This window comes from Streptomyces sp. NPDC025793 (assembly GCF_055558375.1).
The window spans coordinates 168489-223787 of the sequence record NZ_JBVHMR010000016.1 but is presented as its reverse complement, the minus strand read 5'-3'; the positions used below and the strand labels follow the sequence as shown (position 1 = coordinate 223787).

53 protein-coding genes and 4 pseudogenes (2 of these 57 running past the window's edge) are annotated in these 55299 nt (G+C 71.1%); 34 read left to right on the top strand and 23 right to left on the bottom strand.

Features of this window, described 5'->3' with window-relative positions:
• Window positions 1–22: the 5' end (the start) of a hypothetical protein gene (locus ACZ4MF_RS28510; RefSeq protein WP_467494727.1), read on the bottom strand. It extends 332 nt beyond the left edge of the window; the window shows 22 of its 354 coding nt (coding positions 1–22); it begins with the start codon at window positions 20–22; the stop codon falls past the left edge of the window.
• 15 nt (window positions 23–37) lie between these two features.
• On the bottom strand, window positions 38–979 hold the full coding sequence (locus ACZ4MF_RS28505; RefSeq protein WP_467494726.1) for a hypothetical protein: 942 nt from the start codon (window positions 977–979) through the stop codon (window positions 38–40).
• Between the two features lie 23 nt (window positions 980–1002).
• Here ACZ4MF_RS28505 and ACZ4MF_RS28500 point away from each other — a divergent pair.
• The 6 genes and pseudogenes from ACZ4MF_RS28500 to ACZ4MF_RS28475 form a co-directional block, all read left to right on the top strand.
• Window positions 1003–1299 (top strand): annotated as a pseudogene (locus ACZ4MF_RS28500) (DUF4291 family protein); the annotation flags it as partial.
• 272 nt (window positions 1300–1571) lie between these two features.
• Window positions 1572–1850, top strand: a complete 279-nt coding sequence (locus ACZ4MF_RS28495) for a DUF4291 family protein (protein ID WP_467494725.1) — start codon at window positions 1572–1574, stop codon at window positions 1848–1850.
• 169 nt (window positions 1851–2019) lie between these two features.
• The gene (locus tag ACZ4MF_RS28490) at window positions 2020–2373 is read left to right on the top strand and encodes a hypothetical protein (RefSeq protein WP_071381269.1); all 354 of its coding nucleotides are present in this window, start codon (window positions 2020–2022) and stop codon (window positions 2371–2373) included.
• Window positions 2370–3620 carry a DNA/RNA non-specific endonuclease gene (locus tag ACZ4MF_RS28485; protein WP_467494724.1) on the top strand — a complete coding sequence of 417 codons (1251 nt, stop codon included), beginning with the start codon at window positions 2370–2372 and terminating at the stop codon, window positions 3618–3620. Before ACZ4MF_RS28490 ends, ACZ4MF_RS28485 begins: the two co-directional genes overlap by 4 nt.
• 6 nt (window positions 3621–3626) lie before the next feature.
• The gene (locus ACZ4MF_RS28480) at window positions 3627–4157 is read left to right on the top strand and encodes an SMI1/KNR4 family protein (RefSeq protein ID WP_071381267.1); all 531 of its coding nucleotides are present in this window, start codon (window positions 3627–3629) and stop codon (window positions 4155–4157) included.
• Window positions 4158–4263: 106 nt separating this feature from the next.
• Window positions 4264–4338: pseudogene (locus tag ACZ4MF_RS28475) on the top strand (DUF4291 domain-containing protein); the annotation flags it as partial.
• A gap of 401 nt (window positions 4339–4739) precedes the next feature.
• Here the strand turns inward: ACZ4MF_RS28475 and ACZ4MF_RS28470 are convergent.
• On the bottom strand, window positions 4740–5723 hold the full coding sequence (locus tag ACZ4MF_RS28470; RefSeq protein ID WP_467494723.1) for an HNH endonuclease: 984 nt from the start codon (window positions 5721–5723) through the stop codon (window positions 4740–4742).
• Between the two features lie 198 nt (window positions 5724–5921).
• On the opposite strand from ACZ4MF_RS28470, the pseudogene ACZ4MF_RS28465 reads away from it, so the two are divergent.
• From ACZ4MF_RS28465 to ACZ4MF_RS28450, 4 genes and pseudogenes are all read left to right on the top strand, one after another.
• Window positions 5922–6032, top strand: a pseudogene (locus ACZ4MF_RS28465) (peptide-methionine (S)-S-oxide reductase MsrA); the annotation flags it as partial.
• A 36-nt stretch (window positions 6033–6068) separates the two neighbouring features.
• Window positions 6069–6707, top strand: a complete 639-nt coding sequence (locus ACZ4MF_RS28460; protein WP_467494722.1) for a hypothetical protein — start codon at window positions 6069–6071, stop codon at window positions 6705–6707.
• 119 nt (window positions 6708–6826) lie between these two features.
• A complete protein-coding gene (locus tag ACZ4MF_RS28455; RefSeq protein ID WP_467494721.1) occupies window positions 6827–9244 on the top strand; it encodes a SpoIIE family protein phosphatase in 2418 nt (805 codons plus the stop codon).
• Window positions 9178–9836: pseudogene (locus tag ACZ4MF_RS28450) on the top strand (iron chelate uptake ABC transporter family permease subunit). The gene ACZ4MF_RS28455 and the pseudogene ACZ4MF_RS28450 overlap by 67 nt, the downstream one beginning before the upstream one ends.
• On the opposite strand, the gene ACZ4MF_RS28445 reads toward ACZ4MF_RS28450, so the two are convergent.
• Window positions 9803–10846, bottom strand: coding sequence for an NAD(P)-dependent alcohol dehydrogenase (locus ACZ4MF_RS28445; protein ID WP_467494720.1), 1044 nt, complete (start codon window positions 10844–10846; stop codon window positions 9803–9805). The pseudogene ACZ4MF_RS28450 and the gene ACZ4MF_RS28445 overlap by 34 nt on opposite strands.
• Window positions 10847–11017: 171 nt before the next feature.
• Here ACZ4MF_RS28445 and ACZ4MF_RS28440 point away from each other — a divergent pair, with 171 nt between their 5' ends.
• A complete protein-coding gene (locus ACZ4MF_RS28440; protein ID WP_467494719.1) occupies window positions 11018–11926 on the top strand; it encodes an MmyB family transcriptional regulator in 909 nt (302 codons plus the stop codon).
• Window positions 11927–11953: 27 nt separating this feature from the next.
• Here the strand turns inward: ACZ4MF_RS28440 and ACZ4MF_RS28435 are convergent, their stop codons facing one another.
• From ACZ4MF_RS28435 to ACZ4MF_RS28415, 5 genes are all read right to left on the bottom strand, one after another.
• A complete protein-coding gene (locus ACZ4MF_RS28435) occupies window positions 11954–15262 on the bottom strand; it encodes a S8 family peptidase (protein WP_467494740.1) in 3309 nt (1102 codons plus the stop codon).
• Window positions 15263–15514: 252 nt separating this feature from the next.
• On the bottom strand, window positions 15515–16198 hold the full coding sequence (locus tag ACZ4MF_RS28430; RefSeq protein ID WP_467494718.1) for an ABC transporter ATP-binding protein: 684 nt from the start codon (window positions 16196–16198) through the stop codon (window positions 15515–15517).
• A gap of 47 nt (window positions 16199–16245) precedes the next feature.
• Window positions 16246–17712, bottom strand: a complete 1467-nt coding sequence (locus ACZ4MF_RS28425) for an ABC transporter permease (RefSeq protein ID WP_467494717.1) — start codon at window positions 17710–17712, stop codon at window positions 16246–16248.
• Window positions 17713–17857: 145 nt separating this feature from the next.
• On the bottom strand, window positions 17858–19102 hold the full coding sequence (locus tag ACZ4MF_RS28420) for a L,D-transpeptidase (protein ID WP_467494716.1): 1245 nt from the start codon (window positions 19100–19102) through the stop codon (window positions 17858–17860).
• Between the two features lie 226 nt (window positions 19103–19328).
• A complete protein-coding gene (locus tag ACZ4MF_RS28415; protein WP_467494715.1) occupies window positions 19329–19676 on the bottom strand; it encodes a hypothetical protein in 348 nt (115 codons plus the stop codon).
• Between the two features lie 110 nt (window positions 19677–19786).
• Between ACZ4MF_RS28415 and ACZ4MF_RS28410 the strand changes: the two genes are divergently transcribed.
• Window positions 19787–20134, top strand: coding sequence for an LAETG motif-containing sortase-dependent surface protein (locus tag ACZ4MF_RS28410; protein WP_467494714.1), 348 nt, complete (start codon window positions 19787–19789; stop codon window positions 20132–20134).
• A 64-nt stretch (window positions 20135–20198) separates the two neighbouring features.
• Here the strand turns inward: ACZ4MF_RS28410 and hutH are convergent, their stop codons facing one another.
• From hutH to ACZ4MF_RS28395, 3 genes are all read right to left on the bottom strand, one after another.
• Complete coding sequence (gene hutH / locus ACZ4MF_RS28405; protein WP_467494739.1) at window positions 20199–21737, bottom strand: histidine ammonia-lyase; 1539 nt, start codon at window positions 21735–21737, stop codon at window positions 20199–20201.
• Window positions 21738–21840: 103 nt separating this feature from the next.
• Window positions 21841–22986: a GGDEF domain-containing protein gene (locus ACZ4MF_RS28400; RefSeq protein ID WP_467494713.1), complete on the bottom strand. Its 1146-nt coding sequence runs from the start codon at window positions 22984–22986 to the stop codon at window positions 21841–21843.
• 62 nt (window positions 22987–23048) lie between these two features.
• Window positions 23049–23843, bottom strand: coding sequence for an enoyl-CoA hydratase/isomerase family protein (locus ACZ4MF_RS28395; RefSeq protein ID WP_356026240.1), 795 nt, complete (start codon window positions 23841–23843; stop codon window positions 23049–23051).
• 197 nt (window positions 23844–24040) lie between these two features.
• Between ACZ4MF_RS28395 and ACZ4MF_RS28390 the strand changes: the two genes are divergently transcribed.
• Window positions 24041–24643: a hypothetical protein gene (locus ACZ4MF_RS28390; RefSeq protein ID WP_467494712.1), complete on the top strand. Its 603-nt coding sequence runs from the start codon at window positions 24041–24043 to the stop codon at window positions 24641–24643.
• A gap of 40 nt (window positions 24644–24683) precedes the next feature.
• On the opposite strand, the gene ACZ4MF_RS28385 is transcribed toward ACZ4MF_RS28390, so the two are convergent.
• Window positions 24684–25790, bottom strand: a complete 1107-nt coding sequence (locus tag ACZ4MF_RS28385; protein WP_467494711.1) for an adenylate/guanylate cyclase domain-containing protein — start codon at window positions 25788–25790, stop codon at window positions 24684–24686.
• Between the two features lie 115 nt (window positions 25791–25905).
• Window positions 25906–26772 carry a biotin--[acetyl-CoA-carboxylase] ligase gene (locus ACZ4MF_RS28380; protein WP_467494710.1) on the bottom strand — a complete coding sequence of 289 codons (867 nt, stop codon included), beginning with the start codon at window positions 26770–26772 and terminating at the stop codon, window positions 25906–25908.
• A 111-nt stretch (window positions 26773–26883) separates the two neighbouring features.
• On the opposite strand from ACZ4MF_RS28380, the gene ACZ4MF_RS28375 reads away from it, so the two are divergent.
• From ACZ4MF_RS28375 to ACZ4MF_RS28360, 4 genes are all read left to right on the top strand, one after another.
• Window positions 26884–28488, top strand: coding sequence for an acyl-CoA carboxylase subunit beta (locus ACZ4MF_RS28375; RefSeq protein WP_356026231.1), 1605 nt, complete (start codon window positions 26884–26886; stop codon window positions 28486–28488).
• Between the two features lie 50 nt (window positions 28489–28538).
• Complete coding sequence (locus tag ACZ4MF_RS28370; RefSeq protein WP_467494709.1) at window positions 28539–28748, top strand: acyl-CoA carboxylase epsilon subunit; 210 nt, start codon at window positions 28539–28541, stop codon at window positions 28746–28748.
• Between the two features lie 81 nt (window positions 28749–28829).
• Window positions 28830–28958 carry a morphogenic membrane protein MmpB gene (gene mmpB, locus ACZ4MF_RS28365; RefSeq protein WP_467494708.1) on the top strand — a complete coding sequence of 43 codons (129 nt, stop codon included), beginning with the start codon at window positions 28830–28832 and terminating at the stop codon, window positions 28956–28958.
• A 13-nt stretch (window positions 28959–28971) separates the two neighbouring features.
• The gene (locus ACZ4MF_RS28360) at window positions 28972–29589 is read left to right on the top strand and encodes a Maf family protein (protein ID WP_356026226.1); all 618 of its coding nucleotides are present in this window, start codon (window positions 28972–28974) and stop codon (window positions 29587–29589) included.
• Here ACZ4MF_RS28360 and ACZ4MF_RS28355 read toward each other — a convergent pair.
• A complete protein-coding gene (locus tag ACZ4MF_RS28355) occupies window positions 29561–30160 on the bottom strand; it encodes a hypothetical protein (protein WP_362818317.1) in 600 nt (199 codons plus the stop codon). The two genes, ACZ4MF_RS28360 and ACZ4MF_RS28355, sit on opposite strands and share 29 nt — an antisense overlap.
• A gap of 365 nt (window positions 30161–30525) precedes the next feature.
• Between ACZ4MF_RS28355 and ACZ4MF_RS28350 the strand changes: the two genes are divergently transcribed.
• Window positions 30526–32298, top strand: coding sequence for an acetyl/propionyl/methylcrotonyl-CoA carboxylase subunit alpha (locus ACZ4MF_RS28350; RefSeq protein WP_467494707.1), 1773 nt, complete (start codon window positions 30526–30528; stop codon window positions 32296–32298).
• A 115-nt stretch (window positions 32299–32413) separates the two neighbouring features.
• Here the strand turns inward: ACZ4MF_RS28350 and ACZ4MF_RS28345 are convergent, their stop codons facing one another.
• Window positions 32414–33346 carry a DeoR/GlpR family DNA-binding transcription regulator gene (locus ACZ4MF_RS28345; RefSeq protein ID WP_467494706.1) on the bottom strand — a complete coding sequence of 311 codons (933 nt, stop codon included), beginning with the start codon at window positions 33344–33346 and terminating at the stop codon, window positions 32414–32416.
• 166 nt (window positions 33347–33512) lie between these two features.
• Window positions 33513–34961 (bottom strand): NAD(P)H-quinone dehydrogenase, encoded by a 1449-nt coding sequence (locus ACZ4MF_RS28340; protein ID WP_467494705.1) that lies wholly within the window; start codon window positions 34959–34961, stop codon window positions 33513–33515.
• 116 nt (window positions 34962–35077) lie between these two features.
• Here ACZ4MF_RS28340 and ACZ4MF_RS28335 point away from each other — a divergent pair, with 116 nt between their 5' ends.
• From ACZ4MF_RS28335 to ACZ4MF_RS28320, 4 genes are all read left to right on the top strand, one after another.
• Window positions 35078–35515, top strand: coding sequence for a gamma-glutamylcyclotransferase family protein (locus ACZ4MF_RS28335; RefSeq protein WP_467494704.1), 438 nt, complete (start codon window positions 35078–35080; stop codon window positions 35513–35515).
• 51 nt (window positions 35516–35566) lie between these two features.
• Complete coding sequence (locus ACZ4MF_RS28330; RefSeq protein ID WP_467494703.1) at window positions 35567–35845, top strand: type II toxin-antitoxin system RelE family toxin; 279 nt, start codon at window positions 35567–35569, stop codon at window positions 35843–35845.
• A gap of 108 nt (window positions 35846–35953) precedes the next feature.
• Entirely contained in the window at window positions 35954–36778 is an 825-nt protein-coding gene (locus ACZ4MF_RS28325) for a purine-nucleoside phosphorylase (protein WP_361131712.1), read from the top strand.
• A 63-nt stretch (window positions 36779–36841) separates the two neighbouring features.
• Entirely contained in the window at window positions 36842–38473 is a 1632-nt protein-coding gene (locus ACZ4MF_RS28320) for a phospho-sugar mutase (protein WP_467494702.1), read from the top strand.
• Between the two features lie 376 nt (window positions 38474–38849).
• Here the strand turns inward: ACZ4MF_RS28320 and ACZ4MF_RS28315 are convergent, their stop codons facing one another.
• Window positions 38850–39539 (bottom strand): PH domain-containing protein, encoded by a 690-nt coding sequence (locus ACZ4MF_RS28315; RefSeq protein WP_467494701.1) that lies wholly within the window; start codon window positions 39537–39539, stop codon window positions 38850–38852.
• Window positions 39540–39686: 147 nt separating this feature from the next.
• Between ACZ4MF_RS28315 and deoC the strand changes: the two genes are divergently transcribed.
• From deoC to ACZ4MF_RS28300, 3 genes are read left to right on the top strand one after another with little or no spacing between them, the layout of a single operon-like run.
• Window positions 39687–40646, top strand: coding sequence for a deoxyribose-phosphate aldolase (gene deoC, locus ACZ4MF_RS28310; RefSeq protein WP_467494738.1), 960 nt, complete (start codon window positions 39687–39689; stop codon window positions 40644–40646).
• A gap of 6 nt (window positions 40647–40652) precedes the next feature.
• Entirely contained in the window at window positions 40653–42083 is a 1431-nt protein-coding gene (locus tag ACZ4MF_RS28305) for an aldehyde dehydrogenase family protein (RefSeq protein ID WP_467494700.1), read from the top strand.
• The gene (locus ACZ4MF_RS28300) at window positions 42076–42972 is read left to right on the top strand and encodes an aldehyde dehydrogenase family protein (RefSeq protein WP_467494699.1); all 897 of its coding nucleotides are present in this window, start codon (window positions 42076–42078) and stop codon (window positions 42970–42972) included. The genes ACZ4MF_RS28305 and ACZ4MF_RS28300 overlap by 8 nt, the downstream gene beginning before the upstream one ends.
• Window positions 42973–43563: 591 nt before the next feature.
• On the opposite strand, the gene ACZ4MF_RS28295 is transcribed toward ACZ4MF_RS28300, so the two are convergent.
• Window positions 43564–43971: a hypothetical protein gene (locus tag ACZ4MF_RS28295; RefSeq protein ID WP_467494698.1), complete on the bottom strand. Its 408-nt coding sequence runs from the start codon at window positions 43969–43971 to the stop codon at window positions 43564–43566.
• 127 nt (window positions 43972–44098) lie between these two features.
• Between ACZ4MF_RS28295 and ACZ4MF_RS28290 the strand changes: the two genes are divergently transcribed.
• On the top strand, window positions 44099–44734 hold the full coding sequence (locus ACZ4MF_RS28290; RefSeq protein ID WP_467494697.1) for a uridine kinase family protein: 636 nt from the start codon (window positions 44099–44101) through the stop codon (window positions 44732–44734).
• Window positions 44735–44937: 203 nt separating this feature from the next.
• Here the strand turns inward: ACZ4MF_RS28290 and ACZ4MF_RS28285 are convergent, their stop codons facing one another.
• Window positions 44938–45672 carry a SigE family RNA polymerase sigma factor gene (locus ACZ4MF_RS28285; protein ID WP_467494696.1) on the bottom strand — a complete coding sequence of 245 codons (735 nt, stop codon included), beginning with the start codon at window positions 45670–45672 and terminating at the stop codon, window positions 44938–44940.
• A gap of 250 nt (window positions 45673–45922) precedes the next feature.
• On the opposite strand from ACZ4MF_RS28285, the gene afsQ1 reads away from it, so the two are divergent.
• The 5 genes from afsQ1 (at window position 45923) to ACZ4MF_RS28260 (ending at window position 49823) form a co-directional block, all read left to right on the top strand.
• Complete coding sequence (afsQ1, locus tag ACZ4MF_RS28280; RefSeq protein ID WP_356030262.1) at window positions 45923–46600, top strand: two-component system response regulator AfsQ1; 678 nt, start codon at window positions 45923–45925, stop codon at window positions 46598–46600.
• Entirely contained in the window at window positions 46597–48207 is a 1611-nt protein-coding gene (locus tag ACZ4MF_RS28275) for an ATP-binding protein (protein WP_467494695.1), read from the top strand. The genes afsQ1 and ACZ4MF_RS28275 overlap by 4 nt, the downstream gene beginning before the upstream one ends.
• A complete protein-coding gene (locus tag ACZ4MF_RS28270) occupies window positions 48204–48836 on the top strand; it encodes a hypothetical protein (protein WP_467494694.1) in 633 nt (210 codons plus the stop codon). The genes ACZ4MF_RS28275 and ACZ4MF_RS28270 overlap by 4 nt, the downstream gene beginning before the upstream one ends.
• An 87-nt stretch (window positions 48837–48923) precedes the next feature.
• Window positions 48924–49511, top strand: a complete 588-nt coding sequence (locus ACZ4MF_RS28265) for a VanZ family protein (RefSeq protein WP_467494693.1) — start codon at window positions 48924–48926, stop codon at window positions 49509–49511.
• 111 nt (window positions 49512–49622) lie between these two features.
• Window positions 49623–49823, top strand: coding sequence for a PspC domain-containing protein (locus ACZ4MF_RS28260; protein WP_467494692.1), 201 nt, complete (start codon window positions 49623–49625; stop codon window positions 49821–49823).
• A 92-nt stretch (window positions 49824–49915) separates the two neighbouring features.
• Here ACZ4MF_RS28260 and ACZ4MF_RS28255 read toward each other — a convergent pair whose 3' ends face one another.
• Both ACZ4MF_RS28255 and ACZ4MF_RS28250 read right to left on the bottom strand, forming a co-directional pair.
• Window positions 49916–50251, bottom strand: coding sequence for an ATP-binding protein (locus ACZ4MF_RS28255; RefSeq protein WP_467494691.1), 336 nt, complete (start codon window positions 50249–50251; stop codon window positions 49916–49918).
• Between the two features lie 162 nt (window positions 50252–50413).
• A complete protein-coding gene (locus ACZ4MF_RS28250; RefSeq protein ID WP_467494690.1) occupies window positions 50414–51577 on the bottom strand; it encodes an adenosine deaminase in 1164 nt (387 codons plus the stop codon).
• A gap of 145 nt (window positions 51578–51722) precedes the next feature.
• On the opposite strand from ACZ4MF_RS28250, the gene ACZ4MF_RS28245 reads away from it, so the two are divergent.
• On the top strand, window positions 51723–52484 hold the full coding sequence (locus ACZ4MF_RS28245) for an alpha/beta hydrolase (RefSeq protein ID WP_467494689.1): 762 nt from the start codon (window positions 51723–51725) through the stop codon (window positions 52482–52484).
• Window positions 52485–52489: 5 nt separating this feature from the next.
• On the opposite strand, the gene ACZ4MF_RS28240 is transcribed toward ACZ4MF_RS28245, so the two are convergent.
• Entirely contained in the window at window positions 52490–53449 is a 960-nt protein-coding gene (locus ACZ4MF_RS28240) for a LysR family transcriptional regulator (protein ID WP_467494688.1), read from the bottom strand.
• A 63-nt stretch (window positions 53450–53512) separates the two neighbouring features.
• On the opposite strand from ACZ4MF_RS28240, the gene ACZ4MF_RS28235 reads away from it, so the two are divergent.
• Both ACZ4MF_RS28235 and dnaN read left to right on the top strand, forming a co-directional pair.
• Window positions 53513–54823 carry an MFS transporter gene (locus ACZ4MF_RS28235; protein WP_467494687.1) on the top strand — a complete coding sequence of 437 codons (1311 nt, stop codon included), beginning with the start codon at window positions 53513–53515 and terminating at the stop codon, window positions 54821–54823.
• A 119-nt stretch (window positions 54824–54942) separates the two neighbouring features.
• A protein-coding gene (dnaN, locus tag ACZ4MF_RS28230; protein ID WP_467494686.1) for a DNA polymerase III subunit beta crosses the window boundary here: on the top strand, window positions 54943–55299 show its 5' end (the start). 771 nt of this gene lie beyond the right edge of the window; only the first 357 of its 1128 coding nucleotides appear in the window; the start codon lies at window positions 54943–54945; its stop codon lies beyond the right edge, outside the window.

Genomic DNA, 55299 nt, shown 5'->3' with positions numbered 1-55299 from the left:
CGAGGAGACGGTAGGCGTCCATCTCGTAGAAGTCCCACTAGTCGGGGTCGATGATGAAGTGGTGTTCGGGGTGGTCGGGCTTGGGGAGTCGGTCCAGCCTGGCTCGGCCGGCATCCAGGGAGTCACGCACAAGGCGGGCGTCACCCATGCGTGCGGCGGCTCGGGCCTTGTGGGCGTAGAGCTGTACGCCGACCGAGTGAGTCTGGTCCGCCATGTGTCCGGCCTCGACGGCGCTGAGCATGTCCTGCCATCGGCTCTGGGTGAGGGCGAACCATGCCTCGATCTCCCAGGCCCATGCCTTGATCTCGCCGTGTCCGGCCTCGTCGCCGATGCGGAGTGCGGCGGCCTTGCTGAGGTTGGCGGCTTCGCGCTGGCCCCGGTCGTACTGCACGCAGGCATTCAGCAGGAACAGCCAGCCGGTGTCGACCAGTAGCTCTCGGTGCTGGCGCAGGGTCATGCGGCGTTCGAGCTGCTCGGTGACGTATTGCAGGCCCTTGCGGGTGCGCTCGTGGAGGTAGTCGGCGTCGGCGTACGGGTAGGCGCGGGCCAGTTGATCGATGCCCTTCTCGATCGACTCCAGGGCGGCGCTGTTGATGCTGGACATCTCTGTGCGGCGCAGCATTTCCGCGATGTCCCATATGCCTGCGCCACCCTGTGCGATCAGGGTGCTCGGGTCCTCCGGCTGCGTGCTGCTGGCCGGTCGGTCCAGCTCCCAGGGGCGTGGGGTGAGTCCTGCGAGATGGCCGGGGATGCGTAGGCCGTCGACCACTTCGAGGATCTTGTGGAACTGGGTGATCCGTGGGCGGACGCCCTTGCCGTCGGTCTCTGGTCGGGCCATCTTGCCGATGTGCTCGCGCTTGTAGCCGACGGCTTCGGCGATCTTGGCGTAGCTGACGTTTCCGTGGATCTTGGCGAGTCTGAAGACTTCGCCGAAGTCGTGGTTGGCGATCGCCGACCGCACGTCCGCGCGTTCCAGCACGTGAGGCGGAAGAGCTGCCGGTGGACCGGGCCGCATGGCAGCGCCAGTTGAAACGCGCGCCCGCTCGCGTGCAGTGGGACCCCGAGCGGGATCTGCACCTGCAACCCCTGCCGTACCGGTCCCTGCAACTCGGCCTCTGCGGTGAGGCCGCACGACGCTACGCGGACGAGTGGACAGTCGCCATCCGCGACGTGACCCCACTCGCCCACGAGATCCACGCCCTGGTCAACAGCGGCGATCTGGCCTCCGCCGCCCGGCTGCTGCCCCAGGAACGCGCCTATCCCGTTGAAGACGAGCTTCTTGCACACCTACGCGGATGACAGACTGCTCGACCCCACAACCGGCTCCGGCCCCAGGGTCACATGGCAGCACAGGCTCGGTGGGATGGGCGTCAAGCTAAGTACCCCGTTCGAGACGAACTGGGGGGCTTCCTGCCCGACGGGCGTCGCTCCGGCGCCGGACGTCACGGACGAGTAGCCGGTAGCGCTGAAGCGGGTGTCGTGCATGGTGCTGCGGCCGACGCTCTCCGTCACAGTGAACGGCGGTCGAAAATCAGTGGCCGCCTGAACCGGCTGACTCCACGCTGTACGCCATGGCGCAACCGCAACGCGAGATCCGCGCGGCCTACGCGGACTCCACGATCACCGTCTACCAGGCGTACGCCCCGGAAATCGGTCTGCCCGCCGTCCAGGAGGGCCGTTTCCCCGCCGCGTGGAAGCGCGACAGGATGACGTGGATCAAGCCACGCTCGCAACCTCTTTCCGGGTTGAAGAACGACACGGACCAGCAGAAGAGGCAGTTGCGGCGAGCAGGCTTAGAGCGGTCGGCCAGCCCCCGGCGGGGCCGTCAAAGGCGAGATGGAATCAGTTAGGCGTTGTCACCGGCAGGGCTGCCTCACCAGCGTCACACCCATGGTGAGAGAGCTCACGATCAGTGGACTGGGCCTTTACTCACCCTTTGTGGTCAGGCAGTCGCGAAGTAGTGATCAGCGGTTAGGGTCGAACGTCCGTGCAGTTAACGGATAGGGAGGACGTCAAGTCATGGGCGACGACGGCAAGATACTCGACATCAAGATTGCCGACCTCAAGGCGACAGCGCCTCACTTCGACCATGAAAGCGTTGCTCTTGCGCATGCTCTGACCAAGCTGAAGCACGGGTTGGAGGCGGCCGGGGCGCCGTGGGGTGACGACGACAAGGGCCAGGAGTTCCACAAGGCGTACGGCCCGCACGTCCCACAGATCGAGCGCGCCACCCAGATCCTGGTTGACGGTCTGGCCAGCATTCGTGAGGCCATGGTCGACATGGCGGACGGCCACATCGACAACGAAGAGCTGATCCGCAGCATGTTCAGCCGGATCCACGCCGACCACGGCGGTAAGGGCGCGCATCAGTGAGCGTCGCCGACAAGGCCCGCAAGATCGTCCAGGACATGACCGGCATGTGGTGGCCGGCTGCCGACGAGGGCGGGCTGCGGCATGCCGCGAAGACGTGGCGGGACTTCGCCGACGACGTCGACGATGTCACCTCTGCCGCCAACAAGGCGGCCCGCACCATCATCGAGCACAACAAGGGCGAGGCGATCTCCGCCTTCGCGGACCCGTTCTGGCGCCGCTACTACTACGAAAAGCGCGGCTGGCTGAAGGACCTCGCCGACGCGGCGCGCGACATGGCCAAGTCGCTGGACGCGTACGCGGACTATATCCACGGGGTGAAGAAGAAGCTGGAGCACGAGCTGGAGATCGCCGGGGCCACGCTCGTGGTCGGCGGGGTCCTCTCGGTCGTCACCTTCAGTCTTTCCGCGGACGCCGCTGCGGCGGTGGCTGCCGGTGTCGCGGACCTCGCCGCCAGCCTGGGCGTCGCGGTGTCGGAGGAGATCGCGGCCATCGCCAGTACGACCTTGGCGACCGCGGCGTTCGCCGGCGTCGAGTCCGTCGCCGTGAACCTCGCCGTGACCCAGCCCATGTCCATCGCGCTCGGCGAACAGAAGGGCGGGCTCAACATCGACGAGGCCCGCGACGCCGGGGAGTATGGGGCCCTGGCCGGTGGCTTCCTCGGAGGAGCGGGTTCAGCGATCCGTGCCGCGGGCAACGCTGGCGGATGGACAGAACTGTTGGGCGGTGTACGGGTACCGGGTTTGACGCCGCGAGTGGCGCTGCCCGGTGGGTTGACCGCCAGCACAGATGACCTGGGCGTGGCGCTCAGGTCGGGGCAAGGCGGCTACGGAGCGGCACGCCAGCCACCGCCGTACTGTGAGCCACTCGATTCCCTGGGGCGGGCCCAGGGTGTCAAGACCACGATCACCAAGTCGATGCTCAACACAGGCACCAAAGCCAGTCGGCGAGTCAAACCGCCGGGCTGGCTCGGGGACGCCGCCGACCATACACGGGGGCACCTCCTGGCAAGGGCCTTGGGCGGTGACGGTGCAGCACCTGAGAACATCGTGATCATGTACAGGACTGCGAACAACGAGGTCATGGAGAAGCTCGAAGAGCAGATCTATAAGGTTGTCGATGCGGGCCATGACGTGGAGTACGCGGCGACACCTGTCTACAGGAATCCGACCGACCTCATACCCTCAGGCGTGCGGATCACTGCCAAGGGCGGGGGCCTCGACATCGACCAGACCATCATCAACAAGTAGGCAGACATGACTGACCTGGATCTTCTGGCGGCCCTTCCGGCAACTGGCCAAGCCGGCCTGGTCCCCAACGACTGGGAGCGTGTCGAGGCTGCGCTGGGCGTGACGTTCCCCTCTGCCTTCATCCGGTTCCTGGACGTGTTCGGTGGTGCGAAGTTCGATGACTTCCTTCGCGTCTACCGAGCGGGGGCCGACAATGCGAACGTCGATCTCCTCACCCAGACCCACCGGGCCAGGAAGACCATGGCCACAACTCGTCCGCACATCGAGGAGCTGCTGACGCAGCGCGGATCGGACCCGTCCCAGCTGGTGTGCTGGGGCGGAACCGACAACGCGGACATGTGCTTCCTGATCCCTCACCGGGACTTCGACAAATGGGCGGTGCTCACCGTGATCGGCCGCGGGCGCGAGTACGACCTGTTCGAAGGCCCCGTAGAGAGCTACCTTCTGCAGGTCCTGCGACGAGACTTCATCAGCGACGTCTTCCCGGACGACTTTCCTGACGAGTCACCCTCTTACGAGCGCAATCCGTACATCTGATCCGTCCGGCGGCCAACCTTTCTCAGAAGACGTCCACCAGGCGATACTCGGTGTCGCCCATCTACACAACCTCGCGCGCAGAACACGCGGTGCTCCAGGCACACCGCCCGCCTTCCAGGAGGGCCGTTTCCCTGCCGCGTGGAAGCGCGACAGGATGACGTGGATCAAGCCGCTATTCCTGTCGCGAGCGGTGGATGACCGCTTGACGTGCACCCCCACCCTGTGCTGGTGGACTGCCAGTTCGTCGATTCCAGGGCACTCCCGCTCCTGGGGCAGCAGTTGGGCCGCGGAGTCCCGGCGAACGCGTGGATCTCTTCATCCACAGGAACGATGGCTTGATCCATGTCAAGCCGCGCTCACGAACCTTTTTCTAATGGCCCTCTGCATGTCCTGGGGCTCCGCGCAACGCCTCAGCGAATGTGACCATCGGTACCCGGTCTTCGATTATGCCGTCCTTCTGACATTAAGGGGCCCAAACGGGTTTCCCGGGCCCAGGGAGGACGAGTGTCGCCTGCCCGTTGGGGATCCGAGTCCGACGGCAGAGGCCTTCCTCGGCCCGCTGATGTTTCGGCGACCGCTGCATCACCACCTTCGGTAAGCTCGCTGCACCTCCCTCGTGACCTCATCAGCTACGTTCCGATCCGCGGTGATCTCACAGATGATTGTCAGCACCACAGGCTCGGTGCTTCCTTGAGAGACTCGCTCCATCGCACCGTTCAACTGGGCAACTAGTCGTTGAACGTAGGTTTCGACGTCCTGCATGGGCCTATCCGCCATGTGTACAAGGGCTGCAAATGCCCGTCGGGCCTGTCGAGGAACTACGGCGTTCCTCACCGAGGCCGACCAGGCTGCGAACTCCTCATAGGCTGCGACCAGCCTACATGCAACGTCACCGATCAATCTGAACTCGCCAGGCCTTCCCGGCTCACCCAACGCCTTCGACAAGACCAAAGGGTCAAAGCAGTCCATCACCTGTTGAACGATGACGGTGAGCTCGTCCAGGAGAACCGAGACATGTCTCAGAGCCGCCTGCTTGTCGCGGAACTCCAAACCCAGCGATCGATGCCCACCCGCCCTCCGCTTCGCGTCGAGTAGCCCGACCTGGAGCAGACCCGCGTACATGAGGTACTCCCAGGAGTACGGCCGGTTCCCTATAACGTGGTTGATCTCCTCAGTGGTCTCGGGAACATGGTCGAAGACTTCCGGGGGGACGCCATCGAGATCAACAGAATGGTCCAGCTCTCTGAGCTTCTGCTCGGCCCACTGCTCGTGGGCGCGCTTCATCTCACGCAAGCGTTCCACTGTGTACGTGCCCGGCTGATCATCTATGAGCTTGTGGTGGACCTTGCAGAGAAGCATGAGGTTCTCGTACCGATCGACTTCACCGTCCGGGATCAGCCCGGCGCGTGGCCCCTTACCCGACTGAGCGACGATGTGGGCCTCGTCCCCTACAACCGACTCCCTATCACCCTCAGTGGCATCCTCCACCAGCGATCGCCTGCAGTAGGCGCACGAGTTGTGCGCACGCGCCCAGAGGATCTTTCGATCCCGATCCAAGATGGCCACGCCGACAGTGTCTCAGGTGGCTGGCCGTGACGGAGCGGCAACGAACCGACCCCGGCCCCAAGCGCGACTGGATGACGAACGCTGCGCCGTCGCCGAGCTGGTACGCGGCGGTGGATTACCACCGAGCCAAGCTCGTCACCTGGCTGGTCGAGCCGAAGTCTTCGCCCTCAATCCCGACCAAGCCGGCCCTTGACCATGGAGTATTTCCACCAGCAGTACCTTTCGGAGACCAAAAACCCGGCCGGCTACTGCGGGCTGGGCGGTACCGGTGTGTCCTGCCCGATCGGTGTCGCGCAGGCCGAAGGCTGACGTCGTCGGGTGGGATTCAGGACCTGCGCGGGCCGTGTGCGCGACGAGCAGCTGCCGCTCGTGCGACGGCACACTGCCCTGAGGCGTGCCGTCGGACAGTACTGTCCGCTGGGCTTCAACGCGACGTGGGCGTATAGCGCCGCGACGGCATGTCCGTCCCCTGATCTCCGCAGTGACCCGGCGGCTCTGCTGCGCGCGCTGGAGACTTTGGAAGCCAGCCGAGCGGTCCGGCTCGACGAGGTCGACGCCTTCGCCGCCCGGCGCCACGCGGAGAAAGCGGCCGGCCGACGGACCCCACGCCGCATCGACGCGGCGCACAGGCCGGGGCCTCGCTGGCCGAGCCGAACGGCACCCTCTCGCCTGGGGCTCGTCGCCGCCGTCGCAAACCGTCACACGGCGTTCCGGCGTTCTCCCTTCCCGGACGAGAGCCTCTGCCTCGACGATCAGGCACAGCAACTGACCGACCTGAACGCCCGCCTCGACGGCTGCGCCACCTTGTACCTCACGAACCTTGGCCAGGTGGACGCTCCGGCCCGCGACGCCCTGGCCGAGACGATCAGCGGAATCGAGCGCCTCATCCGTCCGGGCTGGGCGCCCCTGAACGGTGATCTCCTCCCGTGGCTGCGTTTCGCGAACCTCGTCGCATACGCCGCAGCGGTCCCGCTCGGGCATTGAGCGGTGCCCGACGGGTATCGGCTCCGCGCCGCAGGCGGGATGCGGGAGTCGCGAGTGGGGGGTGCGGGGAGGAACATCGGAGGCATGGAGGCAAGGTGGTGGCTATGGGGACGCCGTCCATGCATTTCAGCGAGAGTCCGGAGGATCCCTTCGCCCTCGGTCGTGGCGCCTCGGCCGTGCTCGACGATCGGGGCATCGTGGTCGGCTGGAGCACACGTGCGCAGGAACTGCTCGGATACCCGGCCGGGGAAGTGATCGGAAGGGCCTGGCAGGACCTCCTGGTCGACGCCCGTGACCTGCCGGTCGTACGGTCCGTCGTGGTGGACGCCATGAGGGCGGGTGGATGGTTCGGCGTCCTGCCCGTCCGGGGCCGCGACGGACGCCGTGTGGAGATGGGTTTCCGGGCCCGTGCGGTCACCCGGGAGGGCGGTCAGGAGTGGCTCCTGGTCGGTGCTCCCGCCGCGGAGGTCATCGCCTGGCAGCGGGACCGTGCGCTGTTGGACGGCTTGTACCACCGGTCCCCGATCGGCCTGGTCACCTACGACCCGGACAGGAAGGTGATCCGGGTCAACCGTGCGGTCGAGAAGGCGAGCGGTGTTCCGGCCGAGGCGCCGGTGGGCCACCGCCCCCGCGCGTTCATGGTCGACGAGGACGCGGGTCCGGCAGACGAACGGGTCCGGCACGTCCTGGAGACCGGTGAGCCGTTGATCTTCACGGAGCAGTCCGCCCGGGCACGCCACGATCCCGGTCGGGAACGGATCGTGTCCGTCTCGGCCTTCCGCATGGAGGACCCCTCGGGCCGGGTGCTCGGCGTGGCCGAGACGATCGAGGACGTGACCGACCGCCACCGGGCGCGACGCCGGCTCGCCCTGCTCAACGAGGCGAGCGCCCGGATCGGCACCTCCCTGGACGTGGCCCAGACCGCTCGGGAGCTGGCCGAGGTCGCCGTCGAGGGCTTGGCCGACTACTGCTCGGTGGACCTCCTCAAGCCCGTGACACTGGGGGACGAACCCGTTGCCGGCACGGCGGTTCCGCTGCTCCGGGCCGCCTTTTCGCCGGCGGAACACCGCCTCCCGTTCCGGGAGGGCGACATCGTCCCGCTGCTTCCGGAGTCTCCGCAGGCGCGGTGCCTGGCCGAGCGCCGCCCGATCCTCGAAGGGCTGCTGTCCCTCCGCCCCGAGTGGTACGCCATGGACCGGCGGCGCATCGAGATCGCCCTGGGACTGGGCGTTCATTCGCTGATCGCGGTACCCCTGCTCGCGCGCGGGCTGGTGCTGGGCGTGGTGAGCCTGTGGCGGTCGCGCAGTTCGGAGCCCTTCGAGGACGACGATTCCGCGGTGGCCCAGGAGCTCTCCTCGCGTGCGGCCGTCTGCATCGACAACGCCCGCCGCTTCACCCAGCAGCAGAGCGCCGCGCTGACGCTTCAGCGCAGTCTGCTGCCGAGCGCGGCGTCCGACCTGCCGGCCGTGGAGGTGGCCTGCCGGTACCTCCCGGCCAGCGGCGAACCGGGCATCGGCGGCGACTGGTTCGACGTGATCCCGCTGTCGGGGGCCCGGGTCGCCCTCGTCGTGGGCGACATGGTCGGCCACGGCATCCACGCCGCGGCCTCGATGGGCCGGCTGCGTGCCGCCGTGCGCACCCTGGCCAGCCTCGACCTGGAACCGGACGAGGTGGTGGCGCGGCTGGACGACCTGGTCAGTCTGCTGGCGGCCGAACGGGAGGCGAACGCCGACGGCGACCCGTCGGCGATCGACCAGGTGCTCGGGGCCACCTGTCTCTACGCCACCTACGATCCGGTGTCACAGCACTGCTCCCTGGCCCGCGCCGGCCACCCGGCACCGGCGGTGGCCACCCCGGACGGCGAGGTGACCGTGCTCGACCTGCCCGCGGGACCACCGCTGGGCCTGGGCGGACTGCCCTTCGAGACGTACGACCTGGACCTGCCCGAGGGCAGTCTGCTCACGCTCTACACCAACGGCCTCCTGGAAGCACGGAACGGCGACATCGACGCCGCGCTGGGGAGCCTGCGCACCTGCCTCACCCACGCCATGGAACCCCTGGACCACACCTGCCGCAGCGTGGTCGAAGCGCTGCTGCCCAAGGACCACCTCCCCACCGACGACATCGCGCTGCTGATTGCCCGTACACGGGTGCTGCCGCCGCAGGACGTCGCCTCATGGCAGCTGCCCCTGGAAGCGACCGCCGCCGCCCGCGCCAGGGAGCTGACCACTGCGCAACTGACCGAGTGGGGGCTGCCCGAACTGGCCTTCACCACCGAACTGGTCGCCAGCGAGCTCGTCACCAACGCCTACCGGTACGCGGCCGGCCCGGTCACCCTGCGCCTCGTCCGTACGCACTGCCTGATCTGCGAGGTGTCCGACGCCAGCCACACGTCTCCCCACCTCCGACGGGCCCTCAGCACGGACGAGGGCGGACGCGGGCTCTTCCTGGTCGCGCAGCTCACGGAGCGGTGGGGCACCCGTTACGCCCACGACGGCAAGACCGTCTGGACGGAGCAGCCGCTGCCGCCCGCGTGAGGCCGGCGGCCGTCGTTCACTGCGCGTGGAAGGCGACCTCCGGCCAGGCCGTCCAGCTGTGTCTCTCGAATGCCGAGCTGGACGCGGCCGAGCAGGTCAAGCTGTGGCTCACCGGCTCCCTCAACGGCCGGGGCCGGCAGCAGGCCGTACCCCTGGCCGTCGTCATGGCCGTATGCGTGCCCGGACTCGTGTGGGCCGGGTGGGCGGCCCGGCCGCTGGGGCTCGGGGACGAGACGGCGGCCGGGCTCGGGGTGCGGGTGGACCGGACACGGCTCGGGCTCACCGTGCTCGGTGTCGTCCTCGCCGCCGCGGCGACCGGCGCGGCCGGACCCATCGGGTTCGTCGCGCTCACCGCGCCCCAGCCTGCCCGCCGCCTCACCGGCACCCCGCACCTGCCCTGCTGTGCTCGGCGCTGACGGGCGCGGTGGTGCTGGTCGCCGCCGACCTGGCCGCGCGCACCGTGCTGCCACCGCTGGAGATTCCGGGCGGCGCGCTGCCCGCGCTGGTCGGCGGACCGTACCTGCTGTGGCTCCAGCCGCCGCGGCTGGACCGGTCGGGTCAGATCGTGGCCGTGTCGATCACGAAGCGGTAGCGGACGTCGCTGGACAGGACCCGCTCGTAGGCCTCGTTGATCTCCTGCGCGCCGATCAGCTCGATCTCCGCGCCGATGCCGTGCCCGGCGCAGAAGTCCAGCATCTCCTGGGTCTCGGCGATGCCGCCGATCATCGAGCCCGCGAGGGTCTTGCGACCGCCGATCACCGAGAACAGGTTGAGCGAGATGGGCTCCTCGGGCGCGCCCACGTTGACCAGGGCGCCGTCCACCTTCAGCAGCGACAGCAGCGCGCCGAAGTCCATCGGCGCCGAGACGGTCGAGACGATCAGGTCGAACGTGCCGGTCAGCTGCTTGAAGGTCTCCGGGTCGCTGGTGGCGTAGTAGTGGTCGGCGCCCAGCTTCAGGCCGTCGTCCTTCTTGCGCAGGGACTGCGACAGGACGGTGACCTCGGCGCCCATCGCGTGGGCGATCTTGACGGCCATGTGGCCGAGGCCGCCCAGGCCGACGACCGCGACCTTCTTGCCGGGGCCGGCGTTCCAGTGGCGGAGCGGGGAGTACGTGGTGATGCCGGCGCACAGCAGCGGGGCGGCCACGTCCAGGGAGAGGCCGTCCGGGATGCGCACGACGAAGTTCTCGTCGACGACGACCTTCTCGGAGTAGCCGCCGTAGGTGGGCTCACCGTCCCTGCCGACGGCGTTGTACGTGCCGACCATGCCCTTGAGGCAGTACTGCTCATGGCCGGCCAGGCAGTTCTCGCACTCGCGGCAGGAGTCGACCATGCAGCCGACGCCCACGCGGTCGCCGACGGCGAACTTCGTCACGCCGGTGCCGACCTCGGCGACGACGCCGGCGATCTCGTGACCGGGCACCATCGGGAAGATGGCCTCGCCCCAGCCCTCGCGGGCCTGGTGGATGTCGGAGTGGCAGATACCGGCGAACTTGATGTCGATCAGGACGTCGAACTCGCCGACCGCGCGCCGCTCGATGGTCGTCCGCTCCAGCGGGGCCTTCGCGGCGGGCGCGGCGTACGCAGCAACAGCAGTGGTCATGCCGGGGTTCTCCTCGTGGGGGTGGGCGCGCCCTGGCTGTCTTCTGCCGGGCGTGTTCTCCAGCCTGCCGGACATCCGGCGGTTCACCCAGGTCACAGCCCTGCGTACGACTGCTGTGCCTACTACTGGCGGGGTCAGGATGCCGTACGTACGACCAGGAATACTGGGCGTATGGAACGCAGCGACACACAGCCCGGAGCAGCCGCCGCGGGGCACGCCCTGGACCGGCGGGCCGAGCTGAGCGAGTTCCTGCGCAGTCGGCGGGCCCGGCTGAAGCCGGAGGACGTGGGGCTGCCGGACTTCGGGCGGCACCGGCGGGTGCCGGGGCTGCGCCGCGAGGAGCTGGCACAGGTGGCCGGGGTGTCGGTGGCGTACTACACGCGCCTGGAGCAGGGCAACGGCCGCAACGTCTCGGCGGAGGTGCTGGACGCGATCGCCCGCGCCCTGCGGCTGACGGACGCCGAGCACGCGCACCTCACCCACCTGGCGAAGCCGAAGTCGCACAAGAAGAAGCCGGCGGCGCGGCAGCAGCAGGTGCGCCCGGCGTTGCGGCAGCTGCTGGACACGCTGGACGGCGTGCCGGCGTACATCGTCGGGCGGCGCTCGGAGATCCTGGCGTGGAACCGGATGGCGGCGGCGGTCTTCGGCGACTGGGCGGAGCTGGCGCCGGCCGAGCGGAACTGGGCGCGGCTGGTGTTCCTGCGGCCCGACTACCGTGAGCTGTTCGTCGACTGGCAGCAGAAGGCGATCGACATCGTGTGCGCGCTGCGCATGGACGCCGGCTGCTACCCGGACGACCCGCGGCTGTCGGCCCTGGTGGGTGAACTCTCCGTCAAGAGCGAGGAGTTCCGGCGGCTGTGGGCCACCCATGACGTCAAGGAGAAGAGTCACGGCGTGAAGCGGCTGCACCATCCGCTGGTCGGCGATCTGGCCCTGCACTTCGAGTCGTTCCGCCTGGCCGACGACGCGGACCAGTCCCTCGTCACCTACCACGCCGAACCGGACTCCGGGTCCGCCGACTCCCTGCGCCTGCTGGCCAGTTGGGGCACGGACGCGAGCCGAGCGGGCTCCTCCGTCTAGCCGGCCCCAACCGGTCGGCGGCGCAGGTCATCTGCCGAAGTACGCGTCCCAGATCGTGATGTCCGACGTGTTGCCCCTCTTGTCGGTGATCACGGAGCGGAGGGAGACGGACCGGCCCTCCGCCGGGTTCTTCAGGGTGATCCTGCCGTCCTCGACGGTGACCTTGCGGAAGGTCCTGCCGTCGTAGGAGGCGTACACCGTCAGGGACTTGAGGTTCCTGCCCGCGGCCGGGCCCTCGACGGTGACCGGGAAGGTGACGGTCCGGCCGGCGGGGACGCGGCTGTCCAGGCCGGTCCGGATGCCGTAGTGCGGCACGGAGGCCGGCAGTTCGGTGAACCCGTCGCGCTTCTCGGAGCGGAAGGTCCAGGACGCGTCGATCCGCGAGGAGGCCCGCGCGACCTTCGCCGAGCGCGTGACCGAGGTGGTCAGCCGGTAGGCGGCGTCCCCGGCGGGCACCGTGAAGGGCTCGCCGAACAGCGCGTCGCCGTTCGAGCCGATCTCGGTGCCGTCGCGGTACAGGGTCGTCCGCACCGAGGTGAAGCCGGAGTACCCGGCGTGCCCGCCCGAGTCGGCGAACAGCGGCAGCGAGCCGTAGATCTTGTCGCCGTCGCGGAACAGGCCGAGCCCGGCCCCGACGTGCGGGCCGAAGACCGCGGTGTTGACGGTCTTGGTGTAGGTGTGGCCGGCCTTGAACGTGAACTCGCCGAGCTCGTAGCCCGCGTCGGCGACCGCGTCCTGGCCGCTCCCGGCGTTCTGGGCGAACTCCAGCTGCCAGTTCACCCCGCCGATGGCGGACAGGTGCAGGGTCCGGGTGCCGGGCAGCTGCTGCGGGAAGCTGAGCGAGGTGGCGCCGTTCGCGCCGGGCAGCCGGCCGACGGCGTTGAGCGTGCCGGTCTTGCCGTTCGCGGCGGCGCCGAGCCGGGCCGTGACGGTGGCCAGCTCACCCGCCCCGAAGTGCTTGGTGTAGCCGGTGGCGAGCTCGCCGACCGGGCCGCCGGTCGTGATGTCGTACTGCTCGCTCGCGCCCTTGGTCCAGTGGCCGTCCCACTGCTGGAACAGCGACCCGGCGGGCAGCCGCGGGCCCAGGTGGGCGCTGCGGAAGTTCCGGTACGAGTCGAGGAACATGCCGTAGTCGTACTCGCCGCCCCCGAGCGTGAGGGCGTATCCCGGATAGGCGAACCGCGAGGTGACGCCCTTGGCCGGGACGGTGATGTCCACCGGTCCGGCCCTGCGCGCGTCGATCGTGATCGTCTGCTTCCCGGACACGGTCAGCTTCGGCTGGGCGATCCAGTCGGTGCCCTTCGCGCCCTCCTTGTCCGCGTAGACGGAGGAGTTGAGGACGTACGTGCCCTTCCGCATGCGCACCGTCACCGTGCCGGACGGGTCGTACGGGCTCAGCTGCGCGCCGGCCGCGAGACCGGCGACACCGTCGAGACCGGTGTCGTAGTACTTCGCCGGCCTGCCGTCGCGGCCGATGACCTTCAGTGTGACGTCGTACGACTCCACCTCGCGTGTCACCGCCGCGGCCGTACGCACGCTCTGGCCGGCGCCGGTCGCGGTCACGTAGGCCGCGTAGGCGCCGTCGAGGGTGCCGCCCAGCCTGGTGTCGGCGGTGAGGCCGACGGAGGCCGTGCCGTGCGCCGGGACCGTCACCCGCTTCGCGCCGAGCGTGAAGAAGCCCGCCGGGGCCGCCTTCCCCTTGGGGTCGGTGGCGGTGCTGCTCAGGGTGAGGGTGACGGTCTTGTCCCCGAGGTTGCGGTACGTCACCTTCCCGGTGACCGGCTTGTCGTCGGTGTGCGGCCACTGCTGGACGCCGAGGTTGACCGAGACCGGGTCGGCGATCACCGACTGTGTGAGGGCCCTGCCGACCGCGACACGGCCCGCGCCCTGCTGGAACGGCGTGTAGTGGCCGCCCTCGGCGGAGCCGGTCAGCGCGCCCTTCAGCTCGGCGTAGCCCCAGTCCGGGTGCTCCTGCTTCAGGATCGCGGCGGCGCCCGCGACGTGCGGGGCGGCCATCGAGGTGCCGGAGAGGGTCAGGTAGCCCGCGGGCTTCTCGCCGACCTCCTTGTCGAGGACGCTGTCCCCCGCCGCGGCGGCGGTGATGTCCACGCCGGGGGCGGTGACGTCCGGCTTGATCGCGCCGTCGCCGGCGCGCGGGCCGGTGGAGGAGAAGTCGGCGAGCCTGTCCTTGTCGTCGACGGCGCCGACGGTGAGGGCGGCGTCCGCGCTGCCCGGCGAACCGAGCGAGTTGGGACCGTCGTTGCCCGCCGCGACGGCGAACAGGATGCCCCTGGTCTCGGACAGCTTGTTCACCTCGGCCTCAAGGGGGTCGGTGCCGGGGCTGTCGTAGCCGCCGAGGCTGAGGTTGACGACGTCGGCGCCCTGCGCGGCCGCCCACTCCATGCCGGCGAGGACGCCGGAGTCGTCGCCGGAGCCGGTGTCGTCCAAGACCTTGCCGTTGAGGATCTCGGCGTCGGGCGCGACGCCCTTGTACGTGCCCGCGGACGCGGCGCCGGTGCCCGCCACGATGGAGGCGACGTGCGTGCCGTGCCCGGAGTGGTCGGTGGCGTCGGCGGCCGAGGTGAAGTTCCTGGACGCGATCACCCGGCCCTTGAGGTCCGGGTGGCCGGTGTCCACGCCGGTGTCCAGGACGGCGACCTTCACGCCCTTGCCGGTGCAGCCGGCCTGCCGGGCGGCCGGGGCGCCGGTCTGCGGCACGGACGGGTCGAGGGAGGCCTTGCGGACGCCGTCCAGCCAGACGTGCGCGATGCCGGAGGCCGCCCCGTCGCCGTCGGTGACGGCGCGCCACAGGGCGGCGGTGTCCCGCGCCGGGGTCTGCACGGCGTCGGCGTCGAGCGCGGTCAGGGTGCGCCGCAGCCGGCCCGCGTCCCGGACGACGGCCTTGGCGGCCGCGGCGCCGCCGCGGTAGCCGACGATCACCTTCAGGCCGTCCTTCTGGGCCTTGCGGGTGGCGGTCCTGTTCAGCTCGGTGATGTCGAACAGGCGCTGGTCCAGCGTGCCGGAGGCCACCAGGCGGGCCGCGTCGGCGGGGATCACCAGCAGGTGCCCCGCGGCCCTGCGGACCTGGAACGGTATGTGCGCACGGCCCTCGGCCCGCTCCAGGCCGATGACCCGGCCCTTCGCGTCGAGGTCGACCCGGTCGCCGGTGATGAGGGTGACGTGGGTCTTGGCGGTGAGCGCGGAGCCGGTGGCCGGGGTACCGAAGGCGGTGGCCGGGGGGCCCGCCGGCGGCCTCGCCGACGCAGGGCTGGTCACACCCGCGGCGAGGGCGACGGCGGCTGCCGCGGCCGCACCGGCCACGGCAACGCTCTTCACTTGTCTGCGCAAGTTCTCCCCCTGGAGACGGAGTGCCGGGCGAATACCCCGTTCACCCGGCCGGGGGTGGTCGTGTGCACATGAAGGTCACCCCCCGGACCACGCAGTATGCCGGGGGGTGTTCAAACGCCTCAACAGATGTGAGGACGGTAAGAGAAAGGCCGGGAAACTGTAACCCGGCGGACTGGTCATCGTTACACGACCGCGAAGTTCCTTAGGGGAAAGCCGTGTTGTATCAGCGTCGGACACGAGTCAGGCGCCGGCGTTCTCCCTTACCGTGATCTTTCCCTCGCGGATGGTGGCCAGCCGCGGCGCCTTCTTCGCGAGGGCGGAGTCGTGGGTGACCATGACGAAGGTCAGCCCGTGCTCCTTCCACAGGCGTTCGAGCACGTCCATGATCTCGTCCCGCATGCCCTCGTCGAGGTTGCCGGTCGGCTCGTCGGCGAGCAGCACCTTGGGCTTCTTCACCAGGGCGCGGGCGATGGCCACGCGCTGCTGCTGCCCGCCGGACATCTCGCCCGGCAGATGTCCGAGGCGCTCGCCGAGGCCGACGGAGTGCAGGGCCTCGGCGGCGAGTTCGCGGCGCTCCCCGGCCTTGATGCCGAGGGGGACGAGGGCGGTCTCCACGTTCTCCTGGGCGGTGAGGGTGGGGATGAGGTTGAAGGACTGGAAGACGAAGCCGATGTTCTCGCTGCGGACCCTGGTCAGCCGGGCCTCGCTGAGCTTGGCCAGGTCGGTGCCGTCCAGGATCACCTCGCCGGAGGACGGCCGGTCCAGGCCGCCGAGCATCTGGAGGAGGGTGGACTTCCCGCCGCCGGTGGGGCCCTGGACGACGAGCCGGTCTCCGTCGCCGATGGTGAGGTCCACACCGTCGAGGGCGTGGACGGTGTCCTTGCCTCTGGTGTAGCGCTTGGTCACGTTCCTGAGGTCGTACATGGTGGCTCCTGGAGGGTTCGAATTGGCGTACTGACGGACGAGCGGCCCTACTCCACCCGCCTCAGCGCGTCCGCCGGCCGCAGCCGCGACGCGCGCCACCCGCCGAACGCCCCGGCGACGAGACCGCCCGCCACCGCGAGGCCCACCGCGAGGACGATCGTCGTGACGCTGACCGGGGCCGTCAGGGCGACCTCCAGGGTCTTCGCGGCCTGGCGGCCCGGGCCGCCGAAGCCGCCACCGCCACCGAAGCCGCCGCCGAATCCGCCGCCGCCCGTGCCGCCGCCACCGCCCAACTGCGCCTGGAGCGTCGGGCTGACGGCCGTGACGACGTAGGCGCCGGCCAGGCCGAGCGCGATGCCGAGGGCGCCGCCGACCAGGCCGTTGACCATGGCCTCGCCGACCACCTGCCGGGTCACCCGGCCCGACCTCCAGCCCAGCGCCTTCAACGTGCCGAACTCACGGACGCGGCGGGAGACCGCGGACGAGGTGAGCAGGCCCGCGACCAGGAAGGCGGCGACCAGCACGGCGATGGACAGCCACGTGCCGACGTTGGTGGCGAGGGAGGAGGCGGTGGACAGGGAGCCCGAGACCGTCTTCGCCAGGTCGGCGGAGGTGGTGACCGTCGTACCCGAGACGTTCTTCTGGATCGCGCTCTTGACGGAGTCGATCTTCTGGGAGTCGGTCGCCTTGACGTAGATCGTGGTGACCTTGTTCGCGTTGTCGCTCAGGGTCTGGGCCTGCTTGAGCGGGATGTACAGGTTGGCCGCCGCGTCGCCGCTGGTGGCCGTCGCGATGCCGATGACCGAGTACTTCACGTTCTTGATGGTCACCGTGGAGCCGACCTTGAGGCTCTTCTCCTTGGCGTACGAGGCATCGGCGACGGCGACCTTCGCGTCCGTCTCGGCCGTGGTGAACGTACGGCCACTGGTGATCTTGGAGGAGGTCAGCGGGCCGAGCTCCGGCCTGGCCACGTCGGTGCCGAAGACCGAGTACTGGTTGACGTCGAAGTCGGCGCCGCCGCCCTTGACCTCGCCCTGTGGCCGGCCGGTCTCGCCGCCCCGGCGGAAGCTGCCGGTGCCGCCCCCGTTCTGCTGGAACTGGCCGCGGGTGAACTGACCGCTGACCTTGAGCACGCGCAGGCTCAGCCCGCCCACGGCGGACGAGACGCCCTGCTGGTCGCCGACCTTGGTGACGGTGGAGGAGGCCAGGGTGGTGAAGCCCTGTACCATGACGCGGTCGCTGCTCTGCGTCGAGCTGTCGCCGTCGGCCTGGGCGCCGAACTGGAAGCGCGGCCGCTGCGCGTTCCCGGTGTCGGCGCTCGCCGCCTTGGTCACCGTCATGTCCGTGCCCAGGCCGTACAGCGACTGGAGCACCTTGTCCTGGGCCTTGCCCATGCCGCTCGACACGGAGTTGACCACGATGACCAGCGCGATGCCCAGCGCGAGTCCGGAGGCGACGACGAGGGCCGCCTTTCTGCGGCGGCGCAGTTCGCGCCTCAGGTAGGTGAAGAACATGGCCGCAAGCTAGGTACGGTCCGTGATGGCACCATAAGGCGGACATAAAAGAAGCATGAGAAGGCTGCGGCCCCGCCCATGACCGGCCCGGAAACACTGATGCCGCCCCTGGGGGCGGCATCAGAAAGCTGTGGGATCAGCGGCGTCAGACGGCCGAACCGGCCTTCCACTGCGCCCAGTTCATGTTCCAGCCGTTGAGGCCGTTGTCCGGCTGGACCGTCTTGTCACCGGTGTTCTGTACGACCACGACGTCACCGACCAGCGAGTTGCTGTAGAACCACGCGGCCGGCATGTTCTTGTCGCCCGCGCCCTTGACGTCCTGGAGGCCGACGCAGCCGTGGCTGGTGTTGACGCTGCCGAAGACGGACGGGGCGCCCCAGTAGTTGCCGTGGATGAAGGTGCCGGAGCTGGTCAGGCGCATGGCGTGGGGCACGTCCTTGATGTCGTACTCGCCCTTGCCGTCGGAGTCCTTGAAGCCGACCGTCGCGCCGTTCATCCGGGTCTGGGTGAACTTCTCCGAGATCACCATCTGGCCCTCGTACGTGGTGTGCTCGGGCGAACCGGCGGAGATCGGGATGGTCTTGACGACCTTGCCGTCCTGCGTGACCTTCATCTGCTTGGTCTTCGCGTCGACGTAGGAGACCTGGTTGCGGCCTATGTGGAAGGTGACCGTCTTCTGCTGGATGCCGTGGATGCCCGGCGCGCCCTCGACGCCGTCGAGCGCCAGCTTGAGGGTGACGGTGGAGCCCTCCTTCCAGTACTGCTCGGGCCGGAAGTCCAGGCGGTTGGCGCCGAACCAGTGGCCGACGACCTCCTGGCCGCTGCTGGAGGTGACCGTGATGCCCTTCTGGACGGCTGCCTTGTTGCTGATCGCCTTGTCGAAGTTGATCGACACGGGCATGCCGACGCCCACGGTGGAGTCCGCGTCCGGGGTGTAGGTGCCTATGAAGCTGTTGGCCGGGGAGACCGTGGTGAAGGACGCGTTCTCGTGCGCCACGCGGCCCTGGGAGTCCGTGGCCTCGGCGGCGACCTTGTACGTGGTGGAGCGGTCCAGCTGGGCGGTCGGCTTCCAGCTGTGCTTGTCGGCGGAGAGCTGCCCGGGGACGGTCTTGCCGTCCTGGGTGGTCATCTGCACGCCCGTCAGGGTGCCCTTGGCGACCGTGACGGCGGCGGAGTTGTTGATGGAGGCGTTGTCGGAGCCGTCCTTCGGCGTGATCGTGATCTGCGCCTCGGACGACTTCTTCGCAGCGGCCGCGTCGGCCTTGGCCTGCGAGCTGTCGCCGCCGCCGGCGGAGGCCTTGCCGCCGCCGGAACACGCCGAGAGCATCAGCACACTGCCGAGCAGGGCGGACGCGGCCATCAGGCTCCTGCGCCGCTTACTGTCCGTCATCACAAGCTTCTCCATCGTTGCCGAGTCGCGAATCCCCGAGAGTCCCCGTAAGACCTATAACCTTCAACGCTACGGCCGCGTCGTCCCGTTCCGGATCCAGTGGATCTGTGGGGCACACCACGTCCGCGACGGAGCGGAGGGTGCGGGAGGCGGCTCGTGCGCTGTCTGAGACGACGAAACCCCGGACGGCGGTTGCCGTCCGGGGCCAACACTGCCCCCGGGACGCTCAGACCATGCCGCCCACTTCCTCGTCGTCGCCGTCCACATCATCCTCGTCCAGGTCCCAGTCGGGCGAATCGGGGTCGTAGGCGATCCGCTCGCTGGACCAGGACGCCTGTTGGAGCTCCACCCCGGGCACCTCGCTGACCAGGTCGAACGGATCCACGAGATAGGCGAGGGCCTCCGCGGTGTCTTCCGTCACAGCGCCCTCGGCATGGGCCCGCTCGGCCTCCGGCAGCTCCGGATCCCGCGCGAGCCGGTCCAGCGCGGCCTTGGTGATCTCGTCCTCGCCGTGCACCTCAAGGACCACCTCCACCCGAAGCCGTACAAAACGTGATGTCTCTTCGTCGCTCATGGCGCGAGCGTACGACTGAAACCTCTCGTGACTTTCCTGTGACCCGCGCCTTTCACTAACATCGCCTCACACGGCCAATTCGCCAGCGTCACAAGGGGGATCGATATTCCGTGTCATCCGCTCGCCGTCCGCTGCTGACCGCCACCGCCGCGGGCACTCTGCTCTGCGCGCTGTGGTTCGTCCCGTCCGCGAACGCCTCGCAGGACTCCCCGGCGGACACCAGGGCCAGAGCGGCCGTGTCCGAGTACTCGTCGTACTCCACGACGTCGATCACGCAGCAGGCCCGAGCGGTCTCGCGGGCGACCTCCGCGACCGCACAGGACGCCGCCGACGCCACCGAACTCGCCGACACCGGGAGCCCCGACACGACGCCGTACGTCGTCGGCGGCACCCTCTTCCTCGCCGTGGGCGCCGGGTTCGTGGTGTATTCGGTGCGCCGCGAGCGACTGGGTTGCTGAACCGCCGACCTGACGTGGCAACAGGACCCCCGCACCGGCGGGGGCCCTGGTGTGCTGCCGTCCCCTACTGCAGCGGGCCGGTGACCGACTCGACCGCGGTGACCAGGTGGCCGCCGCGCACGAAGGCGTCGGCCGCGGCCAGGTCGGGCGCGAGGAACCGGTCCGGGCCCGGCCCGCGCACCCCGGCGCCGCGCGCGGCCTCGATGGCGGCCTGCGAGGCGGGGGCCGGGGTCAGACCCTCGCGCAGCTCTATGGCGCGGGTGGCCGCGTACAGCTCGACCGCGATGACCCGGGTGAGGTTGTCGACGGCGGTGCGCAGCTTGCGCGCGGCCGACCAGCCCATGGACACGTGGTCCTCCTGCATCGCGGAGGAGGGGATGGAGTCCGCGGACGCGGGCACGGCGAGCCGCTTCAGCTCGCTCACGAGCGCGGCCTGGGTGTACTGGGCGATCATGAGCCCGGAGTCGACACCGGCGTCGTCCGCGAGGAACGGCGGCAGGCCGTGGCTGCGGTTCTTGTCGAGCAGCCGGTCGGTGCGGCGCTCGGCGATGGAGCCGAGGTCGGCGGCGGCGATGGCGAGGAAGTCCAGCACGTAGGCGACCGGGGCACCGTGGAAGTTGCCGTTGGACTCGACCCGCCCGTCGGGCAGAACGACGGGGTTGTCGACGGCGGAGGCGAGCTCGCGCTCGGCGACGAGCCGGGCGTGCGCCATGGTGTCCCGCCCGGCACCGGCGACCTGCGGGGCGCAGCGCACCGAGTAGGCGTCCTGGACGCGCGGGGCGTCGTCCTGGTGGTGCCCGGTGAGCTGGGAACCCTTGAGCACGGCCAGCATGTTGGCGGCGGAGGCGCCCTGGCCCGGGTGGGGCCGGATGGCGTGCAGCTCGGGCGCGAGCACCTTGTCGGTGCCGAGCAGCGCCTCCAGGCTGAGGGCGGCGGTGACGTCGGCGGACTTGTAGAGGGTGTCGAGGTCGGCGAGGGCCATGACCAGCATGCCGAGCATGCCGTCGGTGCCGTTGAGGAGCGCCAGGCCCTCCTTCTCTCGCAGCTCGACCGGCGCGATCCCGTGCGCGGCGAGCAGCTCACCGGCGGGCCGCACCTGACCGTCGGGCCCTTCGGCGTCGCCCTCCCCCATGAGCGTGAGGGCGCAGTGGGACAGCGGGGCGAGGTCGCCGGAGCAGCCGAGGGAGCCGTACTCGTGGACGACCGGCGTGATCCCGGCGTTCAGGACGTCGGCCATGGTCTGCGCGACCTCGGGCCGCACACCGGTGTGCCCCGAGCAGACGGTCTTGAGCCGCAGGAACATCAGGGCCCGGACGACTTCGCGCTCGACCCGCGGCCCCATGCCGGCGGCGTGCGAGCGGACGATGTTGCGCTGCAGCTGGGCGCGCAGTTCCGGGCTGATGTGCCGGGTCGCCAGGGCTCCGAAGCCGGTGGAGACGCCGTAGACCGGGTCCGGCTTGGCCGCCAGCGCGTCCACGATCTCCCGGGCCGCGGCCAGGGCCGCCACCGCCTCCGCCGACAGCTCGACCCGGGCGCCGCCGCGCGCCACGGCGAGAACGTCGGACGCCGTGACACCGGACGTCCCCACCACCACAGTGTGCATATCCATATTCAGGAGCGTACGCATTGAATGCGGTGATGTCACTAGGGTGGATGTCACGAGTGGAGATCAGGAGCGACCCTTACCGAACCGTACGCCCTCCGCCTCACGGCAGACGCCCGCGGAACCGCCTCCGCTCGGCGGGCGCGAGATGCGGCGGCTCGTCCACCAGCCGTACGACCGGATCCTCGGGCCCCTCCCGCCCCGCCACCACCGGCCGCTCGGCACGCAGGGCCTTCGCCCGGTACTGGGCGGCGTCGGCGAGCCGGAACAGCCGCCGGGCGTCGCCCACCTCCCCGATGGCGTCCGCGGTCGAGGCGACCCCGCACGCCACCCCCTCCCCCGGCTCCAATTCCCCTGCCCTGCGGCACAGTTCGTCGGCGGCCTCGACGACGTCGTCGACGGGCGGCCCGACGGCCAGCAGACAGAACTCGTCGCCGCCGAGCCGCGCGGCCAGCGCGCCCGGCACCATCGCCCCGCACAGCGACAGCACCGAGCCGAAGCGCTCCAGCAGCCGGTCGCCGACGGCGTGCCCCAGGGTGTCGTTGACCCGCTTGAGCCCGTTGAGATCACAGACCACCAGGCTGACGATGACGCCCTCGGCGCGGTGCCGTTCGACGGCCTCCTCCAAGTGGACGTCCACGGCACGGCGGTTGGCGAGCCCGGTGAGGGAGTCGGTGAACGCGAGCCGGCGGGCCTCCTCCAGCCGCTCGCTCTGCGCGAGCCCGGCGGCCACGACGGCGGCGAGAACGGTCGCGAACCCGGCGTCGCCGGGACCGAACACCGCGGCCCGCACCCCGCGGGCGACATACAACTCGCCCCAGGCCCGCCCGTGCAGCACGACGGGGGCGACGACACAGCAGCCACGCCCCCGCCGGCGCAGGGCGGCAACGCGCTGATGGAAGTAGCCCGGCGTGCCCGCGGCCGCCCCCTCGGCGGTCTCCACCCAGGCGTTGACCCCGCCCCCGCCCGCCCACCGCTCGTGCAGGAACTCGGTGATCTCCGGGAACTGGTGCACCGGGTAGGTCTCCGCCTCGGGAAACTCCTCCTCGTCCGGCCGCCGGTCCCCCACGTTCACCAGGACCCTGAGCCGCCCCATCCCCCGCTCCCACACGGACAGCGCGGCGAAGCTGCCGTCCAGTGCCCGGCACGCCCCGAGCGCGGCGGCCTGCCACGTCTCCGGTGGGGTACGCGCCGCCGCCATGCCCTGCGCCAGCGCGACGACGGCCGAGAGCCGCTTGTCCTCACCCATTACTCCAGGTTAGGGAGAATTTTGGGCAATGGGGACATCGGTCTGCCACTGGAGGCGCCGCTTCACTCCCCGGGCCACTCCGGCTTGCGCTTCTCGTTGAAGGCCGCCACGCCCTCCGCCCGGTCCCCGGAGAACGCCACCGAGCGCCACGCCGCGTCCTCCACTTCCAGCCCGGCCCGCAGATCGAGCCCGTGCCCCAGCCGCAGCGCCCGCTTGGCGGCCCGCAGCCCGACCGGCGAGTTCCCGGCGATCCGCGCTCCCAGCGCCAGCGCCTCCTCCCGGTCCCGCCCCTCGTCCACCAGCTGGTCCACCAGCCCCAGCTCGGCCGCCTCCGCCGCCGCCACCCGCCGCGCCGAGAAGATCAGCTCGGCCGCGCGCGCCGCCCCGACCCGGCGCGGCAGCAACTGCGTACCGCCCCCGCCCGGAATGACCCCCACGGACACCTCCGGCAACCCCACCACCGCCGTGCGGTCGGCCACGATCAGGTCGCAGGACAGGGCCAGTTCGAAACCGCCGCCCAGCGCGAACCCGTGCACCGCCGCCACCGTCGGCATGGGCAGCTCCAGCACCCCGGTGTACGCCCCGCGCGTCACCGGCCGCTGCCGCAGCAGATCCGCGTCGCTGAACGAGTTCCGCTCCTTCAGATCGGCCCCGACGCAGAACGCCCGCTCGTGCGAGGAGGTCAGCACCACCACACGCGCGTCCCGGTCGGCGGCCAGCGCCGTACACGCGGCCACGAGCGAGCGGGCCATCTCCGTGGAGACGGCGTTCATGGCCTTGGGCCGGTCGAGCACCAGCTCCGCGACCTGCCCGTGCCGCCGCACCAGCACGAACTCCCCGAACCGCTCCTCGCTCATGACACCCTCCGGCTCACGTGTTAACGCGGGTTAACTCCCTGTCGGCCCGATCATCGCAGCCGTACCGGCCCCGGAAAACCCCGGGGGGCTACGCCCGTTCGAGTGACATCCCGCCCGACTCCCCGCACATCACCCACAGGACCGCATAGCGTGCGTCCGCCACGGCAGAGCCGGGGCGCACGGCGGGGAGGGAAGCCATGACACCGATACGTGCCCAGTTGCGTACGGCCGTCTCCACCACGGAAGCGGCACCGGACGAGAGCACCCCGCCCGGCGGTGTACGACGCGGCCGGCACCGCAAGCCGCGCCCCCGCAAGATGCTCCTCGCCGCCGGCGGCCTGGCCCTGGCCGCCGGCGCGCTGAGCCTGGTCCGCGTGGCCTCCGACTCGGGGGTGGACTCCCCGGCCACGGCGGAGGCCGACCCCCGTGCCACCGGCACGACCGACCACGCGGCGAACACGGCCGCCTCGGTCACCGGCTCCCCCACCGCACTGCCCTCGGCGACCTCCGCCATGGGCGGCAGCAGCCCGCTGCCGGCACGGCCCCGTCCGACCGCGGCCCGGCCCACCGCACCGACGGCCGCCACGGCACCCCCCGCACGGGCGACCACCCCACCGCCCACGGCCACGCCGTCCCCGACGCCCTCGCCCCCGGCCCCCACGGCCACGCGTCCCACCCCCACCACTGCCGCGCCCGCTCCCGCTCCGAGCCGGAGCGGCGAGGACCCGGCCCCGGGCGGACTGTGCGTACCGATGATCGGCCTCTGCGTCGACACCCCGGGAGGCCCGGACGGCCCCTAGGTGTGCTCGGTCATGACTTTGGTGACAGTCGGCTGAGGCGTCAGGCGGGGGCGTCTCGCCGGGCCAGCAGCCACGGCTCGACCACGCCGAGCCCACGCACCGGCCGCTGCCACATCGGCTGGAGCCCGAAGCGGTACGCCGGCGGCTCCTCGCCCTCCTTCTCGGCGGCCGCCGCGGCCTCGGCCGCCTCCGTCTCCGAGGCGGGCGCCTCACCGGTACGGATCAGCTCCTCGGCGAAGGCGCTGTCCACGAGCACGGCGTCGCGCGGCGCTATCGAGGTCAGCCGGGAGGCCAGGTTCACGGTCGTACCGAACACATCACCCATCCGGGTGGTGACCGTGCCGAACGCCATCCCGACGCGCAGCTCCGGCATCGTCTCGTCGTGGGCCATCGTCTCGACCAGCCGCAGCGCGATGTCCGCGGCCGTACCGGCGTCATCGGCCGCGTACAGCACCTCGTCACCGAGGGTCTTGATCAGCCGCCCGCCCCGCGCGGCCACCAGGTCGGCGGCGGTGGTCTCGAACGCCTCGACCAGTTCCCCCAGCTCCTCCTCCTCCATCCGCCGGGTCAGCCGCGTGAACCCCACGAGATCGGCGAACCCCACGGCGAGGCGCCGGTCGACCATCTCCTCGTCGTCAGCGGTCTGCACCACCCGCCCGGCCGACGCGGCGAGCTGCCGCCGCCACACGTAGACCAGGAACTCCTCCAGCTCGGGCAGGAGCAGCTCGACGATCGGATACGTCACCTCGGTGCGGGTCATCCCCGGCTCCGGAGGCTCGGTCAGACCCTCCAGGAAGGAATCCATCTGCCATTCGGCCAGTCGGGCGGTGGTCTGCCCCGTGGACCGCGCCACCTGGACGGCCATGGCCTCGCTCAGCAGCCCCGCCTCCACGAGACCGGCGAGGCGCCGCAGGGCCAGCACGTCGGCCTCGGTGAGCGCCTTGGCCTGCCCGATGTCCGCGAACCCCATGGCCCGCCAGAACCGCGACGCCAGCTCCATGGAGACACCGGCGCTACGGGCCGCCTGGAAGGGGGTGTAACGGCGCTCCGCACCCAGGATGAGGTGTTCGAGACGCAGCGCGAGCGGGTCCTCGCCGGAGTCGGCGGCCTGCGGATCCGCTCCGGAGCCCGTGTCGTCGACGGTCACGCCTGCTGCCCTTCCGATCTGTCACGGTCAGATATCGACCGGCCTCAACTCTACGGCAGGTGTGCGCCAGCTCACTCCGTCGGGTTTGGCGGGGTGTATTCCCCGCGCCCCTTCGTCAGGCAGGCCGCAGATGCACGATGTCCCCCGCCCCCACGGGCTCCTGCACCCCCTCCGCCGTGGCGATGACCAACCGCCCGTCCCCGTCCACGGCGACGGCCTCCCCGACCACCGCCCGGTCCCCCGGCAGCAGCGCCCGCACACTGCGCCCCAGCGTCGCGCACCCGGCGGCGTACATCTCCTGGAGCCCGCAGGCGCCCGGATCCCCACCGGCCCCCCGCCAGCGCCCGTACCACTCCTCCAACGCCCGCAGCACGGCCCGCAGCAGCGGATCCCGGTCCGTCCCGGCCGCCCCGGCCAGCGCCAGCGAACCCGCCTGCGGCACCGGCAGTTCCTCCGTCCGCAGCGAGACGTTGATGCCGACGCCGATGACGACACCGTCCTCCCCCGCCCGCTCCGCGAGGATGCCACCGGCCTTGCGCTCCTCACCGCCGACGGTCACCAGCAGGTCGTTCGGCCACTTCAGCGCCGTGTCGACACCCGCCGCCCGGGACAGCCCGGTCGCCACGGCGACCCCGGTGAGCAACGGCAGCCACCCCCACCGGGCCACCGGCACCCCGGCGGGCCGCAGCAGCACGGAGAAGAACAGCCCCGACCGCGGCGGCGCCGTCCACCGCCGGTCCAGCCGCCCCCGCGCAGCGGTCTGCTCCTCCGCGACCAGCACCACCCCCTCCGCCACGTCCCCCGCGGCGGCCCGCGCCACGAGGTCGTTGTTGGTGGACCCGGTGCGCTGGACCACCTCCACCTCGGTCCACAGGCCCCCGTCCCGCACCAGGGCGCGCCGCAGCGCACCGGCGTTGAGAGGGGGACGGTCCAGGTCGGACCAGCGGCTGCCGTTGTCGTCTGCTGCATCTCGGGGCGTCATGCAAGCCACCCTAGGTGTGGGAAACGCCGCACTGCTGATCGGTAGGCACGCCACTACGCTACGGATGAGTAATCGTCCCCCCTTTTGAGCAGGCAGGGAGCCGCGATCCCGATGTCCGAGCCGGCAGAGCGCAAAGAGATCGACATCCATACGACCGCGGGCAAGCTCGCGGATCTCGAGCGCCGTATTCACGAGGCGACGCACGCCGGCTCGGCACGTGCGGTCGAAAAGCAGCATTCCAAGGGCAAACTGACGGCCCGTGAGCGGATCGCCCTCCTCCTCGACGAGGACTCCTTCGTCGAACTGGACGAGTTCGCCCGCCACCGCTCCACCAACTTCGGCCTGGAGCAGAACCGCCCGTACGGCGACGGTGTCGTCACGGGGTACGGCACCGTGGACGGCCGCCCGGTCGCCGTCTTCTCGCAGGACTTCACGGTCTTCGGCGGCGCCCTCGGCGAGGTCTACGGCCAGAAGATCGTCAAGGTCATGGACTTCGCGCTGAAGACCGGCTGCCCGGTCATCGGCATCAACGACTCCGGCGGCGCCCGCATCCAGGAAGGTGTCGCCTCCCTCGGCGCGTACGGCGAGATCTTCCGCCGCAACACCCACGCCTCCGGTGTGATCCCGCAGATCAGCCTGGTCGTGGGCCCGTGCGCCGGCGGCGCGGTCTACTCCCCGGCGATCACGGACTTCACGGTCATGGTCGACCAGACGTCCCACATGTTCATCACCGGTCCGGACGTCATCAAGACGGTCACCGGCGAGGACGTCGGCTTCGAGGAACTGGGCGGCGCCCGCACGCACAACACCGCCTCCGGCGTGGCCCATCACATGGCGGGCGACGAGAAGGACGCGATCGAGTACGTCAAGCAGCTCCTCTCCTACCTCCCCTCCAACAACCTCTCCGAGCCCCCGGTCTTCCCGGAGGAGGCGGACCTCGCCGTCAGCGACGAGGACCGCGAACTCGACACCCTCGTCCCGGACAGCGCGAACCAGCCGTACGACGCGCACTCGGTGCTGGAACACGTCCTGGACGACGGCGAGTTCTTCGAGACCCAGGCTCTGTTCGCGCCGAACATCCTCACCGGCTTCGGCCGGGTCGAGGGCCACCCGGTCGGCATCGTCGCCAACCAGCCGATGCAGTTCGCCGGCTGTCTGGACATCGCGGCCAGCGAGAAGGCCGCCCGCTTCGTGCGCACCTGCGACGCGTTCAACATCCCGGTGCTGACCTTCGTGGACGTCCCCGGCTTCCTGCCCGGCGTCGGCCAGGAGCACGAGGGCATCATCCGCCGCGGCGCGAAGCTGATCTACGCCTACGCGGAAGCCACCGTCCCCCTCATCACGGTCATCACCCGCAAGGCCTTCGGCGGCGCCTACGACGTCATGGGCTCCAAGCACCTCGGCGCCGACCTCAACCTGGCCTGGCCGACCGCCCAGATCGCCGTCATGGGCGCCCAGGGCGCGGTCAACATCCTGCACCGCAGGACCATCGCCGAGGCGGAGGCGAACGGCGAGGATCTCGAAGCCGTCCGCGCCCGCCTGATCCAGGAGTACGAGGACACCCTCCTCAACCCCTACGTGGCGGCCGAGCGCGGCTACATCGACGCGGTGATCATGCCGTCCGACACCCGCGCCCACATCGTCCGCGGCCTGCGTCAACTGCGTACGAAGCGGGAATCCCTGCCCCCGAAGAAGCACGGCAACATCCCCCTCTAGTCCCTGGTCCCCCCAAGTCCCGCCAAGCCGTGCTGCCCCTGGGAGCGGTCATGAACATCAAGGTCGTACGAGGCAACCCGACCCCGGAGGAGCTGGCCGCCGCCCTGGCGGTGGTCCGCGCCCGCGCCGCGGTGGCAGCGGCAACGCCGCCCGGCGCGAGCGGCCCGAGGGACGCGTGGTCCGACCCGTCCCGCATCGCGGCCAGGCGCGTCCCGAACCCGGGCCCGGCGTCGTGGACGCGCACGTACTGGCCGGCCTGACCCTTCGGTGGACGAGACCGTGCGCCAACTTGAGTAGCCGTACTCAGGCGCCCGCCCGCCACCGCACCGCACGCTGGACGCGTGCTCTGGTCAGACCCTGAAGACGAGCCGCCGGAGGACCTGCGCGAAGCGCAGGACATGCTCCGGCGGCTCGGTCTCTTCATGGCCGTGGCGATGATCCTGGCGATGCTGATGATCGGTCTGAGGTGAGTAATCTGACCCCATGACCGCAACGCGCCGCAGGCGACTCATCCTCGCGTCGAAGTCCCCCGCCCGTCTGGGCCTCCTGCGCCAGGCCGGCCTCGAACCCGAGGTGATCGTCAGCGGGGTCGACGAGGACGCCGTCACCGCCCCCACCCCGGCCGAGCTGGCCCTCGCCCTCGCCGAGGCGAAGGCCTCGGTCGTGGCGGCCAAGCCGGAGGTGCACGGCGCCCTGGTGATCGGCTGCGACTCGGTGCTGGAGCTGGACGGCCAGGCCCTCGGCAAGCCCGCCGACGCCGAGGAGGCCACCGCCCGCTGGAAGGCGATGCGCGGCCGGGCCGGCACCCTCCAGACCGGACACTGCCTCTGGGACACGGAGGCCAACCGGTACGTCGCCGCCGTCGCCTCCACCGTCGTCCGCTTCGGCGAGCCCTCGGACGACGAGATCGCCGCGTACGTCGCCTCCGGCGAGCCCCTCTACGTCGCCGGGGCCTTCACCCTGGACGGCCGTTCGGCGCCGTTCATCGAGGGCATCGACGGCGACCACGGCAACGTGATCGGCATCAGCCTGCCCCTGGTGCGCAAGCTGCTGGCCGAACTGGGCATCGGCATCACGGAGTTGTGGGCACCGGCCGAATGACGAGCTGGGCGGGCACGGAGTCCTGCGGGTCCCCGTCCCCGTCCCGGGGCTCGCCGGGGGCCGTGCGCGGCGCCGGGACGGCCGCCGCACCCGGAGCCGGGGCGGAGCCCGGCTCGCCGGCGGCCGCGGGCTCCCCGCCCGCTCCCGCCCCGCCGCCGGAGGCGTCCGGCCGCACCCCGCCGTCACGGTCGTACGTCATCAGCAGCAGGACGATGAGCCCGAGCACGACCACCATGAACAGGAACGCCGTCCAGCCGACCAGGCCCCAGGCGAACGCCCCCAGCAGGCCGTGCACGACCGCCGCGCTGATCAGCACGACCCGGCCGAAGCCCGCGGGGGCGCGGTCGCGTATCGCGACCAGGACGGCCACCAGGGCGCACAGCGCGAAGTAGAGGCCGAAGACGACGCCACCGATCTTCGAGGACGTCGCCATCGTCGACGGGTCGAGGCCGGCCAGGGACATGTCCTGCCGGTCGACGACGATTCCCAGGAACCAGTTCAGCGCCGCGATGAAGACCGCCTCCGCCAGAAGGACGACCGCCACGACCCACGCCACAGGCCTGCGCACCACCGCGGATCCACCCACTCTCGTGCCAGCGTTCCAGTTACCCCAGGTACGTTCGGTACATCGCGAACGCTACTAACGGGTAAACCGGGGGACAAGGGTTCGCACGCCAGCAAAGAATCATTGGGCCATTCGTAGGGACTCGACAAAGAAACGGAGTGGGCCGCAGCACGCTCTCACAGAGACCTTGACCACATAACAGAGCTAGGGTTTCCCGGAGGAGCCGTGCGTGCTGTGGCGCGACAAGGGGTTTCGCGGTCGAGCGAGCCTCGAGTCACGCTCCGTGTGGGCAAGCTCACCATTGGGGACGGGTCGAAGTGCCGTGTCGGCAGTCCCTAAACTCGGCTTGTTTCAAGGAGGGAGCCTCAATCGTGCGCAAGGTGCTCATCGCCAACCGTGGCGAAATCGCTGTCCGCGTGGCCCGGGCCTGCCAGGACGCCGGAATCGCGAGCGTGGCCGTCTACGCCGACCCGGACCGGGACGCTCTGCATGTCCGCGCCGCGGATGAGGCGTTCGCCCTGGGCGGTGACACCCCGGCGACCAGCTACCTGGACATCGAGAAGGTCCTGAACGCGGCGCGCGAGTCCGGCGCCGACGCCATCCACCCCGGCTACGGCTTTCTCTCGGAGAACGCCGAGTTCGCCCAGGCGGTGCTGGACGCGGGCCTGATCTGGATCGGCCCGCCGCCGCAGGCCATCCGCGACCTGGGTGACAAGGTGGCGGCCCGTCACATCGCCCAGCGCGCCGGCGCGCCCCTGGTGGCCGGCACCCCGGACCCGGTCTCGGGCGCCGAGGAGGTCGTGGCCTTCGCCGAGGAGCACGGCCTGCCGATCGCCATCAAGGCGGCCTTCGGCGGCGGCGGCCGCGGCCTGAAGGTCGCCCGGACCCTGGAAGAGGTCCCGGAGCTGTACGAGTCGGCGGTGCGCGAGGCGGTCGCCGCCTTCGGCCGCGGCGAGTGCTTCGTCGAGCGTTACCTGGACCGCCCCCGCCACGTGGAGACCCAGTGCCTGGCGGACAAGCACGGCAACGTGGTCGTCGTCTCGACGCGTGACTGCTCGCTCCAGCGCCGGCACCAGAAGCTGGTGGAGGAGGCCCCGGCGCCGTTCCTGACCGACGCGCAGGTCGAGGAGCTGTACCGCGCCTCCAAGGCCATTCTGAAGGAGGCCGCCTACGAGGGTGCGGGCACCTGCGAGTTCCTGGTCGGCCAGGACGGCACGATCTCCTTCCTGGAGGTCAACACCCGGCTCCAGGTGGAGCACCCGGTGACCGAGGAGGTCGCCGGCATCGACCTGGTCCGCGAGATGTTCCGGATCGCCGACGGCGAGGAGTTGGGGTACGACGACCCGGCCCTGCGCGGTCATTCCTTCGAGTTCCGCATCAACGGCGAGGACCCGGGCCGTAACTTCCTCCCGGCCCCCGGCACGGTGACGAAGTTCGACGCGCCCTCCGGCCCCGGTGTCCGCCTGGACGCGGGCGTCGAGTCCGGCTCGGTGATCGGCCCGGCGTGGGACTCCCTGCTGGCCAAGCTGATCGTGACCGGCCGTACCCGCAAGGAGGCCCTTGAGCGGGCCGCCCGCGCCCTGGACGAGTTCCAGGTCGAGGGCATGGCCACCGCCATCCCCTTCCACCGTGCGGTGGTGAAGGACCCCGCCTTCGCCCCCGAACTCACCGACTCCACGGACCCGTTCACGGTCCACACCCGCTGGATCGAGACCGAGTTCGTCAACGAGATCAAGCCCTTCGCCGCCCCGGCCGACGCCGAGGCGGAGGAGGAGGCCGGCCGTGAGACGGTCGTCGTCGAGGTGGGCGGCAAGCGCCTGGAGGTCTCCCTCCCCTCGTCGCTCGGCATGTCCCTGGCCCGCACCGGCCTCGCGGCGGGCGCCAAGCCCAAGCGCCGCGCGGCCAAGAAGTCCGGCCCGGTGGCCTCCGGCGACACCCTCGCCTCCCCGATGCAGGGCACGATCGTCAAGATCGCGGTCGAGGAGGGCCAGGAGGTCCAGGAGGGCGACCTGATCGTCGTCCTGGAAGCCATGAAGATGGAACAGCCCCTGAACGCCCACAAGGCGGGCACCGTCAAGGGCCTCGCCGCCGAGGTCGGCGCCTCGGTCACCTCGGGCGCGGCGATCTGCGAGATCAAGGACTGACCGCACCTTCGACACCTTCGGCGAAACGCCCGGCGGACCGACTTCGGTGGGTCCGCCGGGCGTTTCGTTTCAGCTGGGCGCCGGATCCACCCGGCCCAGGAAGCCGCCCAGGAGGCTAGCGCCGCCTCATGTCCGCGACGCGCCCCCGCTCGGCGCCCGTCGGCTCTCCCATCCCCGCGCCCGAGCGGAGCGGCATGTGCCCCCTGCGTGGCCCCGGCAGGGGAGCGCGGCGGGTCGCCGGGACCTGTTCACCCCCCGGGTTCCCACTCGCCCCGGCCACGGCGATCTGCACCCCTTGGTCGGCAAGGGCCTGCAACTCGGTCGCGGCGCGGTCGTCGTGGGCCGGAGGCTCGTCGGTGACCAGGCGGATGATGAGGTCCGTCGGCACGGTCTGGAACATGGTGTCCGTACCGAGCTTGGTGTGGTCGGCGAGGACCACGACCTCGGCGGCGGCCTGGACGAGCGCCCGGTCGACGGACGCCGAGAGCATGTTGGAGGTGGACAGGCCGCGTTCGGCGGTCAGACCGCTCCCGGAGAGGAAGGCCTTGGACACCCGCAGCCCCTGGAGGGACTGTTCGGCGCCGGAGCCGACGAGGGCGTAGTTGGAGCCGCGCAGGGTTCCGCCGGTCATCACGACTTCCACGCGGTTGGCATGGGCCAGCGCCTGGGCCACCAACAGGGAGTTGGTGACCACGGTCAGTCCCGGTACCCGGGCGAGCCGGCGGGCCAGCTCCTGCGTGGTCGTACCGGCCCCGACGACGATGGCCTCGCCTTCTTCGACGAGGCCCGCGGCGAGGTCGGCGATGGCCGTCTTCTCGGCGGTCGCGAGATGGGACTTCTGGGGGAAGCCCGACTCGCGCGTGAACCCACCCGGCAGTACCGCACCGCCGTGCCGGCGGTCGAGGAGTCCTTCTGCCTCCAGTGCCCGCACGTCCCGCCGTACGGTCACTTCGGAGGTCTGGACGACGCGGGCGAGTTCACGGAGCGACACGGCACCGTTCGCTCGCACCATTTCGAGAATCAATTGGCGACGTTCAGCAGCGAACACGAAACTGACAGTAACCCCAGCGACCGTCTGCTTTCAGCAGTTTGCGCCGAATAACAGAAGTTGTTCGCATGGTGGGGTGGGAAGTGGTATAGGACCTATCCGCCCCGACTATGCCGCACGCACACGCGGCAACTCCCCGTGACCAGCGGGGAGTCCGGGTCCGCCGTCAGGCCTCGGCGCTCGCCTTGCGGCCGTGAAGCTGACGTGCCACCTCCGCGATCGACCCCGAAAGGGAGGGGTACACGGTGAACGCGTTCGCGATCTGTTCGACCGTCAGATTGTTGTCGACGGCGATCGAGATGGGGTGGATCAGTTCCGAGGCGCGGGGCGCCACGACGACACCGCCCACGACGATGCCCGTGCCCGGCCGGCAGAAGATCTTGACGAAGCCGTCCCGGATGCCCTGCATCTTCGCGCGCGGGTTGCGCAGCAGCGGCAGCTTCACCACCCGGGCGTCGATCTTGCCCGCGTCCACGTCCGCCTGCGAGTAGCCGACGGTCGCGATCTCGGGGTCGGTGAAGACGTTGGAGGAGACCGTCTTCAGGTTCAGCGGGGTCACCGCGTCGCCGAGGAAGTGGTACATGGCGATACGTCCCTGCATGGCGGCGACGGACGCGAGCGCGAAGACGCCCGTCACGTCACCGGCCGCGTAGACGCCCGGAGCGGTCGTACGCGAGACCTTGTCGGTCCAGATGTGACCGGACTCGCGCAGCTTGACGCCCGCCTCCTCCAGCCCCAGCCCGGCGCTGTTCGGAATGGCGCCGACGGCCATCAGGCAGTGCGTGCCGCTGATGACGCGCCCGTCGGCGAGCGTCACCTCGACCCGGTCGCCGACGCGCTTGGCGGACTGCGCGCGGGAGCGGGCCATGACGTTCATGCCACGGCGCCGAAAGACGTCCTCCAGCACGGCGGCGGCGTCCGGGTCCTCACCCGGCAGCACGCGGTCCCGGGACGACACGAGCGTGACCTCGGACCCCAGCGCCTGGTAGGCACCGGCGAACTCGGCACCGGTCACACCGGACCCGACCACGATGAGCTCCTCGGGCAGCTCGGTCAGGTCGTACACCTGGGTCCAGTTGAGGATGCGCTCGCCGTCGGGCTGGGCGTCGGGCAGCTCGCGCGGGTGACCACCGGTCGCGATGAGGACGGCGTCGGCGGTGAGGATCTCCTCGGTGCCGTCGGCGGCGGTGACGACGACCTTGCGGGACCCGTCGAGGCCCTGCATCCCCTCCAGCCGCCCGCGCCCGCGCAGGACCCGGGCGCCGGCGCGCGTGACGGAGGCGGTGATGTCGTGCGACTGGGCGAGGGCCAGCCGCTTCACCCGGCGGTTGACCTTCCCGAGGTCCACCCCGACCACCCGGGCCGCCTGCTCCAGCGGCGGGGTGTCGTCGGCGACGATGATGCCGAGTTCCTCGTACGACGAGTCGAAGGTCGTCATGACCTCCGCCGTCGCGATGAGAGTCTTCGACGGCACGCAGTCGGTCAGCACCGACGCTCCGCCCAGACCGTCGCAGTCGACGACGGTCACCTCCGCGCCGAGCTGAGCGGCCACCAGCGCCGCTTCGTATCCGCCGGGTCCGCCACCGATGATCACGATCCGAGTCACGTACCCCATTGTCCCGCACGCTTCAAGGTGCTACTGCCCGGGGGCGGACGTGCGTGCCGCAGCAGGCCTTCTGTGGCAGGAGTGAGGGGAGGTCCGCGCACCGGGGGCTGCCGTACCCTCTGTCCATGTCGCTCTATGCCGCGTACGCCGGCAACCTCGACGCACGGCTGATGTCGCGCCGCGCACCGCACTCCCCGCTGCGCGCCACCGGCTGGCTGAACGGCTGGCGACTGACGTTCGGCGGCGAGCAGCTGGGCTGGGAGGGCGCGCTGGCGACGATCGTCGAGGACCCGCTGGCGCAGGTCTTCGTCGGTCTCTACGACATCGCTCCCCCGGACGAGGAGTCCCTCGACCGCTGGGAGAGCGTGGGTCTCGGCATCTACCGCCGCGTACGCGTGCGCGTGCACACCCTGGACGGCGAGGAGCCGGCCTGGACGTACGTCCTCGACGGCTACGAGGGCGGACTCCCCTCTGCGCGCTACCTCGGCGAGATCGCCGACGCGGCGGAGTCCGCGGGAGCACCACACGATTACGTGATGGAGCTGCGCAAGCGGCCCTGCTGACCGGGACCGGCTTCTAGACTCGGAACACCGGCGCACCGAACGGGAGATCGCATGGCCCCCACCACGTATGACGTCTACTACACGGTGCAGGCCTCGGAGGCCCGCGACCGGCTCGACGACCGGCAGCGCGCCGCCTTCGACAAGGGCATCGCCCTGCTGGCCCGCGACCCCTTCGTGCCGGTGTCGCGGGCCATAGGGTCCACCGGCGACGACCGCACGATCCGCCTCACCCAGAACATCCTGGTGGAGTACACCGTCAGCCGGGGCCGTCTGCTGATCTTCATCGTCGAGGTCTTCAACGACAAGGACGTCCTCATCACCGACGAGTGACACCCGGGCGCCCGCGGCACCCCTCGTGGGAAACGACAAGACAACGATCGCGATCCCGTGACGTCTGTCATCTACGCGCGTAGGCGAAGAGCGGCTACCCTCGACGACGTGAACGCATCTCTTCTTCCGGACGACATCCAGGGCGACCCGTACGCCGCCGCCGACGCCGCCGCCGCGCGCCTGCGCGAACTCACCGGCGCCGAGACCCACGACGTCGCCCTCGTGATGGGCTCCGGCTGGGCTCCGGCCGTCGACGCCCTGGGCGCACCCGACGCCGAGTTCCAGGTCACCGAGCTGCCCGGCTTCCCGCCGCCGGCCGTCCAGGGGCACGGCGGCAAGATCCGCTCGTACTCCTTCGGTGACAAGCGCGCCCTGGTCTTCCTGGGCCGCACGCACTACTACGAGGGCCGTGGCGTCGCCGCCGTCGCCCACGGCGTGCGCACCGCCGTGGCCGCCGGCTGCAAGACCATCGTCCTCACCAACGGCTGCGGCGGCCTGCGCGAGGGCATGCGCCCCGGCCAGCCGGTCCTGATCAGCGACCACATCAACCTCACGGCCACCTCCCCGATCGTCGGCGCCAACTTCGTCGACCTGACGGACCTCTACTCCCCCCGCCTGCGCGCCCTGTGCAAGGAGATCGACCCCACCCTGGAGGAGGGCGTCTACGCGCAGTTCCCCGGCCCGCACTACGAGACCCCGGCCGAGATCCGCATGGCCCGCGTCATCGGCGCGGACCTGGTCGGCATGTCCACGGTCCTGGAGGCCATCGCCGCCCGCGAGGCCGGTGCCGAGGTCCTGGGCATCTCCCTGGTCACCAACCTGGCCGCGGGCATGACCGGCGAGCCCCTCAACCACGAGGAGGTCCTCCAGGCGGGCCGCGACTCCGCCGCGCGGATGGGCGAGCTGCTGGGCCAGGTGCTGGGCAAGCTGTGAGCGGGCCGAACGGGGGTCCGGGGACGAAGCCCCCGGCGAAGACGAGGAGAGGTTGATTCCAAGGTGCACGACGATCTCATCGCCAGGGCCAAGGCATGGCTCGCCGAGGATCCCGACGCGGAGACCCGCGACGAACTGGCCAAGCTGATCGACGCCGACGACGTGGCGGAACTGTCGGCCCGGTTCTCCGGCACGCTCCAGTTCGGCACCGCGGGCCTGCGCGGCGAACTCGGCGCCGGCCCGATGCGCATGAACCGCAGCGTCGTCATCCGGGCCGCCGCCGGCCTCGCCGCGTACGTGAAGGCCCAGGGCCACACCGGCGGGCTGGTCGTCGTCGGCTATGACGCCCGCCACAAGTCCGCCGACTTCGCGCGCGACACCGCCGCCGTGATGACCGGCGCGGGCCTGCGCGCCGCCGTACTCCCCCGCCCGCTGCCCACCCCCGTGCTCGCCTTCGCCATACGGCACCTCGGGGCGGTCGCGGGCGTGGAGGTCACCGCCAGCCACAACCCGCCCCGCGACAACGGCTACAAGGTGTACCTCGGCGACGGCTCCCAGATCGTGCCGCCCGCCGACGCGGAGATCGCCGCCGAGATCGACGCCATCGCGAGCCTGAACGACGTACCGCGCCCTGCGTCCGGCTGGGAGACCCTGGACGAGTCGGTCCTGGAGGCGTACCTGGCCCGTACGGACGCCGTCCTGGCCCACGGCTCCCCCCGCACCGCCCGCACGGTCTACACGGCGATGCACGGCGTCGGCAAGGACGTCCTGCTGGCCGCGTTCGCCCGCGCCGGCTTCCCCGCGCCGGTACTGGTCGCCGAACAGGCCGAGCCGGACCCCGACTTCCCCACGGTCGCCTTCCCGAACCCGGAGGAGCCGGGCGCGATGGACCTGTCGTTCGCGCAGGCCCGCGCCACCGACCCGGACCTGATCATCGCCAACGACCCCGACGCCGACCGCTGTGCCGTCGCCGTGAAGGACGGCGCCGACTGGCGGATGCTGCGCGGCGACGAGGTCGGCGCACTGCTCGCCGCCCACCTGGTGCGCCGGGGCGCGACCGGCGTGTTCGCCGAGTCGATCGTCTCCTCCTCCCTCCTCGGCCGCATCGCCGAGAAGGCGGGCCTCCCCTACGAGGAGACCCTGACCGGCTTCAAGTGGATCGCCCGCGTCGACGGCCTGCGCTACGGCTACGAGGAGGCCCTCGGCTACTGCGTGGACCCCGAGGGCGTGCGCGACAAGGACGGCATCACGGCGGCCCTCCTGATCACGGAGCTGGCCTCGCGGCTCAAGGAGGACGGCCGCACCCTGCTCGACCTCCTCGACGACCTCGCCGTCGAACACGGCCTGCACGCCACCGACCAGCTCTCGGTCCGCGTCCAGGACCTCTCCCTGATCGCGGACGCCATGCGCCGCCTGCGCGAGCAGCCGCCGACCGAACTGGCCGGCCTGCCGATCACCCGGTCCGAGGACCTGACCCGGGGCACGGACAGGCTGCCCCCGACCGACGGCCTGCGCTACACCCTCGACGGCGCCCGCGTGATCGTGCGCCCGAGCGGCACCGAGCCGAAGCTGAAGTGCTACCTGGAGGTCGTCGTCCCGGTCGCGGACCACTCCGCTCTCGCGGCCGCCCGCGCCCGCGCGACGGACCTCCTCGCGGCGATCAAGCGGGACCTGTCGGCGGCCGCCGGCATCTGAGCCGTACGCACGGCGACAGGGGCGGCCCCTGTCGCCGTGTGCGCTCAGTCCGAGGAATCGGCGGGGATGCCGGCCGGCAGGCACGTCATCAACGCTGCGGGATTGCCGACGAGTACCAGGCTGCTGAGGAGCCCCCCGGTGGCCAGCTGGGCCGGCGCTCGGCAGGAGGAGAGGATCGTCGTTCCGCGATCCGGGGCAACGGGTGTGGGGGCGGCCCAGGCGGCGGAGGCCTGGCTCACTCCCGCAAGGGCGAGGAGGACGACAGCGGTCCGGGTGATCTTTCTTGCGTTCATGACCGTTTCAACGATCACCCCGCACCACAAGGCATTGCTCCCTTGCGGTGAGTCGCGGCGCAGCTTCGCCGCACCGGCACGCCTCAGCCCGTCGCCAGGAGGATCGCCAGCAGGATCGCGCCCGCCACCGCCGGCGCGGCCACCTCGTAGGCCCAGCGCACGGTGATCTCCCCCTGCGCCGACTCCGCCGCGCCGCGCCGCTCCAGAAGCTCGCGCAGCTCGCCCATGGCCTGATCGGACTCCGCGCCGGTCGCACCGGCCGGGGCGGCGCCGCCGCCGACGGCGCCGAAGCCGCCGAAGCCGCCCAGCCCGCCGAGGTTGCGTCGCGCGGGCCGGTCGCCGCGGGCCGCGTCCGCAGCCGCCCGCGACGTGCGCATCTCCGCCTTCTTGCGGGCCCGCAGCGAGACGGGCAGCGCCCACAGCTGGTACTTGCCGCCCGCCTTCACGACGACCTCGTTGGAGTAGCCGGAGCGCAGGGAGGCGATCTCGCCCCAGGGCAGGCTGATCACGCGGAAGGGGTTGCGGATCCGCAGCCGGTCCTCGCCCGCGTAGACCGCCGGGCGCAGCGTGAAGGCGATCACCAGCGGCACGACCAGGATCATCCCGGCGAGCGCCAGCCACGGCGCGCGGCCGTGCCCCTGGAACAGGGCGTCGCAGCCCAGCCAGAGGATGACGGCGAGCAGCAGCACGCCGCCCACGAGCGCCATCGGCGAGCGGTAGGCCCGGTCCTTCACGGCGAGGGACGCGGGTGGCTGGTGGTCCGGGGTCGTCATGGCCCCGATTCTGCACGACATCCGCGGCGGCGGCCCACGTACCCCGGCACCGGCGCTCATCCGTGACCTCCGAAGGAGAGATGAGCAGCACAGGGCTTCCCGGGGGTATACATCCGCTACGCGCGTAGATATGCTCGTCTGGTGACCATGCCCACCACTGCTCCCCCAGCACACGCGCTCGCCGACGTCACCGCGTCCGACAGCACGCTGCGCCGCTTCCTGCACGGGCTGCCCGGCGTCGACGCGGTCGGCCTGGAGGCGCGGGCCGCGTCTCTCGGCACCCGTTCCATCAAGACCACCGCGAAGGCGTACGCCATCGACCTCGCCATCTCGATGGTCGACCTGACGACGCTGGAAGGCGCGGACACCCCGGGCAAGGTCCGGGCGCTCGGCGCCAAGGCGGTCCATCCCGACCCGACGGACCGGACGACCCCGACGACGGCGGCCGTCTGCGTCTACCCCGACATGGTGGCCGTCGCCAAGGAGGCCGTCGCCGGGTCCGGCGTGAAGGTCGCCTCCGTCGCCACCGCCTTCCCGGCCGGCCGTGCCGCGCTCGACGTGAAGCTGGCCGACGTCCGCGACGCCGTCGCCGCGGGCGCGGACGAGATCGACATGGTCATCGACCGGGGCGCGTTCCTCGCCGGCAAGTACCTGAAGGTGTACGACGAGATCGTCGCCGTGAAGCAGGCCTGCGGCACGAGCGCCCGGCTGAAGGTCATCTTCGAGACCGGTGAGCTGTCGACGTACGACAACATCCGCCGTGCCTCCTGGCTCGGCATGCTGGCCGGCGCCGACTTCATCAAGACCTCGACGGGCAAGGTGGCGGTCAACGCGACCCCCGCCAACACCCTGCTGATGCTGGAGGCCGTACGGGACTTCCGTGCGCAGACCGGCATCCAGGTCGGCGTGAAGCCGGCCGGTGGCATCCGCACCACCAAGGACGCCGTCAAGTTCCTGGTCCTGGTCAACGAGACCGCGGGCGAGGACTGGCTGGACAACCACTGGTTCCGCTTCGGCGCCTCCTCGCTCCTGAACGATCTGCTGATGCAGCGTCAGAAGCTGGCCACCGGCCGCTACTCCGGCCCCGACTACGTGACGGTGGACTGATCCCCCATGGCTTTCGAGTACGCTCCCGCGCCCGAGTCCCGCTCGGTCGTCGACATCGCCCCCTCCTACGGCCTGTTCATCGACGGCGAGTTCGTCGAGGCGGCCGACGGCAAGGTCTTCAAGACGGTCAGCCCCAGCACGGAAGAGGTCCTCTCCGAGGTCGCCCAGGCGGGCGAGGCGGACGTCGACCGCGCCGTGAAGGCCGCCCGCAAGGCGTTCGAGAAGTGGTCGGCGCTGCCCGGCTCCGAGCGCGCCAAGTACCTGTTCCGCATCGCCCGGATCATCCAGGAGCGCAGCCGCGAGCTGGCCGTGCTGGAGACGCTGGACAACGGCAAGCCGATCAAGGAGACCCGCGACGCGGACCTCCCGCTGGTCGCCGCGCACTTCTTCTACTACGCGGGCTGGGCCGACAAGCTCGACCACGCCGGGTTCGGCCCCGCGCCGAAGCCGCTGGGTGTGGCCGGTCAGGTCATCCCGTGGAACTTCCCGCTCCTCATGCTGGCGTGGAAGATCGCCCCGGCCCTCGCGACCGGCAACACGGTCGTCCTGAAGCCTGCCGAGACGACCCCCCTGTCCGCCCTGTTCTTCGCGGACATCTGCCGTCAGGCGGGTCTGCCGAAGGGTGTCGTCAACATCCTTCCCGGCTACGGCGACGCGGGGGCCGCCCTCGTCGCGCACCCGGACGTCGACAAGGTCGCCTTCACCGGCTCGACAGCCGTCGGCAAGGAGATCGCGCGGACCGTCGCCGGTACGTCGAAGAAGCTCACCCTCGAACTGGGCGGCAAGGGCGCCAACATCGTCTTCGACGACGCCCCGATCGACCAGGCCGTCGAGGGCATCGTGACCGGCATCTTCTTCAACCAGGGCCAGGTCTGCTGCGCGGGCTCCCGCCTCCTCGTCCAGGAGTCGATCCAGGACGAGCTGCTGGACTCCCTGAAGCGCAGGCTCTCCACACTGCGCCTCGGCGACCCGCTGGACAAGAACACCGACATCGGCGCGATCAACTCCGCCGAGCAGCTGGCCCGGATCACCGCGCTGGCCGAGCAGGGCGAGGCGGAGGGCGCCGAGCGCTGGTCGCCGAGCTGCGAACTGCCGTCGTCCGGCTACTGGTTCGCCCCGACGCTCTTCACGAACGTCACCCAGGCGCACACCATCGCCCGCGACGAGATCTTCGGCCCGGTGCTCTCCGTCCTCACCTTCCGCACCCCGGACGAGGCCGTCGCCAAGGCCAACAACACGCAGTACGGCCTGTCCGCGGGCATCTGGACGGAGAAGGGCTCGCGGATCCTGGCGGTGGCGGGCAAGCTCCGCGCGGGCGTGATCTGGTCCAACACGTTCAACAAGTTCGACCCGACCTCGCCGTTCGGCGGGTACAAGGAGTCGGGCTTCGGCCGCGAGGGCGGTCGCCACGGCCTGGAGGCTTACCTCGATGTCTGACCGCACCAATGAGCGTCTGAGCGTCTTCAAGACCTACAAGCTGTACGTCGGCGGGAAGTTCCCGCGTTCCGAGAGCGGCCGGGTGTACGAGGTGACGGACTCGAAGGGCAACTGGCTGGCCAACGCTCCGCAGTCCAGCCGTAAGGACGCCCGGGACGCGGTCGTCGCCGCCCGCAAGGCGTTCGGCGGCTGGTCCGGCGCGACGGCGTACAACCGCGGCCAGGTCCTCTACCGCGTCGCGGAGATGCTGGAGGGCCGCCGCGAGCAGTTCGTGCGCGAGGTCGCCGACGCCGAGGGCCTGTCGAAGTCGAAGGCGGCCGCGGTCGTGGACGCCACGATCGACCGCTGGGTCTGGTACGCGGGCTGGACCGACAAGATCGCCCAGGTGATCGGCGGCGCGAACCCCGTCGCCGGGCCGTTCTTCAACCTCTCCTCCCCCGAGCCGACCGGCGTGGTCGCCGTCCTGGCCCCGCAGGAGTCGTCGTTCCTGGGCCTGGTCTCGGTCCTCGCCCCGGTCATCGCCACCGGCAACACCGCGGTCGTGATCGCGAGCGAGAAGTCCCCGCTCCCCGCCCTCTCCCTGGGCGAGGTCCTGGCCACCTCCGACGTCCCGGGCGGCGTGGTCAACGTCCTGTCCGGCCGTACGGCGGAGCTCGCGGCCCCGCTGGCCGCGCACCAGGACGTCAACGCGATCGACCTGGCCGGTGCGGACGGCGAACTGGCCAAGGAGTTGGAGATCGCCGCGGCCGACAACCTGAAGCGGGTCCTGCGTCCACAGGCTGTGGATTACTTCGAGACGCCGGGGACCGAGCGGATGACGGCGTTCCTGGAGACGAAGACGGTGTGGCATCCGACGGGTTCGCTGGGCGCGTCGGGGTCGTCGTACTGACGGCCACCCGCCAAGCAAGGGCTGCGTCCTCCCTCCGTCCAGGGAAGACGCAGCCCTCTTACTTCAATACCTGCCTCACTGCGCCAAGGCGGTCCGCGTCGCACCTCCGTGCCGTGTGACCCGCGGGTCTGCAATCGACCTTGACCGCACCTCTGACGAATGCCTCGTCTGTCGCCTTACCGGACCAGACATACGCCTCACCAGGTCTCAGGGCGGCCGGCTTTCCGGGGTTGAGACCCGAAAGCGCCGCGTCGACCTTCTGCAGGTGCTTCAGCCAGGCCGGCGACGTAAACCTGTGCAGCACCATGCGGGTGGAGAGTTCGATGAGTTCGCAGGGCACGGAGGGCGGATCCTGGCTGGCGACGAGGACTGGCATCCCCTTGTGCCGCATCTCGCGCACAGATGCCCTTCGAGAGTCGACTCCTCGACCCCGCGCCGGACCGCGTCCAGCGTCAGATCAGCACGATTCGCCTCGATGATCCTGCCGATCTGACGGATATGGCCGGACTGGTTGCCGACGGCTCCCATAAGGAATTTCCAGTGGGCGATCTTCCGCATCCGATCTCACGCCCCGCCGCGCCCAAAGCGCCCTTACGAGTTCACCGGCGTCTGGAGGACCAGGCCGGCCCCCGGCCACCCGCCGATGGACTCGGCCTCGGCGACCGGGCCCGTCAGGGTCTTGGTGCCCACCGGCTTGAAGTCGGCGATCTGCGTGCCCGCGCCGTTGTCCAGGGGGTCGACGCCCGTGCCCGCCAGGGGGTTGGGTTTGAGGCCGGCCACCGGGCCCGTGACGTAGGGGACCGTGGCCGCGAGGACCGCCAGGCCCGCCTGGGGGTCGACGTCGCCGAGCGAGGTCGGGCGCGACGGCACCTTCACGAGTGGCGCGGCCGACTCCGCGTGCGCCGTGGCGGCGCCGGCGCCCAGGGCCGCCCCTGCGGCCGCGAGGGCGATCAGGGCGCGCGGTGCGACGGGGGGTCGGGGGGAGTTCTGTCGGGCCATCGCTGGTGCCACCTTCCGGCGCGCAGGGTAATCGTGTCGACACGCAGGGTAGTTGAGGCGGGAGTCACGCTCAAAAGCCGACCCGCGGGGTCGGCAGGCGGCCCGCCATGCGTCAAACTGGTGTTCCGTGAGCATTCATCCTCCGGCCCCCGCCCGCGTCGTGCTGCTGTGCGGCCCCTCGGGTTCGGGCAAGTCACTCGTCGCCGCCCGTTCCGGGCTCCCCGTGCTGCGCCTGGACGACTTCTACAAGGAGGGTGACGACCCGACTCTGCCCCTGGTGCAGGGGAGTTCGGACATCGACTGGGACCACCCGGAGTCCTGGGACGCGGACGTCGCTGTCGAGGCCATCACCCGGTTGTGCGCCACGAGCTCGACACCGGTGCCGGTGTACGACCTCGCGCTGAGCGCGCGTACCGGCGAGAACACGCTGCACATCGGCCGTACCCCGCTGTTCATCGCCGAGGGCATCTTCGCGGCGGAGATCGTCGAACGCTGCCGGGAACTGGGGGTGCTCGCGGACGCGCTGTGCCTGAGCCGCGGCCCGTTCACCACCTTCCGCCGGCGCTTCCTGCGGGATCTGCGGGAGGGCCGCAAGTCGGTGCCGTTCCTGCTGCGCCGGGGCTGGCGGCTGATGCGCGCGGAGCGGTCGATCGTCGCCCGCCAGGTGTCCCTGGGCGCGCATGCCTGCGACCGTGACGAGGCGCTGGGGCGGCTGACCGATGCCGCGGCGGGGCGCCAGGTCCGGCAGCAGACGGCGGCCTGACCGGCGTACAGAAGCCGGCATACAGCGAAAAAGCGGGACTGGACAGGCCCCCCGGCCCTCCAGTCCCGCTTCTCGTGCTCCCCCGTGTTTCCCCCGTTCCCCCTCCCTGTTTCCCCCGTGGGCCCACCCCCCAGTGGTGCCCACGGCGGCCCCCGTTGTTCCCCCCGTGTCCCCCTCGGGCCACCCCCCGGTGACCCCGGCCTTCAGGCGACCAGTTCGCCGAAGGCGTTCTCCTCGTCACGGCCGAAGCTGAGGACCTCGTCCTCGCGCAGCCGGCGCAGCGAGCGCCAGATGCTGGACTTCACCGTGCCGACACTGATGTTGAGGATGTCCGCGATCTCCGGGTCCGTGCGGCCCTCGTAATAGCGCAGGACCAGCATGGTGCGCTGGAGTTCGGGCAGCCGGGCCAGCGCCTGCCACAGGACCGCGCGCAGCTCGGTGCCGCGCATCGCGTCCGTGCCGGAGGGCGTCTCCGGCAGTTCCTCGGTCGGGTACTCGTTGAGCTTGCGGCGCCGCCAGGCGCTGATGTGCAGGTTGGTCATGGTGCGGCGCAGGTAGCCGCCGACGGCCGCCTTGTCGCTGATCCGGTCCCAGGCCCGGTACGTCGAGAACAGCGCGCTCTGGAGCAGGTCCTCGGCCTCGAAGCGGTCGCCGGTCAGGTGGTAGGCGGTGGCGTACAGGGAGGCGCGGCGCTCCTGGACGTAGGCCGTGAACTCCGCCTCCGTCAGCGAGCGACGCCGCTCCCCCGAGGCCTCCCCGTGGCCCTCCCCCGGGTGCGTGTCGACCACCGACATGTACGCCGGGTGCTGACGCCCGGTGCCGCGAGCGCACCCCCGCCCGCTCACGGCACCGGACTTCTCGGAACCGGACCGGTGCGTGTGCACGTCGTGCAGACGCGTGACCACTGCGCTGGTGCTCATGCTGTGCAGCGTGTTCATCTCGCGCTCCCCGTCGTGGACGTCCGGTGGTTCGGTCTTGCCGGGCCGGCTTCCGACTGATCCGGTCGGCCGTCCGGCCCGTGACGAAAACTCTGCCGGGGGCACTTCATGGCCGTGTCCGCCGACTGTCACAGACCTGTCACAGGGGTCCTGCTCAGGGATGTCACAGGAAGTGCACATGTCGTGGCGGTAGGGAAGGGCTGGTGCGGGCAGGTGGGAGGACGGCGGGTCCATGGGCCAGAATGACCCCGTGGCTTCCCTGTTGCTGATCGAGGACGACGACGCCATCCGCACGGCCCTGGAGCTCTCGCTGACGCGCCAGGGCCACCGGGTGGCGACCGCTGCCAGCGGTGAGGACGGTCTGAAGCTGCTGCGCGAGCAGCGGCCCGACCTGATCGTGCTGGATGTGATGCTGCCCGGGATCGACGGCTTCGAGGTGTGCCGTCGGATCCGGCGCACCGACCAGTTGCCGATCATCCTGCTGACCGCGCGCAGTGACGACATCGACGTGGTGGTCGGGCTGGAGTCCGGCGCCGACGACTATGTCGTCAAGCCCGTGCAGGGCCGGGTGCTGGACGCCCGCATCCGGGCCGTGCTGCGGCGCGGGGAGCGCGAGTCCAGCGACTCGGCGACGTTCGGCAACCTGGTCATCGACCGCTCGGCGATGACCGTGACGAAGAACGGCGAGGACCTCCAGCTGACCCCGACCGAGCTGCGGCTGCTGCTGGAGCTGAGCCGGCGGCCCGGTCAGGCGCTGTCCCGCCAGCAGTTGCTGCGGCTGGTGTGGGAGCACGACTACCTCGGCGACTCGCGCCTGGTGGACGCCTGCGTGCAGCGGCTGCGCGCCAAGGTCGAGGACGTTCCCTCGTCGCCGACGCTGATCCGTACCGTCCGTGGTGTCGGCTACCGCCTGGACACCCCTCAGTGACGGACAGGCAAGGGGGGCTGCGCGGCTGGACAGCGGGGCGTGCGAGGACTCTGGCGCGGCTCCGGTTCACCAGTCTGCGGCTGCGGTTGGTCGTCGTCTTCGCGCTGGTGGCCCTGACGGCCGCCGTCTCGGCATCCGGCATCGCGTACTGGCTGAACCGCGAGGCGGTGCTCACCCGCGCCCAGGACGCGGTGCTGCGCGACTTCCGCCAGGAGATGCAGAACCGCGCGGGCGCGCTGCCGGCACACCCCTCGCAGGACCAACTCCAGCGCACCGCCGGGCAGATGGCGACCAGCAGCCAGGGCTTCGGCGTGCTGCTGGTCGGCCAGGACGCGAGCGGCAGGACGGTGTACGGCAACTCGGGCGGGATCAACGGCTTCTCGCTGGAGGACGTGCCGAAGTCGCTGCGCGCGGCGGTGGACAGGCAGCAGAAGGTGTCGGGCGCCAACAAGGAGCCGTACCACCTGTACTGGCAGCGGGTCGTGGCGCACGGCACGCCGTTCCTGGTGGCCGGTACGAGGGTGATCGGCGGCGGTCCGACCGGCTACATGGCGAAGTCCCTGGAGCCGGAGGCCAAGGACCTCAACTCGCTGGCCTGGTCGCTCGGCATCGCCACGGGTCTCGCCCTGATCGGCGCCGCGCTGCTCGCGCAGGCCGCCGCGACGACCGTGCTGAAGCCGGTGCACCGGCTCGGGGTCGCCGCGCGGCGCCTGGGCGAGGGCAGGCTGGACACCCGGCTGCGGGTCTCCGGCACCGACGAACTCGCCGATCTGTCCCGGACGTTCAACAACGCGGCCGAGGCGCTGGAGCACCGCGTCGCGGAGATGGCCGCCCGGGACGAGGCCTCGCGCCGGTTCGTCGCCGACATGAGCCATGAGCTGCGTACGCCGCTGACCGCCATCACCGCCGTCACGGAGGTGCTGGAGGAGGAGCTGGAGGCGGAGTCGGGCAGCATCGACCCGATGATCGAGCCGGCGGTGCGGCTGGTGGTCAGCGAGACGCGGCGCCTGAACGACCTGGTCGAGAACCTGATGGAGGTCACCCGCTTCGACGCGGGCACCGCCCGGCTGGTCCTGGACGACGTCGACGTCGCCGACCAGATCACCGCCTGCATCGACGCCCGCGCCTGGCTGGACGCCGTCGAACTGGACGCGGAGCGCGGCATCCACGCCCTGCTGGACCCGCGTCGGCTGGACGTCATCCTCGCCAACCTGATCGGCAACGCGCTCAAGCACGGCGGGTCGCCGGTACGGGTGTCGGTGCGGGCGGCGGACGAGGAGGTGGTCATCGCGGTGCGCGACCACGGGCCGGGCATCCCGGAGGACGTCCTGCCCCACGTCTTCGACCGCTTCTACAAGGCGAGCGCCTCCCGGCCGCGGTCCGAGGGCAGCGGACTGGGTCTGTCCATCGCCATGGAGAACGCCCACATCCACGGCGGCGGGATCACCGCCGCCAACTCGCCCGACGGCGGGGCGGTGTTCACCCTGCGGCTGCCACGGGACGTCTCACGGCTGACCGAGGAGCCGGACGAGGGCGACGGCAAGGGCGGCGGGACCGACACGGACAGCACGAGCGGCACGGACAGTTCAGGGAAGGAGGGGTCATGACCGTACGACGCGCGACGGCACGAAGCCGGGCCGCACGCCGCCTGCTGGCGCTGCCCCTCATGGGCCTGGCGCTCTCCGGCTGCGGCATCCGGGCCACGGAGGTGCCGACCGACTTCGGGGCGGCGCCGTCCCGGGTGCCGTGCTCGCTGGCCGGGCCGGACCGGTCCGCGCAGTCCTCGCGGGGCGTGCCCGTGCAGGTCTTCCTGCTCTGCGGGGCGTCCCTGGTGACGGTCGACCGGACGGTCGGCGTCGCCGAGGGCACCCCGGACGCCCGGCGCCGGGTGATCGTGGCCCAGGGGCTGCTGGACCAGCTGGCGGCATCGCCGTCCGCCGCCGAACGCTCCGCGGGCTACACGACGTACGTCCCGGGCGGCCTGAGCGTGTCGGGTCCCGGTCCGAAGGCCCCCGAGGACATGCTCCGCCTGAGCACGCCTCCGGCGCACCTGACGTCGTACGCCCTGGCGCAGGTCGTCTGCACCCTGTCCGACTCGGCGGCGACGGAGGGCGACGGCTCGGTCATCCTGGCCGGCCCGGTCCCCGACACCCCCCGCCGCTACGCCTGCACGGACGACGTCCGCAACCGCCCGGGAAACGCGCAGCCGCCGTCGAGTGCGGTGCCGGCGAACTAGCGCCGCCGGGGTGCGGCCGGACTGTGGATGACACCTCGGGGAAACCGATGCGGAACCGATCGTGCCCGGGGCTGCGTCTAGGGGGTCGTGCAGCGTCAAGGCTCCTTCGGCGGCAGCGCCGCGTTCCGCATCAGGGTGACAGGAGGCGTCCTCCTCGTCGCCCACCTCGCTCTCGTCGCCTGGCTGACGCTGCGCCCGCTGGACGTGCCCTGGGTGACACCGCCCAATCTGCATCCGCTGGCCGGCATCCGCGCCGACCTGGCACTCGGTGACCGGGAGGCGGCCCGGCGCCTCGGCGAGGGTCTCGCCCTGCTCGCCCCGCTGGGCGTGCTGCTGCCGGCGGTGCACGGCAGGCTGACCGTCTCCCCGCTCGCCTCCCTGATCCGTACGGCCGCGGCGGGCGCCCTGATCTCCCTCGGCATAGCGCTGCTGCAGACCGGGGTGCCCGGCCGGGTCGCGGACGTCGACGCGCTGCTGCTGAACACCGCGGGCGTCGTCCTCGCCCACCTGGCCGTCGTGCCGGCGGGCCGCGCCTGGCTGCGCCGCCGTGAGACGGGGGACGCGCGTGCCGCGCGGGAGGGCGCCGGCTCCTGGGCCGGGCGGCCCGTCACGCTCCAGGAGGAGCTGTCTCAGGGTCGCACCCCGACGATTCCCAGGGTCGGGATCGCCCCGTAGAGCGATGCTTCGCCCCCTTCGTCTCCCTACCGTGGAAGAAGGTCGAGGGACGCCACCGGGGCGGCCCCGGCCACCGGCCCGGCAGCGGGCCGACGACACGGAGGAGCCGCGATGACCGCCCTTGCCCGCCCCACCCACGGCCGCGTGATCGCCGGCGTGTGCGCCGGACTGGCCCGGCGTTTCGGCACCTCCGCGACGACGATGCGGGTGATCTTCCTGCTCTCCTGCCTGCTCCCGGGCCCGCAGTTCCTGCTCTACCTAGCCCTGTGGATCCTGCTGCCCTCCGAGGAGAAGTCCCGCACCGCCTGGTAGACGTGCGAACGCCGCTGGGGCGCCCCGGAGGACAACTCCGGGGCGCCCCAGCGGCGTTGTGCCGGCCGGCGGCCGGGTCAGGTCGGGTCGGGTCAGGTGACCGGGAGGCCGTTCACCGGGAGCCCGTGCGTGGGCAGGCCCGTGTGGGCCGTCGGCAGTCCGCCGAGCAGCCCGGCGGCCGGGGCGGTCGGGCTCTTGGCGAGGGCGTTCTGCGCGGCCGGCTGCGCGGCGGCGGCCGCGGTGCCCACGGCACCCTGCCCCCGGCTCAGCGCCGCGTTGGCGGCACCCGGCAGCGTCTGGGTGACGGAGCCCAGGGCCTGGCCGGATTCCGGGAGGGCCGGGGCTGCGTTGGCCGCGCCCGCACCGACGGCGGCGAAGGCGGCACCGAGGGCGGCGACACCGAGAGTCTTGACAGCAGACTGCTTCATCGTAAATGCATCCTTGAATGCGGAGACGGGAGAGGAGACGGGAGATCAGAGTCGATCCCAGCGGTCCTCGACCGTAAACACGCCGAACCGCACGCCGCAAACACCGAAATGCGGACACTATGTGAAAGCGCGTCCGCATTTCATGCCGAATACCGGGTGCGCTCACCCCTCCGAGTGAGCGGAGCCGCTGGTGGAGGCCGTCTGCTGGAACAGCCATTCGGATTTCAGTTCTGCATATCCGGGCTTGACGACGTCATTGATCATCGCAAGTCGTTCATCGAAAGGAATGAACGCAGATTTCATCGCATTGACGGAGAACCACTGGAGATCGTCGAGCGTGTAACCGAATGCCTCGACGAGATGCTCGAATTCCCGGCTCATGCCGGTGTGCGACATCAGCCGGTTGTCCGTGTTCACCGTGGCCCGGAAGTGCAGCCGCCGCAGCAACCCGATCGGATGCTCGGCGTACGACGGCGCGGCCCCGGTCTGGAGGTTGGAGCTGGGGCACAGCTCCAGCGGGATCCGCTTGTCCCGGACGTACGACGCCAGCCGGCCGAGCCGCACCGAGCCGTCCTCGCGGACCTCGATGTCGTCGATGATCCGCACCCCGTGCCCGAGCCGGTCGGCGCCGCACCACTGGAGCGCCTGCCAGATGGACGGCAGCCCGAAGGCCTCGCCGGCGTGGATGGTGAAGTGGTTGTTCTCGCGCTTGAGGTACTCGAAGGCGTCCAGGTGCCGGGTGGGCGGATAGCCCGCCTCCGCGCCGGCGATGTCGAAGCCGACCACGCCGGAGTCCCGGTACCGGTTGGCGAGTTCGGCGATCTCCAGGGAGCGGGCCGCGTGCCGCATGGCGGTCAGCAGCGCGCCGACCCGGATCCGGCGGCCGTCCTCGCGGGCGAGCCGTTCGCCCTGCCGGAAGCCCTCGTTGACCGCCTCGACGACCTCTTCGAGGGTCAGCCCGCCCTCCAGGTGCTGCTCGGGGGCGTAGCGCACCTCGGCGTAGACGACCCCGTCCGCGGCGAGGTCCTCGGCACACTCCCGCGCGACCCGGATCAGCGCGTCCCGGGTCTGCATCACGCCGACGGTGTGCCGGAACGTCTCCAGATACCGTTCCAGCGAGCCGGAGTCGGCGGCCTCGCGGAACCAGATGCCCAGCTTGTCCGGGTCGGTCTCGGGGAGGTCCGCGTACCCGGTCTCCTGGGCGAGGGCGACGACGGTGCCGGGGCGGAGGCCGCCGTCGAGATGGTCGTGCAGCAGAACCTTGGGCGCCCGGCGGATCTGGTCCGGCGTCGGAACGACCCCGATCGGTGCAGTCTGGCTCGTCATTTCCGCACTCTAACGCCTACGCGCGTAGAGGACCCGGTGAACGCGACGGCTCTTTCACCGCACTTTTCCGGCGCTTTCCCGCCGATACGCAACAGTGACCGCACGTACGGGTTTGGTACACCGCCCCTTCTGACACTGTTCTGTCATGGGACAGCAAGCGACGCCGGTCCGAACGGCCGGGCTGGGAAAGGCAGTCGGCCCGGAGCCGACGGCGGTGAGCGGAGCGGTGCTGCTGCTCCCCGGCGGGGAGGAGGTGTCCGCCCGCCGGCCGTCCCCCGTGCGGGCGACGCTCGCGCTGCGCCCGCTGGGCCGCCGGTTCGTCCGCGCGGGGCGGGCCGAGGGGCTGGCCGTGCACACCGTGCGGTACCGCTACCGGGGCTGGAACGGCAGCGAGGCGCACCTGGCGGCGGACGCGCGGTGGGCCGTCGACGAGGTCGTACGGCGCTACGGGGACGTTCCCGTCTGCCTGGTCGGGGTCGACATGGGCGGCCGCGCGGCGCTGCGGGCGGGCGGCCATGAGGCGGTCAACTCCGTGGTGGCGCTGGCTCCTTGGCTCCCCGAGGACGACGTGGCCGCGCCCGCCGAACCGGTGAAGCAGCTCGTGGGGCGGCGGGTGCTGATCGTGCACGGCACGAACGACCAACGCACCGATCCCGAGCTGTCGTTCCGGTACGCGGCGCGGGCGAAGAAGGTGAACCGGGAGGTGTGCCGGTTCGAAGTGCACTCCGACGGCCACGGGTTGACCGGGCACCGGGACGAGGTCGGGTGGCTCGCCGTCGATTTCATGCTCGGCGCGCTGTACGGACACCACCTGTCCCGGCCGGTCGAGGACGCGTTGGCCGCGCCGCCGCCGATCGGGTTGCGGATGCCGCTCGCGGCGGGCTTCGGCAGGTCGTTGAAACGGTAGACCCGTCAGGGCAGCAGGTTGCCCCTTCGCGACAGCAGGAACTTCTTGAAGGCGGCCACCGGCGGGGTGTCCGGGCGGTCCGCGAGCCAGGCCACGCCGATCTCCCGCGCCGCCCTCGGGGCCGTGACCGTCAGTTCCACGACGCCCGGCCTCGGGACCGTCGGCGGGGGCAGGAGCGCGACCCCCAGGCCCGCCGCCACCAGGCCCCGCAGGGTCTCCGCCTCCTCGCCCTCGAAGGCGACCCGGGGACGGAAGCCCGCCTCGCGGCACAGGGCGTCGGTGATGCGGCGCAGGCCGTAGCCGGGTTCCAGGGTGACGAAGGTTTCCTCGGCGGCCTCCGCCAGGCGGATGCGCCTGCGGCCGGCCAGGGCATGGTCGGCGGGGACGACCAGACGGAGTTTCTGCTCGTCGAGGCGTCGCGCGACCAGGTCGGGGGCGTCGGGGACCGGGGAGGTCAGGCACAGGTCCAGCTCGCCCGCGCGCAGCCGCTCCAGCATGGCCTCGCCGTAGTTCTGGACCAGGCTGAAGCGGATGCGCGGGTGGTCGGCGCGGAAGGCGTGCAGGAGGCCCGGTACGGTCTCGGCGCCCATGGTGTGCAGAAAGCCGAAGGCGACCTTGCCGGTGGTCGGGTCGGCGTCGGCGCGGACCTCCTCGGCGGCCCGCTCGACCTCGGCGAGGGCGCGTTCGACCGAGGCCAGGAAGGTGCGGCCGGCGGGGGTGAGGGAGACGGTGCGGCCGTGCCGGGCGAAGAGGTCGACGCCGAGGTCCTGCTCCAGGCGGACCATCGCGCGGGAGAGCGTGGACTGGGGGACGTTCATCTCGTGCGCCGCCCGGGTCACGTGCTCGGTGCGGGCCACGCCGGCGAAGTAGGCGAGGCGGGGGGCGAGCACCTTCGACATCTCAGACATGTCTTCTGTGTCACTGTTCGATGACAGGCGAGCCTGTGAACTCTGCTGATGCACCATGGGAACGATTATGGCGATTCCATGCATTGGACGCATGAGGCGGGCCGTCCCTACGGTCTAGGCATGTCTCCCGCCAGTACCGGGGCGTCCACCACCGTGGTCGCCACCTCGCCCGTCCCCGCCGCCGACGCCTCCGTCGACACCTGCGACTCCGCCGTCGACACCCGGCTGACCCCCGGCGGCCCCGGCTACCGCCGGATGAGCTTCGCCCTCTTCCTCGCCGGTGTCGCGACCTTCGCGCTCCTGTACTCCACGCAGGCCCTGCTGCCCCTGATCTCCGGCGAGTTCGGGGTCGCGGCGAGCGACGCGAGCTGGACGGTGGCGGCCGCGACCGGCGGACTGGCGCTGTTCGTGCTGCCGATGAGCGCCCTGTCGGAGCGCTTCGGCCGCCGTGCGGTGATGACGGGCTCGCTGGCCGTCGCGGTCGCCGTCGGCCTGCTGGTGCCGTTCGCGCCGTCGCTCGGCGTGCTGGTGGTGCTGCGGGCGGTGCAGGGCGCGGCGCTGGCCGGTCTGCCCGCCTCGGCGCAGGCCTATCTGGCCGAGGAGGTCCGGCCGAAGGCGCTGGTCACGGCGATCGGTCTGTTCGTCGCGGGCAACAGCGTCGGCGGGATGAGCGGCCGGATCATCACCGGCTGGGTGGCCCAGGCGTGGGGCTGGCGGGTCGCCGTCGCGGTGATCGGCGTGATCGCGGTCGGCTGCGCGGTCGCCTTCCGGCTGCTGCTGCCGGCGCCGAAGCACTTCACGGCGGGCTCGCTGCGGCCCCGGATCCTGCTCGGCACGGTCCGCGGCCACCTCGCCAACCCGCTGCTGCGCCGGCTGTACGCGATCGGCGCGCTGTTCATGACGGTGTTCGGCGGCGTGTACACGGTGATCGGCTACCGCCTGACGGAGGCGCCGTTCGGGCTGCCGCAGGGCATCATCGGCTCGATCTTCCTGGTCTACCTGGTGGGCACGGTGTCCGCGTCGACGGCGGGCCGGCTGGTGGGCCGCCTCGGCCGACGGGGGGCGCTGTACCTGGCGGGCGGTACGACGACGGCCGGTCTGCTGCTGTCGCTCGCGCCCTCGCTGCCGCTGGTGCTGCTGGGTCTGGTGCTGATCACGGCGGGCTTCTTCGCGGGGCACGCGGTGGCGTCCTCGGCGGTCAGCAAGACGGCCACCCAGGGCCGTGCGCAGGCCTCGGCCCTGTACCAGTCGATGTACTACATCGGCTCCAGCGTCGGCAGCACGGTCGGTGCGACGGCCTTCCACGCGGACGGCTGGGGCGGCACGGTCGCCGTGGGCCTCCTCGCGGTCGTCGGTGTCGTCACGATCACCGTCGCCGGCTCGCGGGCGGCCCGGGTCGCGGCCCGGACGGCGCCCGTCGCCGCACACTGAGTCCCCTCGTACGACCCGTACGACGCTTTCACCGAACCCCCTGCTCAGGGGCGGTTGTCAGTAGGCGCGGATATCGTCCGCCCTTGGTCAACCGGCCCACTGAGCAGGGGGTTTGTCGCATGGAATTCCGGATCGCGCGCGGGGAGCTGGCCGAGGCGGTCGCCTGGGCGGGGCGGGCGCTGCCCGCGCGGACGACGGTGCCGGTGCTGGGCGGGCTGGTGCTGAGCGCGGAGCCGGGGCGGCTGTCGGTGTCGGGCTCCGACTTCGAGACGGCGGCGCGGGCCGGGGCCGACGCCGAGGTGACGGTGCCGGGCCGGGTGCTGGTCCTCGGGCGGCGGCTGCTGGACATCTGCCGGGTGCTGCCCGACGGCCCGGTGAGCTGCGCGCTGGAGGGCAGCCGGTTCACGGTGGAGGCGGGCGGCACCCGCTTCGGGCTGTCGACACTGCCGTACGAGGAGTACCCGGCGCCGCCGGCG

What these genes read in the sequence shown, in the direction of transcription:
- ACZ4MF_RS28335 (WP_467494704.1), top strand. Translation starts at nt 35,078, where the DNA reads ATGTCGCTCTATGCCGCGTACGCCGGCAACCTCGACGCACGGCTGATG.
- ACZ4MF_RS28445 (WP_467494720.1), bottom strand. Translation starts at nt 10,846, where the DNA reads ATGACCACTGCTGTTGCTGCGTACGCCGCGCCCGCCGCGAAGGCCCCG.
- ACZ4MF_RS28380 (WP_467494710.1), bottom strand. Translation starts at nt 26,772, where the DNA reads ATGACGCCCCGAGATGCAGCAGACGACAACGGCAGCCGCTGGTCCGAC.
- deoC (WP_467494738.1), top strand. Translation starts at nt 39,687, where the DNA reads ATGCCCACCACTGCTCCCCCAGCACACGCGCTCGCCGACGTCACCGCG.
- ACZ4MF_RS28490 (WP_071381269.1), top strand. Translation starts at nt 2,020, where the DNA reads ATGGGCGACGACGGCAAGATACTCGACATCAAGATTGCCGACCTCAAG.
- ACZ4MF_RS28415 (WP_467494715.1), bottom strand. Translation starts at nt 19,676, where the DNA reads ATGAGCGACGAAGAGACATCACGTTTTGTACGGCTTCGGGTGGAGGTG.
- ACZ4MF_RS28260 (WP_467494692.1), top strand. Translation starts at nt 49,623, where the DNA reads ATGACCGCCCTTGCCCGCCCCACCCACGGCCGCGTGATCGCCGGCGTG.
- ACZ4MF_RS28270 (WP_467494694.1), top strand. Translation starts at nt 48,204, where the DNA reads ATGACCGTACGACGCGCGACGGCACGAAGCCGGGCCGCACGCCGCCTG.
- ACZ4MF_RS28235 (WP_467494687.1), top strand. Translation starts at nt 53,513, where the DNA reads ATGTCTCCCGCCAGTACCGGGGCGTCCACCACCGTGGTCGCCACCTCG.
- ACZ4MF_RS28390 (WP_467494712.1), top strand. Translation starts at nt 24,041, where the DNA reads ATGACACCGATACGTGCCCAGTTGCGTACGGCCGTCTCCACCACGGAA.
- ACZ4MF_RS28480 (WP_071381267.1), top strand. Translation starts at nt 3,627, where the DNA reads ATGACTGACCTGGATCTTCTGGCGGCCCTTCCGGCAACTGGCCAAGCC.
- ACZ4MF_RS28375 (WP_356026231.1), top strand. Translation starts at nt 26,884, where the DNA reads ATGTCCGAGCCGGCAGAGCGCAAAGAGATCGACATCCATACGACCGCG.
- hutH (WP_467494739.1), bottom strand. Translation starts at nt 21,737, where the DNA reads ATGCACACTGTGGTGGTGGGGACGTCCGGTGTCACGGCGTCCGACGTT.
- ACZ4MF_RS28440 (WP_467494719.1), top strand. Translation starts at nt 11,018, where the DNA reads ATGGAACGCAGCGACACACAGCCCGGAGCAGCCGCCGCGGGGCACGCC.
- ACZ4MF_RS28300 (WP_467494699.1), top strand. Translation starts at nt 42,076, where the DNA reads ATGTCTGACCGCACCAATGAGCGTCTGAGCGTCTTCAAGACCTACAAG.
- ACZ4MF_RS28395 (WP_356026240.1), bottom strand. Translation starts at nt 23,843, where the DNA reads ATGAGCGAGGAGCGGTTCGGGGAGTTCGTGCTGGTGCGGCGGCACGGG.
- ACZ4MF_RS28305 (WP_467494700.1), top strand. Translation starts at nt 40,653, where the DNA reads ATGGCTTTCGAGTACGCTCCCGCGCCCGAGTCCCGCTCGGTCGTCGAC.
- ACZ4MF_RS28400 (WP_467494713.1), bottom strand. Translation starts at nt 22,986, where the DNA reads ATGGGTGAGGACAAGCGGCTCTCGGCCGTCGTCGCGCTGGCGCAGGGC.
- ACZ4MF_RS28430 (WP_467494718.1), bottom strand. Translation starts at nt 16,198, where the DNA reads ATGTACGACCTCAGGAACGTGACCAAGCGCTACACCAGAGGCAAGGAC.
- ACZ4MF_RS28255 (WP_467494691.1), bottom strand. Translation starts at nt 50,251, where the DNA reads ATGAAGCAGTCTGCTGTCAAGACTCTCGGTGTCGCCGCCCTCGGTGCC.
- ACZ4MF_RS28285 (WP_467494696.1), bottom strand. Translation starts at nt 45,672, where the DNA reads ATGAACACGCTGCACAGCATGAGCACCAGCGCAGTGGTCACGCGTCTG.
- ACZ4MF_RS28330 (WP_467494703.1), top strand. Translation starts at nt 35,567, where the DNA reads ATGGCCCCCACCACGTATGACGTCTACTACACGGTGCAGGCCTCGGAG.
- ACZ4MF_RS28250 (WP_467494690.1), bottom strand. Translation starts at nt 51,577, where the DNA reads ATGACGAGCCAGACTGCACCGATCGGGGTCGTTCCGACGCCGGACCAG.
- ACZ4MF_RS28360 (WP_356026226.1), top strand. Translation starts at nt 28,972, where the DNA reads ATGACCGCAACGCGCCGCAGGCGACTCATCCTCGCGTCGAAGTCCCCC.
- ACZ4MF_RS28370 (WP_467494709.1), top strand. Translation starts at nt 28,539, where the DNA reads ATGAACATCAAGGTCGTACGAGGCAACCCGACCCCGGAGGAGCTGGCC.
- ACZ4MF_RS28340 (WP_467494705.1), bottom strand. Translation starts at nt 34,961, where the DNA reads ATGGGGTACGTGACTCGGATCGTGATCATCGGTGGCGGACCCGGCGGA.
- ACZ4MF_RS28420 (WP_467494716.1), bottom strand. Translation starts at nt 19,102, where the DNA reads ATGACGGACAGTAAGCGGCGCAGGAGCCTGATGGCCGCGTCCGCCCTG.
- ACZ4MF_RS28315 (WP_467494701.1), bottom strand. Translation starts at nt 39,539, where the DNA reads ATGACGACCCCGGACCACCAGCCACCCGCGTCCCTCGCCGTGAAGGAC.
- ACZ4MF_RS28295 (WP_467494698.1), bottom strand. Translation starts at nt 43,971, where the DNA reads ATGGCCCGACAGAACTCCCCCCGACCCCCCGTCGCACCGCGCGCCCTG.
- ACZ4MF_RS28495 (WP_467494725.1), top strand. Translation starts at nt 1,572, where the DNA reads ATGGCGCAACCGCAACGCGAGATCCGCGCGGCCTACGCGGACTCCACG.
- ACZ4MF_RS28455 (WP_467494721.1), top strand. Translation starts at nt 6,827, where the DNA reads ATGCATTTCAGCGAGAGTCCGGAGGATCCCTTCGCCCTCGGTCGTGGC.
- ACZ4MF_RS28245 (WP_467494689.1), top strand. Translation starts at nt 51,723, where the DNA reads ATGGGACAGCAAGCGACGCCGGTCCGAACGGCCGGGCTGGGAAAGGCA.
- ACZ4MF_RS28240 (WP_467494688.1), bottom strand. Translation starts at nt 53,449, where the DNA reads ATGGTGCATCAGCAGAGTTCACAGGCTCGCCTGTCATCGAACAGTGAC.
- ACZ4MF_RS28425 (WP_467494717.1), bottom strand. Translation starts at nt 17,712, where the DNA reads ATGTTCTTCACCTACCTGAGGCGCGAACTGCGCCGCCGCAGAAAGGCG.